Source organism: Actibacterium sp. MT2.3-13A, from assembly GCF_018139985.1.
Lineage (GTDB): Bacteria > Pseudomonadota > Alphaproteobacteria > Rhodobacterales > Rhodobacteraceae > JAGSOU01.
Genome location: NZ_JAGSOU010000020.1, coordinates 1 through 48,920, shown reverse-complemented (window position 1 = coordinate 48,920; position 48,920 = coordinate 1). Strand labels below are relative to the sequence as shown.

Below are 48,920 nucleotides of genomic sequence, written 5' to 3'. Positions count from 1 at the left end.
GCCCGGCCGAGGCGCAAGCGTTCGGCGGCGGGCAGGGCCTGCGCCTCGCCGCCCAGCCCCCGCCGCAGCAGCGCGGCGGGCAGCACCGCGCGCTGCCGCGCCGCGCTGCGGCCCAGCCGCGGCTGCAGGTCGTCGAACAGCGCCGGCAGGTCGCCCTCGTAATAGGCGAAGTCGAGATAGGCATCGTCCTCGGGCGCGTAGCCCGTCTCCAGCACCAGCCGGGCCGGGTCCTGCAGGAAGGCGGGCCAGGCGCCGGCGACCGAGGCGACGAAGGCCCGCTGTGCCGCGCTCAGCGGCACCGGCTGCTCGGCCCCGGCGGCCTTGCGGTTGGCCTCCTCCAGCAGGGCGCCCAGCATTTCCTCCAGCGCCGCGGGCGCGCTGGCAGGATCGCTCAGCGGCGGCGGCAGCATCGGCCTCAGCGCCTCCCAGCCGCCGAGATTCTCGACGCTCAGCGCCGCGGCGGAGAGGAAAGCCACCGGCACCGGGTCGTCGCCGCCGCGCCCCTCGACCCAGAGATAGCTGAAATCGGCGGTCAGATCGACGGCGGCCAGCTGCGCCGCCTCGCCGTAGACATGCAGGCCGGCCTCGGCGCTGCTGATCTCGTAATTGATGTCGATGGTCAGCCGCGGCAGCTCGATCCGGTCGAGGCGCGCGGCCTGCAGGAGGGGGCGCATGTCCGGCGGCAGGCAGGCGCCGGGCGCGCTGCCCCCCGAGAGTTGCAGCCGCACCCGCATCCGGTCGGGATCGTCGAGCCCGCCTGATCGGATCGACAGCCGGTCGGCCGCGATCCGGCAGTCCCCCGCCGCGTCCCATTCGGGCAGGGGCCATAACTCGATCTCGGTGAGCGCGACATAGCCCGTCGCCGGGTTGACCGAGATATCGCCATAGCGCAGGTCGAGCTGCGTGCGCAGCCCCATGATGCCGGCCTGCAGCAGGTGCTCGACCACGCGCTCGGGGCGCAGGAGGTCGAGATAGGTGGGCCAGTCCTGGGCGCGGGCGCCGGCCGGTGACAGGCACAGCGCCGCGCTCAGCGCGAGGCCGGAACCGTGCAATAGGCGGGGCATGGGAAATCTCCTTTCGGGAAATGACGCGAAACGCATTCCCCGATCAGACCCCCAACCCCGCCTCGGATCAAGACGCGTTGAGCGCCGCGACCCCCGGCAGCACCTTGCCCTCCATCCATTCCAGGAAGGCGCCCCCGGCGGTGGAGATGTAGCTGAAGCTCTCCGCCGCGCCCGAACCGTTCAGCGCGGCGACCGTGTCACCGCCGCCCGCCACCGTCACCAGCTTGCCCTCGCGGGTCAGTTCGGCGGCCTGAGCGGCGGCGGCATTGGTGGCGGCGTCGAAGGGCGCGATCTCGAAGGCGCCGAGCGGGCCGTTCCAGATCAGCGTGCGGCATCTGGAAAAGACCTCCTCGATCCGCGCCACGGTCTCGGGCCCGGCATCAAGGATCATCGCGTCCGCCGGGCAGGCGTCGGCGGCGACGACCTGATGTTCGGCATGGGCCTCGAAGGCGCGCGCCACCACCACGTCGGAGGGCAGCAGGATGGCGCAGCCGGTCTTTTCGGCCTTTTCCATGATCTCGCGGGCGGTGTCGGCCATGTCATGCTCGGCCAGCGACTTGCCCACGTCGATGCCCTGCGCGGCGAGGAAGGTGTTGGCCATGCCGCCGCCGATCACCAGGTGATCGACCTTCTCCACCAGGTTGCCCAGCAGGTCGAGCTTGGTCGAGACCTTGGCGCCGCCCACGACGGCGACCACCGGGCGCGCGGGATTGCCCAGCGCCGCCTCCAGCGCCTCCAGCTCGGCCTGCATCAGCCGCCCGGCGGCGGCGGGCAGCAACCTGGCGAGGCCCTCGGTCGAGGCATGGGCGCGGTGCGCGGCCGAAAACGCGTCATTGACATAGACATCGCCCAGCGCCGCCAGCGCGGCGGTCATCATCGGATCGTTCGTCTCCTCGCCCGGATGGAAGCGGGTGTTCTCCAGCAGCAGCACATCGCCCTCGCTGAGTGCGGCCACCGCCTGTTTGGCGGGCAGGCCGATGCAGTCCTCGGCGAAGAGCACGCCGCGGCCGAGCGCGGCCTCCAGCGCGGGGATCACCACCTTGAGGCTCATCTCCGGCACGACCTTGCCCTTGGGCCGGTCGAAATGCGCCAGCAGCACCGGCTTGCCGCCCTTGGTCAGGATGTCGTTCACCGTGGGCACGATGCGCTCGATGCGGGTGGCGTCGGTCACCCGGCCGTCTTCAACCGGCACGTTGATGTCCACGCGGACCAGCACGACCTTTCCGGCCAGTTCCATGTCGTCGAGGGTTTTCCAGGCCATGCGCTCAGTCCCTTATGCCAATCGTGTCGCCACCTATTCACCCAATCGTGCCGCGTGCGTCAACCGCCGCGGCGCCAATGTGGCTTTTCTTCGCCCGCGTCCCGCTCTAGGGTCCGGCAAAACCGAAAAGGAGAACGGCATGGCCGAGATCAAGGACCCCGAAAACACCATCATCATGGAACTGAAGGACGGCCGCGTGGTGATCGAGCTGCTGCCCGACATCGCGCCCAAGCACTGCGAGCGGATGAAGGAACTGGCCCGCGCCGGCGCCTATGACAACGTGGTCTTCCACCGCGTGATCGACGGCTTCATGGCGCAGAGCGGCGACGTCAAGCACGGCAATGCCGAAAAGGATTTCGACCTGCGCCGCGCCGGCACCGGCGGCTCGGACCTGCCCGACCTGCCGGCCGAGTTCTCCGGCATCCCGCATGACCGCGGCACGCTGGGCGCGGCGCGCTCGCAGAACCCGAACTCGGCCAATTCGCAGTTCTTCATCAACTTCTCCGACAACCATTTCCTGAACCGGCAATACACGGTCTACGGCCGGGTGATCGAGGGCATGGAATTCGTCGACAACATCACCCGCGGCGAGCCGCCCGCGTCGCCGGACCGCATGATCAGCGTCAAGGTGGCCGCCGATGCGTAAGCTCGCCCTGATCCTGACGCTGGCCGCGGGTCCCGCCGCCGCCTCCGGCATCGAGATCCAGGTCGAGGGCGCGGCCAACGGCACCATCGCCATCGACCTCTACGAGGACATCGCGCCCAAACATGCCGAGCGGATCACCGCGCTCGCCGCCCAGGGCGCCTATGACGGGGTGGTCTTCCACCGCGTGATCGACGGCTTCATGGCCCAGACCGGGGACGTGGAATTCGGCAAGCTGGGCATGGACATGCGCATGGCGGGCCGCGGCGGCTCGGACCTGCCCGACCTGTCGGCCGAGTTCTCGGACCGGCCCTTCGAGCGCGGCGTGGTGGGCATGGCGCGGTCGCAGGACCCGAACTCGGCCAACAGCCAGTTCTTCATCATGTTCGCGCCGGGCCGGTTCCTCGATGGCCAGTACACGGTCGTGGGCGAGGTCACGGCGGGCATGGAAGTGGTCGATGCCATCAAGCGCGGCGAGGGCCGCAACGGCGAGGTCCTCGGCCAGCCCGATGTCATGGTGAAGGTCACGCCGGTCGACTGACCGGCCGGCAATCATGGTGAGCGGCCTGTCGGCCGCACGCCCTTTCGCGCTGCGCGCGGCGGGGGTTCGCGGCGCCGGACGCGCCGTCCCTGGCCGCCTGCTTCGGGCTGCGGCCGGGCCGCCTCCGGCGGGAGTATTTGGGCCAAGAAGAAAAAGGGGCTTCCCCCTTTCTTCTGGCCCCAAATATCCCCGCCGGAGGCAAGAAAGTCTTAATCCGCCAGCACCACCAGCGCGTGACGCTTCTTGCCCGCGCTGAGCTTTGTTGGCCCGGCCTCAAGGACGTCTCTACAGACGAACGGCACGGACGCATCTACAACTTCATCATTAACGAGTGCGGCTTTTTCGGAAATCAGACGCTTTGCGTCTTTGCCGGAGTTGGCAAGTTTGGCCTCGACGAAGAGCGTGGCTGCGGCGCAGTACATCTTGCCGGATGACGCGCCCAAGAGATCGCCTGCGAGCCAGTTCAGGTCTTTGGAACTGAGCTTGAATGTGGGCAGGTCCTCGCCCATGCCGCCCCTCTCGAACACTTCGCGCGCGGTGGCCTCGGCCGCCTCGGCCGCTTCGCGCCCGTGGCAGAGCGCGGTGACCTCGTTGGCGAGGACGATCTTGGCCTCGTTGATCCCGGCCCCTTTCAGCGCGCCGAGGCGCTCGCATTCCTCGAGAGGCAGCTCGGTGTAGAGCTTGAGGAAGCGGCCCACATCGGCGTCGGTGGTGTTGCGCCAGAACTGCCAGAACTCATAGGGGCTCAGCATGTCCTCGTTCAGCCAGACCGCGCCGTTCTGCGATTTGCCCATCTTCTTGCCGTCCGAGGTGGTCAGCAACGGCGAGGTCAGGCCGTAGACCTCGTGATCGAGCACCCGGCGCGTCAGGTCTATACCGTTGACGATGTTGCCCCACTGGTCCGAGCCGCCCATCTGCAGCCGGCAGCCGTAGCGGCGGTTGAGTTCGAGGAAGTCATAGGCCTGCAGGATCATGTAGTTGAATTCGAGGAAGGAGAGCGACTGCTCCCGGTCCAGCCGCGATTTCACGGACTCGAACGACAGCATCCGGTTGACCGAGAAATGCCGCCCGATATCGCGCAGGAACTCCAGGTAGTTCAGATTGTCCAGCCATTCGGCGTTGTTCAGCATCAGCGCGTCCGAGGGACCCTCGCCAAAGCCGACATATTTGTCGAAGACCTGCCGGATGCCGCTGATATTGGCCTCGATCTGCTCGGGCGTCAGCAGCGGGCGCTCGTCGGCGCGGAACGAGGGGTCGCCCACCTTGGTGGTGCCCCCGCCCATCAGCACGAGCGGTTTGTGCCCGCATTTCTGCAGCCAGCGCAGCATCATGATCTGGATCAGGCTGCCCACATGCAGCGATTTCGCCGTGGCGTCGAAGCCGATATAGGCCGGCACCACGCCTGCGATCAGGGCCTCGTCCAGCCCCTGATAATCGGTGCAGTCGGCCAGGAAGCCGCGCTCGATCATCACGCGCATGAAGTCTGATTTCGGGTGATAGGTCATCGGTTCTCTTGTCCATCGGGTTGGTTTCGGTCACTTCTATACCGATGGGGGCTGACGAGGGGAAGGCCATGTTGAAAACTGGCTCGGTGCGCGCGCTGGGGGCGATGTCGGGCACGTCGCTCGACGGGGTGGACGCTGCGGTGCTGGAGACCGACGGCGCGGCGATCCTCGCCTTCGGCGAGAGCGCCTATCGTCCCTACAGCGCCGCGGAGCGCAAGGTGATCGCCGCCGCGCTCGGCGCCTGGCCCGGAGAGCCCGGGGCCGAGGAGGCGGCGGAGCTGGTGGAAACCGCTCATGCCGCGCTGCTGTCGGGCTTCGATGAGGTCGATCTCGTGGGCTTTCACGGCCAGACGCTGGCCCATGATCCGCGCGGGCGCGGCACGCATCAGGCCGGCGACGGGCGCGTTCTGGCCGAGGTGCTGGGCCGCCCCGTGGTCTGGGATTTCCGAAGCGCGGACGTGCAACTGGGCGGCGAGGGCGCGCCGCTCGCGCCCTTCTTCCACTTCGCCTGCGCGAAATGGATCGGGGCGGAGGCGCCGGTCGCCTTCCTGAACCTCGGCGGCGTGGGCAATCTGACCTGGGCCGATCCGTCGAGGCCCGCGCCCGAGGCCGGGGGCGCGCTGCTGGCCTTCGACACCGGCCCCGCGAACGCGCCGCTGAACGACCTGATGCAGGCGCGCCTCGGCCGCGACTGCGACCGCGACGGGGAACTGGCCGCGCAGGGCACGCCCGACGAGACCGTGATCGAGGCGGTGCTGGCGCATCCCTATTTCCTGCGCATGCCCCCGAAATCGCTCGATCGCGACGCCTTCGGCGACCTGGCCCGCCGGGTGGCACATCTGGGCGACGCCGATGCCGCCGCCACGCTCACCGCGCTGCCCGCCGCCTGCGTCGCGCGCGGGCTGGAGCATTGCCCAGAGCCGCCCGCGCGCCTGCTCGTCACCGGCGGCGGGCGCAGGAACCCGCTGATGATGGAAATGCTGGCCGAGCGCTGCGGCCTGCCGGCGGTCCCGGTCGAGGACGTCGGCCTCGACGGCGACATGCTGGAGGCGCAGGCCTTTGCCTATCTCGCGGTGCGCGTGGCGCGCGGCCTGCCCACCTCCTGCCCCTCGACCACCGGCGTGGCCGCGGCGGTGGGCGGCGGGCAGATCAGCCGGCCACGGGCGGGCTGACCGCCATCTTCTTCTTGGCGAAAATACTCAGATCCGACCCCGCCGCGCCCCGTGACCGCCCGGGCGGGCGCGCCCCTCAGCGGGCGGGGAACAGCTGCGCCGACAGGTCCCTGAAATCCCTGGCGATCACGTTCCACGCATCCTCCGGCACCAGGTCGCTGTGCTGGCCGGGGCCGTATTCGGTGGGTCGGGGGACGAAGGCGGTTTTCAGTCCCGCCGCCCGCGCCGCGGCCAGATCGCCGTTATGGGCGGCCACCATCATCACCTGATCGGGCGTCAGCTGCAGCGCCCCGCAGGCGCCGTGATAGACCACGGGCTTCGGCTTGTAGTCCCGCGCGATTTCGGCCCCCAGGACACAGTCCCAGGGCAACCGCGCATGGCGCGACAGCCGCGTCATCAGCGCGATGGAGCCGTTGGAGCAGGGCGCGATGATCGCATGCGCCTTCAGCGCCCTCAGCCCCGGCACCACGTCGGGCCAGGGGTCCAGCCTCTCCCAGGCGCGGTTCAGTCGCTCGGGGTCGGGGCAGGTCACGCCGAAATCGGCGCAGACCCTGTGAAGGTTCTCCAGATGCAGATCGTCGAGCGCGACGTAGCCGCGGTTGCCCGACCGGATACGTTCCATCGCCGGCTGGTATTCGGCGCGCCAGGCATCGGCGAAGGCCAGCGCGTCGACCTGCGGCAATTCCCGCGTCACCTCGCGCGCGATGGAACTGCGCCAGTCCACGCAGGTGCCGAAGACGTCGAAGATGAGGGCCTGGATCATTGGCTTGTTCGTCTAGTTGATACCATCTGAGATGCATTGAAATCACATTTCTCGGACGAATACACTGATGACATGACGGATGCCGAGGGAGAACATCTCAGACGATGGGCGACGCTGATGAACCGGCGGGGCCACGCGAGTGCCTATGCGCGCGAAACAGAGGACGAGAAGAAAATTGTCGAACTGGACGTCGCGGTCACTTGGGTAGAGGCCGTGAGGCAAAGCCACGGGCTGGTGTTTTCCGGGCCGGCAATCAACCCAGAGGAACCTCCGGACATCTGGGCAGATCATGATGGCCAACGCGTGGGTATAGAACTGGCAGAGCTGGTAAATTCTTCAATTCTGAGGAAAACCAAACACGCTAACGCTGGAAAGGAATTGGGCGACAGGTTCGTGACTTCGTGCCGGGGGCGGTGGTTTTATGAAGCGCAGTGGGATGAAACGCGCTTTGGCAAGGCCCTTAACCAGCTTATCGAAAAGAAGGCAAGAAACTACGAAGGAAAAGGAATAACGGTCGACTTCCTCGTCGTTTATACCGCTGAGAACTGGCTGCTAAAAGAAGATGTGGCGCGCTGGCTGCAGGGCGTGCCGGTAAAGGAGAGTGAAGCGATCGGTGCCGTTTTCTTTATGATGGATTATCATCCGGGCGAAGAACCCGGATACCCGGTTTTCAGGGTGTATTAGGGTATCGGCTTGCGCCGATACCCTCCCAGCAAGTCAATTGTCCTATTTCAAAATCGACCGTCCCGCGTATTCGGCGGTCTCGCCCAGCATCTCCTCGATGCGGATCAGCTGGTTGTATTTCGCCAGCCGGTCCGAGCGCGACAGCGAGCCGGTCTTGATCTGGCCGCAGTTGGTGGCCACGGCGAGGTCGGCGATGGTGGCGTCCTCGGTCTCGCCCGAGCGGTGGCTCATGACGTTGGTGTAGCGGGCGCGGTGGGCCATATCCACGGCCTGCAGCGTCTCGGTCAGCGAGCCGATCTGGTTCACCTTCACCAGCATGGAGTTCGCCACGCCCTGGCGGATGCCCTCGGCCAGCCGCGCGGGGTTGGTCACGAACAGGTCGTCGCCCACCAGCTGCACCTTGTCGCCCAGCGCCTCGGTCAGGGCCTTCCAGCCCGCCCAGTCGTCCTCGGCCATGCCGTCCTCGATCGAGATGATCGGGTAGCGCGCGCAGAGGTCGGCCAGGTAGGCCACGTTCTCGTCCGAGCTCAGGACCTTGCCCTCGCCCTTCATGTCGTATTTGCCGTCTCGGAAATATTCGGTCGAGGCGCAGTCGAGCGCGAGGAAGATGTCCTCGGCCGGCTTGTAGCCCGCCTTCTCGATCGAGCGCAGGATGAAATCCAGCGCCTCGGTGGTCGAGCTCAGCGCCGGGGCAAAGCCGCCCTCGTCGCCGATCCCGGTGTTGTGGCCGGCCGCCGAGAGCTCCTTCTTCAGGGTGTGGAACACCTCGGAGCCCATGCGCACCGCGTCGCGGATATTGCCGGCGGAGACCGGCATGATCATGAATTCCTGGATGTCGATCGGGTTGTCGGCATGTTCGCCGCCGTTGATGATGTTCATCATCGGCACCGGCAGCACGCGCGCCGAGGTGCCGCCGACATAGCGGTAGAGCGGCTGCATGGTGTAATCGGCCGCCGCCTTGGCGCAGGCAAGGCTCACGCCGAGAATGGCGTTGGCGCCGAGGCGCCCCTTGTTGGCGGTGCCGTCGAGCTCGATCATCGCGGCGTCGATCGCCATCTGCTCGGTCACGTCCATGCCGGCCAGCTCTTCGGCGATCTCGCCGTTGACGGCGGCCACGGCCTCCAGAACGCCCTTGCCGAGATAGCGCGACTTGTCGCCGTCGCGCTTCTCGACCGCCTCATGCGCGCCGGTCGAGGCGCCCGAGGGCACGGCGGCGCGGCCCATGGTGCCGTCCTCCAGGATCACGTCGACCTCGACCGTCGGGTTGCCCCGGCTGTCCAGGATTTCGCGGCCGATGATGTCGATAATGGTGCTCATTGCACGCTCCCTCGCGGTCAGATGCCAGTTGTCGCGGCCTTCATAACAAGCTGGGCGCGCGCTTCAATGTCCATGTCGGCCTTGTTGGCGCAAACAGGAGCTCAGGCCGCGGCGCGGGCGCGGCGGCGGCGCAGCTGCGCCTCGCGCGCGAAGGTGTAGAGCCCCGATCCGATGATCAGCGCGGCGCCGGCCAGCGTCCAGGCGTCGGGGTGCTCGCCGAAGACCAGCGTGCCGATGATCAGCGCGAACACCAGCCGGGCGTAGCGGAACGGCGTGACGACCGACACCTCGCCCATCCGCATCGCCGCGACGATCGCGTAATAGGAGGTCACCCCGAATCCCAGCGCGCCCGCCAGCCGCAGCGCGGTCGGGCCGGGAATGGGCTGCAGCGTCTCGGGGCTGACCGCCAGCAGCACCGCGCCCAGCGGCACCAGCGTGGCGAAGCCATAGGTCGAGAGCTGCATGGTGGTGACGTTGCGCGGCGTGGCGCGGGTGGCCAGGTCGCGCAGCGCGAGGCCGACCACCGCCTGCACCGCAAACAGCGAGGCGGGCTCGAACCCCGAGAGGCCGGGACGGATCACCATCAGCACCCCGAAAAAGCCGATACCGATCGCGCTCCAGCGGCGCCAGCCGACCTGTTCGCCCAGGAACAGCGCCGCGCCCAGCGTCACCGCCAGCGGCGTCGCTTGCAGGATCGCCGAGGCGCTGGACAGCGGCGTCATCGCGATGGCCAGCACGAAACCCATCGTGCCGATCACCTCGCCGGCGTTGCGCAGCAGCACGGGGCGGGTGAACAGGTCGCGCGAGATCAGCCGGGCGCCCTGGCGCAGCGCCAGCGCCGCGAAGATCACCGCGCCCCCCGTGCCCAGCACCAGCAGGATCTGGCCGATGGGCAGGGTGGCGCTGACATGCTTAATGAACATGTCCTCCAGCGCGAACCCGGCCATCGCGGCCACCATCAGCAGAATGGCTCTCAGGTTATCCATTGTCTTGCTCCGCCCGGGACGCGCCGCTGCGGCGGCCGCGGGTTATCAGGTAGATGCCACTGGCGACGATCAGCGCCGCGCCCAGCAGCATGGGGCCATCCGGCGACTCGCCGAACAGTCCTGCCGCAAGCGCCAGGGCAAACACAAGCCGGCTGTAGCGGAACGGCGCCACCAGCGAGACCTCCCCCAGCCGCATCGCCGCGGTCAGCGCGTAATAGGCGCCGCAGCCGGTCACCACCGCGGCCCCCAGCAGCCCGGCCTGCGCCGCGCCGGGCCATTGGCGGGGCGCGTCGAACAGGCTCATCCCCAGTCCGGTGGGGATCAGCACGGCAAAGCCGAGGACGGCGAGTTGCAGGTTGGACAGCGCCGGGGGCGCGGCGCGCGTGGCCAGGTCGCGCCCGGCGAAGCCGACCATGCCGATCACCGCGAACAGCGCCGTGGCGGAGAAGCCTTCCAGCCCAGGGCGCAGCACGATCAGCACCCCGGCGAAGCCCACCGCCATCGCGCTCCAGCGCCGCCAGCCCACGGTTTCGCCCATGAACAGCACCGCCCCCAGCGTCACCACCAGCGGCGTCGCCTGCAGGATGACCGAGGCGCTGGACAGGCTGGCCTGGGTGATGGCCAGGAAATAGCCCACCCGGCCGGTGACCTCGAACAGCGCGCGCAGCCCCATCAGGCGGGTCAGCATATCCGGGCTCAGCACCGGCTGGCGGGCCGCCGCGGTCAGCGCCGCGAAAATCGCGGTGCCGCCCACCCCGAACACGGCGACCACCAGCCCGAGGCCCAGCCCCCCGGCGGCGCGCTTGATCAGCGCGTCTTCCAGCGCGAAGCCGGCCATCGCGAGGATCATCAGCCCGATGCCGCGCAAGTTGTCCATGAAATCCGCAATCCGTGAGACGCCGGTCCGGCCCGGCCCGGCCAGCTAAGGCCGAAGCGCGCCGGGCGCAAGGGGAACGCCCCGCGACGGCGCGCATTTTTCGGGAGGCGCGCGGCGGCACGATCGGGGATCGGCCGGGTGCCGCGGCTCAGCGCTTGCGGATCGGCACGCCGTAGAGCTCCAGCTTGTGGCCCTTCAGCCGGTAGCCCAGGCGTTCCGCGATCTTCTCCTGCAGCGCCTCGATCTCGGGGTCGCAGAACTCGATCACCTCGCCGCTGTTCATGTCGATCAGGTGGTCGTGGTGCTCGCGCTCGGCATCCTCGTAGCGGGCGCGCCCGTCGCCGAATTCGACCTTCTCCAGGATCCCGGCCTCCTCGAACAGCTTGACCGTGCGGTAGACCGTGGCGATGGAGATCCGCGGGTCCACCGCGGTGGCGCGGGCGTAGAGCTCCTCCACGTCGGGGTGGTCGTCGGCGCCTTCCAGCACCTGCGCGATCACGCGGCGCTGTTCGGTCATGCGCAGGCCCTTGGCCTCGCAGCGGGAGGTGATCGTGTCGCGCATGGGCGTCCCTTTCGTCGTTCCGGGGATGCGGTTCTAGGTCATGGCGGGCGCCGGGGAAAGCCTGCTTTCGCCTTACATCAGCTCGGGCGTGCGGCCCAGCCTCCGCGCCAGCGGCGCGATGGTCAGCCCCTGCACGATGATCGAGAACACCACCACCAGGTAAGTTGCGGTCAGGATAAGCGGTTTCCACGCGCCGTCCGGCAAGCTGAGCGCCAGCGCGACCGAGATCCCGCCCTTCAGCCCGCCCCAGGTCATGATCGGGATCACGTCGCGCCCGAAGGCGCGGAAGGGGCGGAGCATCAGCACCGGCACCGCCACCGCCAGCAGCCGCGCCACCAGCGCCAGCGGAATGGCGAAGGCCGCCGCCGCCAGGTAGGAGGCGTCGAAGGCCACCGCGAAGACCTCGATCCCGATCAGCAGGAACAGCACCGCGTTCAGGATCTCGTCCACCATCTTCCAGAAGGCATCGACATAGTCGCGGGTCTGCTGGCTCATCCCGTATTTCATGCCGACATGGCCGATCATCAGCCCGGCCACCACCGCCATGATCGGGGCCGAGACGTGCCAGGCGATGGCCAGTTCGTAGCCGCCGAAGGCCAGCGCCAGCGTGATCAGCACCTCCAGCGTGTAATCGTCGATCCGCTTCATCACCTGGAAGGTGGCCCAGCCCAGCGCCGCGCCCAGCGCCGCGCCGCCGAAGGCCTCCTGCACGAAAAGAAAGAGCGCGGCCAGCGCCGCGTTGCCCTCATCGGCCCCATGCGCCCCGCCGCCGGTGAAGGCCAGCCCGACCAGCACCAGGAAGACCACATAGGCCACGCCGTCGTTGAACAGGCTCTCGCCCGCGATCTTGGTCTCGAGCGAGCGGCGCAGGTTGGCCTCGCGCAGCACGCCCAGCACCGCCACCGGGTCGGTCGGCGAGACGATCGCGCCGAACACCAGCGCCACCAGCAGCGGCATGCCCGTCATCCAGTAAAAGCCGACCCCGACCACCGCCACCGACAGGCCGACGCCCAGCGTCGCCATCAACAGCACGACCCAGGCTTGCGCGCGCAGCTCCTCCATCTTCACATGCAGGGCGCCGGCGAACAGCAGCAGCCCCAGCATCCCCTCCAGCAGCGCGTCGGAGAAGTCGATCTCCAGCACCATCGCGCGCAGGGTCTCGGCCAGCGCGATGCCCGGGATCAGCGCATCGAGCGCCAGCGCGGCGAAGGACGCCGCCAGGGCCACGATCAGGATGCCGATCGCCTGCGGCAGGCGCAGGAGGAAATAATTGATGCAGCCGAAGACGGCCGCCAGAACGATCAGGAGCGAGGCGATTTGCAGAACGGTCACGGGCGCGGCCTCCGAAATGCGTTTGCCCCCGGTTTAGCACGGGGCTAGAGGGCTGACGAGGCAGCAAAAGACCAGGAGGGCGCATGCCGCGCAAGGATCACATGGATGCGGCCGGTGCGCTGGCGCTGGTGGGCTTCTCGGCGCTGATGGGGATCAACCAGGTCGTCGTGAAGCTGGTGAACGAGGGGTTGCAGCCGGTGTTCTTCGCCGGGCTGCGGTCGGGCCTTGCGGTGCTGTGCATCGCCGGCTGGATGCTGCTGCGCGGCCTCCCGCTGCGCCCTGCGCGCGGCACGGTGGGGGCGGGGCTGCTGATCGGCGCGGTCTTCTCGGCCGAATTCCTGCTGCTGTTCCTCGCGCTGGACCTGACCACGGTGTCCCGCACCGCCGTCATATTCTATTCCATGCCGGTCTGGCTGGCGGTGGCGGCGCATTTCCTGCTGCCGGGCGAGAAGATCACCGCGCGCAAGGCCGGCGGTCTGGCGCTGGCCATGGCCGGCGTGGCCTGGGCGATCCTGGCGCGCGGGGCCGGCAATGGCGAGGCGAGTCTGGCGGGCGACCTCTGCGCGCTGGCGGCGGCAATGTTCTGGGCGGGGATCGCGCTCTGCGCGCGCGGCACGGCGCTGAGGGCCGAGCGGCCGGAGATGCAGCTGATGTGGCAGGTGGGGGTTTCGGCCCCCGTGCTGCTGATCGCGGCGCCCTTCTTCGGGCCGCTGATCCGCGATCTGCAGCCCATCCACCTGTGGGGGCTGGGGTTCCAGGCGGTGGTGGTGGTCAGCTTCGGCTTCATCGCCTGGCTGTGGCTGCTCGGCGTCTATCCCGCCGCCAGCGTGGCGAGCTTCAGTTTTCTCGGGCCGGTCTTCGGTGTTGGCTTCGGCTGGCTCCTGCTGGGCGAGGGCATCGGCCCCGCGCTCTGGGGGGCGCTGGCGCTGGTGGCGCTGGGGCTGGTGCTGATCAACCGGCCCGCGCGCTCCTAGGTTCCGCAGAAGGTGGCGGTGACCCGCTCCTCCGGCGTCGGCGGGGTCCGGTAGGGCGCGTTTTCCGAGCTCTCCTCGAAGGGATGCGCGAGGACCTTCGCAAGCTGCTCAAACGGCGCGAAATCGCCCCGCAATCCGGCCCGGATGACCTCTTCCACGCGGTGATTGCGCGGGATGACCACGGGGTTCGCCGCGCGCATCCGGGCCCCGGCGCCCTCGGGTTCGCGCGCCAGGCGCGCCTTCCAGTCCACCGCCCACGCATCGTAGGCATCGGGCTGCGGGAACTGGTCGCGCGCGGTGCCGTCCGCCAGCGCGCGGAAGGTGTTGGTGAAATCCGCCCCCGTCGCCGCCATGCGGTCGAGCAGGGTGTGGATCAACTGCGCGTCGCCCGCCTCGGCATTCGCCAGCCCGATCTTGGGGCCGAACACGGCCAGCCATTCGGCGGTGAAGCGCGTGGGGAAATCGTGCAGCACGGCGGTCGCGCGGTCGATCGCCTCCTGCGTCGCGCCGCCCATCAGCGGCAGCAGGCTCGACGCCAGTTGCGCCAGGTTCCACAGCGCGATATCGGCCTGCCTGTCGAAGGCGTAGCGGCCGTATTGGTCGATGGAGCTGAACACCGTCTGCGGGTGGTAGCGGTCCATGAAGGCGCAGGGGCCGTAGTCGATGGTCTCGCCCGAGACCGCCATGTTGTCGGTGTTCATCACCCCGTGGATGAAGCCGACGCCCATCCACTGCGCCACCAGGCGCGCCTGTTTCGCCACCACGGCCTCCAAGAGGCCCAGCGGGCCGTCGGCGTCCGGGTAGTGGCGGGCGATCACATAGTCGCTGAGCGCTTTCAGCGCCTCGGCGTCATTGCGGGCGGCGAAATACTGGAAGGTGCCGACGCGGATATGGCTCGCGGCCACGCGGGTCAGCACCGCGCCGGGAAAGGCACCCTCGCGCCGGACGGCCTCGCCCGTCTTGACGGCGGCCAGCGCCCGCGTGGTGGGGATGCCCAGCGCATGCATGGCCTCGGAGACCAGATATTCGCGCAGCACCGGCCCCAGCCAGGCCCGCCCGTCGCCCATGCGCGAATAGGGCGTGGGGCCCGAGCCCTTGAGCTGGATGTCGCGGCGCCGGCCGTTCCGGTCTACCACCTCGCCCAGCAGGATCGCGCGCCCGTCGCCCAACTGCGGCGAGAAGCCCCCGAACTGATGCCCGGCATAGACCTGCGCGAGGGGCGTCGCGCCTTCGGGCACCAGGTTGCCGGCCAGCATCTGCACGCCCTCGGCACTGCCGAGCGTCTCGGGGTCCAGGCCCAGTTCCAGGGCCAGCGCCTCGTTCAGCTTCACCAGCGCGGGCGCGGCCACGGGGGTGGGCGCCATCGCGGTGTAAAAGCGCGCGGGCAGGGTGGCGTAGCTGTTCTCAAGTTTCAGGTGCAGGGTCATGGGGTGAATATAGGTCCGCAGGAGGGACGCGCCAGCGTCAGAAGATCTGGGTCATCAGGACATAGCGCTCATGCAGCCGGAACCCGGCCCGCTGGTAAAGCCGCTGGGTGGCGGCGTCGTCGCGGTCCACCTCCAGGTGCAGCCCGACGATGCCCGCCGATCTGAGCATGTCGCGCAGCCCGGTCAGCGCCTCCAGCGCGAGGCCGCGGCCGCGCACGCCGGGCCGGACGTAGAGCTCGTCCACGAAGGCGTCCATGCCGCCATATTCCACCGACCAGCCGAAGGTCAGCACGACATAACCGATCGGCGCGCGGATGGGGCCCACCAGGTAGATCGCCCCAAAGGGCGACCCCTCCAGCAGCGGCCCCAGCGCGCGGCGGCGGTGATCGTCGTCGGCGGCGATCCCCATCTCGGCGTGAAAGGCCGCGGCCAGCGGCAGCAGCCTGTCGATGTTCTCGGGGCGGGCCAGGTGCAGGGCGGTCATAGCCGGGCCAGCCTTTCGGTCAGCAGGTCGAAGAACCCCTCGGCGTCGATCTCGCGCATGAAGGTGGCGTTGGGCGCGCGGCCCGAGACGCGCCACCAGTCGGCCACGGTCATGCCGGTGGTCAAACGGCCTTGCGTTTCGATCTCCACGTTGATGTGGCGGCCGCGGAACAGGTCCGGGCGCAACAGGTAGGCGGTGACGCAGGGGTCGTGCAGCGGCGCCCCCTCGGCGCCGTATTTCTCGCGGTCGAAACGTTCGAAGAAATCGGTCATCGCGGCGACCGCCGGGCCGACAGTGCCGGGGAGGGCGCGGAACGCCTCGTTGCGTTCCCGCGTGACCAGCGCCCGGTGCGTGACGTCGAGCGGCATCACCGTCAGAGGCGCGCCGGAAGCGAACACGATTTCAGCGGCTTCCGGGTCGACGTAAATGTTGAACTCGGCCGCGGGGGTGATGTTGCCCACCTCGAAATAGGCGCCGCCCATCAGCACGATCTCGGCCACCCGGCCAACGATATCGGGGGCGCGGGCGAAGGCGGTGGCGATATTGGTCAGCGGCCCCAGCGGGCACAGCGTCACGCTTTCCGAGGGCTCGCCGCGCAGCGTGTCGATGATGAAATCGACGGCATGGGCCTGCTGCAGCGGCATCACCGGGTCGGGCAGCGCCGGGCCATTCAGCCCCGAGGCGCCGTGCACATGCTCGGCCGTGACCAGCCGGCGTTTCAGCGGGCGGTCGCATCCGGCGTGAACCTTTACATCAGCTTTGCCCGCCAACTCGCAGACAATTCTGGCATTCTTCTGGGTCAGGGGTAGGGGGACATTGCCCGCGACGGCGGTGATGCCCAGCACCTCCAGCTCCTCGGGGCTGGCCAGCGCCAGCAGGATGGCGACGGCGTCGTCCTGTCCGGGGTCGGTGTCGATGATGATCTTGCGGGGGGGCATGGCGTCTCCTGTCGCGGCGGAGACTGGCAAGGGCGCACCGGGATGTCCAGTGCGCCCTTGGGGCTGGCGGTCCGATCGGCGGTCAGCCGTCGAAATTGACCTCTTCGACCAGCCGCAGCGCGGTGGCGCGCAGCGCGGCCAGGTCCATCAGGTTGACGTCGTCGGGGGTGAAGCTGCCCCAGCCCGAGACCAGCTCAGACGGCTGGGTGCCCGGCGCCACGGGGTATTCGTAGTTCACCTCGGCATAGATCTCCTGCGCCTCCGGCGAGGCGAGGAACTCCATCAGCTTGACGGCGGCGTCGCGGTTCGGCGCGGCGGCGGTCAGCGACACGCCCGAGACGTTGACATGGGTGCCGCCGCCCTCGAACACGGGGAACAGCACGTTGACCGAATTGGCCCATTCGGTCTGTTCGGCATCGGCCAGCATCTCGCCCATGTAATAGGTGTTGCCGAGGCTGATGTCGCATTCGCCGGCCCAGATCGCCTTGACCTGCGCGCGGTCATTGCCCTGCGGCTTGCGCGCGAGGTTGGCCTTGACGCCCTCCAGCCAGGTCTTGGTGGCCTCTTCGCCGTGATGGTGCAGCATCGCGGCGACCAGCGCCAGCGTGTAGGAATGCGTGCCCGAGCGGGTGCAGATGCGGCCCTGCCATTTCGGATCGGCGAGATCCTCATAGGTGGTCACCTCGGCCGGATCCACGCGCTCCTTGCTGGCATAGACGATCCGCGCCCGGGTGGTCAGGGCGAACCACTGGTTGCCGGGATCGCGGAAATTGGCGGGGATCTGCGCCTCCAGCACGGCGCTCTGCACCGGCTGGGTGACGCCGGCCTCCACCGCCTCGGCGAGGCGCGAGATGTCGGTGGTCAGGATGATGTCGGCGGGCGAACGGTCGCCCTCGGCCAGCAGGCGCTCCACCATGCCCTTGCTGAGGAAGGCCACGTTGGTGGCGATGCCCGTCTGCTCGGTGAAGGCATCGAGAAGGGGCTGGATCAGCTCGGGCTGGCGGTAGGAATAGATATTCACCTCATCGGCCTGGACGGCGGGCGCCGCGATGCCGAGCGCGGCTGCGGCCGTGAGGGGAAGTCGAAGAAACCGGGTCATGTCAGCTCCTGTTGTTTGCGTGACACGGGTTAAATCCGACGATTTTGGTCAGGTCAATACCTGAATTTTTTAGTCGGCCTTTTCGCGCACCTTCGCCAGGTTCCACAGCGCGTCCATCTCATCGAGGTCGGATTCCTCCGGCCGCTTTCCGCGCTTTGCCAGTTCTTCCTCTATCACATTGAAACGGCGTGTGAATTTCGTGTTGGCGGCGCGCAGGGCCTCCTCGGGGTCGATCTTCAGATGGCGCGCGAGATTGGCGATCACGAACAGCAGGTCGCCGAATTCCTCGGTCACCTCTTCGTGAGAAAGCTCCGCGCGCGCCTCTTCCAGCTCGCGCGCCTCCTCGACGATCTTCTCCACCACCTCGTGAGTCGTGGGCCAGTCGAACCCCACCCGCGCCGCGCGCTTCTGAAGTTTCACCGCGCGGGTCAGCGCCGGCAGGCCGATGGCCACGTCGTCCAGAACCCCATGCGCGGCCTTGTCCGCGCGCTCGGCGGCCTTGATCCGCTCCCAGTCGGCGGTCTGCTGCTCGGCCGACTTGTCGCGGCTCTCGTCGCCGAAGACATGCGGATGGCGCGCCACCATCTTGTCGGACACCGCCCGGGCCACGCTGTCGAAATCGAACAGCCCCGCTTCCGCGCCCATCTGCGCGTGATAGACCACCTGCAAGAGCAGATCGCCCAGCTCGCCCTCCAGCTCTTCCCAGGCGCCGCGCGCGATGGCGTCGGCGACCTCATAGGCCTCCTCGATCGTGTAGGGCGCGATGGTGGCGAAATCCTGTTCGATGTCCCAGGGGCAACCGGTTTCGGGATCGCGCAGCCGGCGCATGATCTCCAGCAGGCGGGGCAGGCCGCCCGCGGGGTCGTGGATCAGATCCTCGCTCACAGGTCCAGCTCCACCCAGACCGGCACATGGTCGGAGGGCTTTTCGTGGCCGCGCAGCTCGCGCTCGATGCGGCAGTCGATCAGCAGGTCCGCCGCCTGCGGGGTCAGTAGGAAATGGTCGATGCGGATGCCGTCATCCCTGGTCCAGGCGCCGGCCTGGTAGTCCCAGAACGAATAATGGCCGGGGCCGCGGGTGCGCGCGCGAAACGCCTCGGTGAAGCCGAGGTTGAGGATCCGGCGGAAGGCGGCGCGGGACGCGGGCAGCGCCAGCGCGTCGTCCTTCCACGTCTCGGGCCGGGCGGCGTCCTCGTCCTGCGGGATGATGTTGTAGTCGCCCGCCATCAGCGCCGGCTCCTCGGCGGCGAGCAATTCGCGCGCCCGCGCCTCCAGCCGCGCCATCCAGGCCAGCTTGTAGTCGTATTTCGGTCCTGGCGCGGGGTTGCCGTTGGGCAGGTAGAGCCCGCAGATCCGCAGCGCCTGCTTGCCCACCACGGTGGCCTCGATCCAGCGGGCCTGCTCGTCCTCGTCGTCGCCGGGCAGGCCGCGGGTGACATCCTCGAGCGGCAGCTTGGACAGGATCGCCACGCCGTTGAAGCTTTTCTGGCCGTGGGTCTCGAGATTGTATCCGCGCTCCTCGAACGGCTCGCGCGGGAAGGCCTCGTCGACCGACTTGATCTCCTGCAACAGCGCCACGTCGGGCTGCGCCTCGTCCAGCCAGTCGAGCAGCGCGGGCAGCCGCGCCTTGATGCCATTGATGTTGAAAGTGGCGATTTTCATGTGCCTGCCCTTGTTTCTTCTGGCCCCAAATATCCCCGCCGGAGGCGAGAAAGTCCATGTGGCGCCGGAAAGATTCTATGCCTCCGGCGGGGATATTTTCAGCCAGAAGAAGCGGCTATCGCGGTGCCCGCCGCATGGCCCGAGGACCAGGCCCACTGGAAGTTGTAGCCGCCCAGCCAGCCGGTCACGTCCACCACCTCGCCGATGAAATAGAGGCCGGGTTGTGTCCGGCTTTCCATCGTGCGGGCGTTCAGCCCGCCGGTGTCCACGCCGCCCAGCGTGACCTCGGCGGTGCGGTAGCCCTCGCTGCCGGCGGGGGTGAGCCGCCAGCCGTGCAGGGCGTCGGACAGCGCGCGCAGGCGGCTGTCGGAATGATCGGCGAGGTTGCCGGCGAGGCCCAGACGTTCGGCGGTGTAGGCGGCGAGGCGGCCCGGCAACAGCTCGCCGAGCGCGGTGACGATGGATTTGCGCCCCGCCTCGGCGCGGCGGGCGCGCAGCGCCCGATAGGCGTCGCGGTCCGGCAGCAGGTCGATCGCGATCGCATCGCCCTCGCGCCAGTAGCTGGAGATCTGCAGGATCGCGGGGCCCGAGAGGCCGCGGTGGGTGAAGAGCAGCGCCTCGTCGAAACTGGTGCCCTTGCAGCTGACGCGGGCGGGCAGGGCGACGCCGGCCAGCCCCTTCAGCCCCTCCAGCGTGTCGCCGGTAAAGGTCAGCGGCACCAGTCCCGGGCGGGTCTCGGTCACCTCCATGCCGAACTGGCGCGCCACCTGGTAGCCGAATCCGGTGGCGCCCATTTTCGGGATCGACTTGCCGCCGGTGGAGATCACCAGGTTTTCGCAGGTTACCGGCGCGCCCTGGTCGAGCGTCAGGTGGAAGCGCCCGTCGCGGTGAGCGATGCCGGTGACGGCGGTCTGCAGGCGCAGCTCAGCCTGCGCCGCCTCGGCCAGCAGCATGGCCACGATCTGTTTCGCCGAGCCGTCGCAGAACAGCTGGCCCAGCGTCTTTTCGTGCCAGGCGATGCCGTGGCGATTCACCAGGTCGATGAAATCCCGCTGGGTGTAGCGCGCCAGGGCCGATTTGGCGAAATGCGGGTTGCCGGACAGGAAATTGCCGGGCCCGGCGTGCAGGTTGGTGAAGTTGCACCGCCCGCCGCCAGAGATGCGGATCTTCTCGCCCGGGGCGCGGGCATGGTCGATGACCAGCGTGCCGGGCCCTGCATGGGCCGCGCACATCAGGCCGGCGGCGCCGGCGCCGAGGATGACGGTTCTGTAGTCGGACATGGGCGGGATCCGTTGTTTTGCCCCTGCTTAGGCGTCGCGCGCGCGATTGGCCAGAGGCGCCGATGCCTTGATCTGGATCATGGCCGGCGCGAGGCAAGCGGCCCACGCTTTGCCTTGCGTGAAACGCGAAAACGGGAGGAGCCCACATGAAGACCTCATGGATCAGCGCCGCCGCGGCGGCAGCCATCGCAATCCCCTGCGCCGCTCAGGCCCAGGACATGGAGATCGGCCAGAGCGAATACATGAACAGTTGCGCGCAATGCCACGGCGCCTCCGGCAAGGGCGATGGCTATCTCGCGGGGTTTCTCAACGCCCCGATCCCGGATCTGACCGCCCTTCAGGCCAACAACGGCGGGGTGTTCCCGGTGGCGGCGGTCTACGGGATCATCGACGGCAGCGCCGCGTCGGGGGCGCATGGCTCCACCGACATGCCGGCCTGGGGCGACCGTTATTCGATCGAGGGCAACGCGGCGCTGGGCACCGAGTTCTCGCGCGAGGACCGCGCGGCCTATGTGCGCGGACGCATCCTGACGCTGGTCGAGTATATCTCGACCATGCAGGTGCAGTGACCCGCCGCGGCGGGGCGGCCCGGCCGGGCGGTCCCGCCCATCGCGCCTAGATCGAGAAGCTGGTGCCGCAGCCGCAGGAGGAGGTGGCGTTCGGGTTGTCGATCACGAAGCGCGCCCCGATCAGCTCTTCGGTGAAGTCGATGGTGGCGTTGGCGAGAAAGGGCAGCGAGACGCTGTCCACCACCACCTTTTCGCCGTCGCCTTCGAGCACCAGGTCGCCCTCGGCGGGGTCGTCCAGCGAGATGTCGTACTGGAACCCCGAGCAGCCGCCGCCCTCGACCGCGACGCGCAGCGCCTTGCCCTGCGCCGCGGCGCCGATTTCGGCCAGCCGTTCGAAGGCGCGCGGGGTCACCTTGGGGGGCAGGGTCATGTCCATTTTCAGAATCCCGTGTCAAATCCGTGCCATCTGGCATATATGGTCGCGAAAAACGGGCGACAAGCCAAGGGGACGACATGTTGGCAATCTATGCCTGCCACCCGGAGGACAGCCGGGGGCGGCTTTATCCCGAGAGCGTGAGCACCTTTCGCTCGTGTTTTCAGCGCGACCGCGACCGGATCATCCATTCCTCGGCCTTCCGGCGGCTGAAGCACAAGACCCAGGTCTTCATCGAGCATGAGGGCGATTTCTTTCGCACCCGGCTGACCCATTCCATCGAGGTGGCGCAGGTGGCGCGCACGCTGTCGGGGGCGCTGGGCCTGAACGCCGAGCTGACCGAGGCGGTGGCGCTGGCCCATGACCTGGGCCACACCCCCTTCGGCCATACAGGCGAGGACGCGATGGCGCGGCTGATGGCGCCCTATGGCGGCTTCGACCATAACGCGCAGGCGATCCGCATCGTCACCCGGCTGGAGCGCCATTATGCCGAGTTCGACGGGCTGAACCTGACCTGGGAAACGCTGGAGGGCATCGCCAAGCACAACGGCCCGGTGACCGGCGAGCTGCCCTATGCGCTGGCCGAATACAACGCCGTGCACGACCTGGAACTGCACACGCACGCCAGCGCCGAGGCGCAGGTGGCCGCGCTGGCCGACGACATCGCCTACAACCACCACGACATCCACGACGGGCTGCGCGCGCAGCTGTTCGACCAGGAGGAGGTGGCCGAGCTGCCGATCCTGCGCGACTGCTATGCCGAGGTGGACCGGAAATATCCCACCACGGACCGCTACCGCCGCCGGCACGAGGCGTTGCGCCGCTTCTTCGGCGTCATGGTCGAGGACGTGATCGCCGAGACCCGCCGCCGGCTGGCGGAATACGATCCGCAAAGCGCCGCCGCGGTGCGCACCGCCGGCGTGCCGATGGTGCGCTTCACCGAGGGCGTGTGGAACGACCTCAAGGTGCTGCGCAAGTTCATGTTCACCCGGATGTATCGCGCCCCCTCGGTGGTGGCGGTACGCAAGGAGGTGACCAAGGTCGTCGATGACCTCTTTCCCCTCTACATGGCCCATCCCGAGCTGCTGCCGCCGCGCTGGCAGCTGGATGTGCGGGCCGCGGGGGGGGACGAGACGGCGCTGGCGCGCGTCATCTGCGATTACGTCTCGGGCATGACCGACCGTTATGCGATCGAGATCCACAAGGAGCTGCTGGGCGGCACGGACTGAGGGAGGCGCCGATGAGCATGGTCGCGGAGGGGGCGCTGGCGCCGGTGATGGCCTTCGCGCTGGTGGGCGCGCTGGGCGTGGGGGCGCAGTGGCTGGCCTGGCGGCTGCGGATGCCCGCGATCGTGCTGATGCTGGGCGCGGGGCTGATCGTGGGGCCGGTGCTGGGCCTGTTCGACCCCGCGCGCGACCTGGGGCCGCTGATGGGGCCGATGATTTCGGTCGCGGTGGCGATCATCCTGTTCGAGGGCGGGCTGACGCTGAACCTGCACAGCTTGCGCGACGCGGCGGTGGGGGTGCGGCGGCTGGTGGTGATCGGCGCGCCGCTGGGCTGGCTGCTGTCTTCGCTGGCGCTGCATTATGTGGCGGGGCTGGGCTGGGCGGCGGCGGCGGTGTTCGGCGGCATCCTGATCGTGACCGGGCCGACGGTGATCGCGCCGCTCCTGCGCCAGGCGCGGCTGGCCCGCCGCCCGTCGCAGCTGCTGCAATGGGAGGCGATCGTCAACGATCCGATCGGGGCGCTGGCCGCGGTGCTGGCGTTCGAGCTGGTTCTGGTGCTGGATGAGGCTGAAAGCCTGACCCACGCGATCCGCGACATGGGGGTCGGGGTGGCGGTGGCGACCGCGCTGGGGCTGCTGACAGGCTGGGGCCTATCGTCCGCTTTCCGCCGCGCCTGGGTGCCGGAATTCATGAAGGTTCCGGTGCTCTTCGCCGTTCTTCTCGGCACCTTCGCGCTGTCCGACGCGGTGCTGCATGAAAGCGGCCTTCTGGCGGTCACGGCGATGGGGCTTTTCATCGCCAATGCCGACCTGCCCAGCTACGCCGAGTTGCGCCGGTTCAAGGAGCACGCCACGATCCTGCTGGTCTCGGGCGTATTCATCCTGCTGGCCGCGGGGCTGGAATTCGATGCGGTGGCGCGGCTGGACTGGCGCGCGGCGGGTCTGGTTGCGGTGGTGATCGGGCTCGTGCGGCCGGTGACGGTCCTGGCCTCGCTGGCCTTCACCCGCGTGCCGATGCGCGAGCGGCTGCTGGTCGCGTTCACCGGCCCGCGCGGCGTGGTGCTGGTGGCGGTGGCAGGGCTGTTCGGCGAGCGGCTGACGGCGCTGGGCTTCGAGGATGGCGCGCGGATCGGGCCGCTGGCCTTCGTGCTGGTGGCGGCCTCGGTGGTGCTGCACGGCTTCACCCTGCGGCCGCTGGCGCGCGCGCTGGGGCTGGCGGGGGGCGAGGTGCCGGGGGTGCTTATCGTCGGCGGCTCGCGCTGGGCGACGGGCTTTGCCGAGGCGCTGAACAAGGCCGAGGTGCCGGTGCTGATCGTCGATCCCAACCGCGCCCGGCTGCGCGGCGCGCGCGAGGCGGGGCTGCCCACCTTCTTCGGCGACATCCTGTCGGAGGCCGCCGAGCACAGCCTGGAGATCGCCTGTTACGGCATCGTCGTGGCGGCGACCGACAACGACGCCTACAACACGCTGGTGGCCACCGACGTGGCCCCTGAATTCGGCCGCGACAACGTGTTCCAGATCAAGCGCGCCGGGCAGGAGAGCGTCCGCCATGCGCTGCCCGCCACGCTGGGCGGCAAGAAGCTGGGAGAGGGGCAGGGCTACTGGGAGCTCAACGCGCGGATGACCGAGGGCTGGGGCTTTCGCGTGACGCGGCTCAGCGACGAGTTTACGCTGGAAGACTGGCGCGGGGACAATCCGGAGGCGGTGGTCCTGGCGCGGCTCCTGCCCACGGGCGATCTGCGGCTGCTGAAGGCGGAAGAGGATTTCTCGGCCCCCGCCGGCACGCGGCTGATCGCCATGGTGCCGCCCGAGGCGGGGCAGGCCGGGGAGCGGGCACAGCAATAGGGGCGGGGCAGGCGCATTGACCTCGGCCCGCGCCGTGGTAAACCCGCGGCAAGCAACAGGACAGGACAGATGAACCTTTTCACCGATCTCCGCGCGCTCGTGATCGACAGTCTCAACCAGATGGTCTCCGAAGGTGCGCTGCCCGAGGGCCTCGATTTCGCGAACGTGGCGGTCGAGCCGCCCCGCGACCCGGCGCATGGCGACATGGCCACGAACGCCGCCATGGTGCTGGCCAAGCCCGCCGGGCTGAAGCCGCGCGACATCGCCGACAGGCTGGCCGCCAGGCTGGCCGCCGACCCGCGCGTCACCGTGGCCGAGGTGGCCGGCCCCGGCTTCCTCAACCTGCGCCTGGCGCCGGTGGTCTGGCAGGGGCTGGTCAAGGCCGTGCTGGACGGCGGCATCGAATACGGTCGCTCGCAGATGGGGCAGGGCCAACGGGTCAATGTCGAATACGTCTCGGCCAACCCGACCGGCCCGCTGCATGTGGGCCACACCCGCGGCGCGGTCTTCGGCGACGCGCTGGCGAGCCTGCTGGCCTATTCCGGCCATGAGGTGACGCGCGAATACTACATCAACGACGGCGGGGCGCAGGTCGATGTGCTGGCCCGCTCGGTCTACCTGCGCTACCTCGAGGCGCATGGCGAGGCGGTGGAGTTCCCGGAGGGCACCTATCCCGGCGAATACCTGGTCGAGGTCGGCCAGAAGCTGATGGAGGAGGCCGGCGACCGTTACGTCGATCAGCCCGAAGAGGTCTGGCTGGCCGCGGTGCGCGAATACGCCACCGAGGCGATGATGGAGCTGATCCGCGCCGACCTGAAGGCGCTGGGCGTCGAGATGGACGTGTTCTTCAGCGAGAAATCCCTCTACGGCACCGGCCGGATCGAGGGTGCGCTGCAGGAGTTGCAGCGCAAGGGCCTGATCTACGAGGGCGTGCTGGAGCCGCCGAAGGGCAAGACCCCCGAGGATTGGGAGCCGCGCGAGCAGACGCTGTTCCGCTCCACCGAGCATGGCGACGACGTGGACCGCCCGGTGAAGAAATCCGACGGGTCCTGGACCTATTTCGCCCCCGACATCGCCTATCACTACGACAAGATCGAGCGCGGCTTTCACCAGCTGATCGACGTGTTCGGCGCCGATCATGGCGGCTATGTCAAGCGGATGAAGGCGGCGGTCTCGGCGCTGTCCGACGGCAAGGTGCCGCTGGACATCAAGCTCACCCAGCTGGTGAAGCTCTACAAGAACGGCCAGCCCTTCAAGATGTCCAAGCGGGCGGGCAATTTCGTCACCCTGCGCGACGTGGTGGACCAGGTGGGCCCGGACGTGACCCGCTTCGTCATGCTGACGCGCAAGAACGACGCGCCGCTGGATTTCGACTTCGACAAGGTGCTGGAGCAGTCCAAGGACAACCCGGTCTTCTATGTGCAATACGCCCATGCGCGGGTGTGCTCGGTGCTGCGCAAGGCCGTAGAGGCGGGGATCGCGGTGGACGACGAGACCCTGGCCGGAGCCGACCTGACCAAGCTCGGCCACGAGGCCGAGCTGGCGGTCGCGAAGAAGCTGGCCGAATGGCCGCGGCTGGTCGAGATCGCCGCGCGCACGCATGAGCCGCACCGCGTGGCCTTCTACCTCTACGAGCTGGCCTCCGAACTGCACGCGCTGTGGAACCGCGGCAACGAGGATCCGTCGCTGCGCTTCCTGCAGGAGGGCGACGCCGCGACCTCTCAGGCGAAAATCGCCCTCGCGCGGGCCGTCGCCGTTGTTATTTCCGCGGGCCTTGCTATTCTGGGCGTGACCCCGGTCGAGGAAATGCGCTGAACGAAAAATGGCGCGCCGCCCGGGGCCGATGAGGCAGGCAAGACCAACCGGGCGGGCGCGAACATGCGCCGCCACCGGGCTATGATGAGGCAGGAATGGCGGAGATTGAATTCGGGGAATTCGAGGCAGAACCGCAGCCGCGCAGGGGCGGCTTTCAAAGCATCGTCAACTGGGCCGGCGCGCTGACCTCGGTCGCGCTGGTGCTGGGGCTGGCGTTCTGGGGCTACCGGCTGACCGTGCGCGACGTGACCGGCGTGCCGGTGGTGCGCGCGCTGGAGGGTCCGATGCGCGTCGCGCCCGAGGATCCCGGCGGGGAAGCCGCCGCGCATCAGGGGCTGGCCGTGAACGCCGTTGCCGCCGCCGGCGAGGCCGAGCCGCCGGCCGAGCGTCTGGTTCTTGCCCCGCGCCCCGTCGCCCTGACCGCCGAGGACACGCCGGCCGCCAGCACGCCCCGGCTTGCCCCGGCCGCGCCGGCCGCCGAAGCGGCGCCCAAGTCCGCCGCCGAAGACGACGCCCCCCTCGTCTCGCCCGACCCGATCCAGGCCGCGCTGGCCATCGCCGTGGCCGAGAGCGGCGCCGCCGGGACCGCCGCCGCGGCCGGGCCGGAAACCGTGCCCGCCTCGCTCCCCGGCATCGCCCGCTCGCCGCGTCCCGCCAGGCGTCCCGAGGCCGCGCTGGCCACCCGCGCCGCGCAGCCCCCCGCCACCATCACCCCCGCCGATATCGAGATCGCCGCCGCCGACGTGTCCCCCGGCACCAACCTCGTGCAGCTCGGCGCCTACGACAGCGCCGATGTCGCCCGCGCCGAATGGCAGCGCCTGAGCGGCCGTTTCGACGCTCTGATGGCGGGCAAGCAGCGGCTGGTGCAATCCGCCAAATCCGGCGGCCGCACCTTCTACCGTCTGCGCGCGGTGGGCTTTGCCGACATTTCCGACGCGCGCCGTTTCTGCGCCGCGCTGACCGCCGAAAAGGCCGGCTGCATCCCGGTGGTGGCGCGGTGAGGGCAGGGGCCTTTCTGCTGGGCTGCTCCGGCCCCTGGCTGACCCCTGACGAGGCCGCCTTTTTCGCCGAGGCGCAGCCGCTGGGCTTCATCCTCTTCGCCCGCAATATCGAGGGCCCCGATCAGCTGCGCCGCCTGACCGGCGACCTGCGCGCGGCGGTGGGCCGCGACGCCCCCATCCTGATCGACCAGGAAGGCGGCCGCGTGCAGCGCCTGACGCCCCCGCACTGGCGGCGCTACCTGCCGCCGCTCGACCAGGTGCGGGCCGCCGGGCCGGACAAGGCCGCCCGCTCCATGTGGCTGCGCGCCCGCCTGATCGCCGAGGAACTGCGGGCGGTGGGCCTCGACGTCAACTGCACCCCCTGCGCCGACATCGCCCGGCCGGAAACCCATCCTTTCCTGCTGAACCGCTGCTACGGTTTCGACGCCGAGACCGTCGCGCAGATCGCCCGCGCGGTGGCCGATGGTTCGGCCGAGGGCGGCGTCCAGTCGGTGCTGAAACACATCCCCGGCCACGGCAGGGCGCAGGTGGACAGCCATCTCGACCTGCCCCGTGTCAGCGCCCCGCGCGCGGCGCTGGCCGAGGATTTCGCCCCCTTCCGCGCGCTCAACGACCTGCCCTTCGCGATGACCGCGCATATCGTCTACGACGCCATCGACCCCGACCTTCCGGCGACCCTGTCGCCGGCGATGATCGCGCTGATCCGCGACGAGATCGGCTTCGACGGCGTGCTGATGACCGACGACATCTCGATGCAGGCGCTGTCGGGTGGCATTGCCGAGATCTGCTCCGCGTCGCTCGCCGCGGGCTGCGACACGGTCCTGCACTGCAACGGCGACCTGTCCGAGATGCAGCAGGTCGCCGCCGCCTGCGGCCCGCTGTCCGACGCCGCCCGGGCCCGCGCCGAGGCCGCGCTGGCGCAGCGCCGCGCGCCCGTGCCGGTTGACATCGCGGCGCTGGAGGCCGAGCTTGAAGCCCTCGTGAAGGGGGCCGTGGCGCATGTCTGAACAGCCTGACCTGCCCGGCGTCGAGGCGCGGCTGGCCGCCGAGGCGCTGATCGTCGATGTCGACGGGTTCGAGGGCCCGCTCGACCTGCTGCTGATGCTGTCGCGGACGCAGAAGGTGGACCTGCGCCGGATCTCGGTGCTGCAACTGGCCCAGCAATATCTCGCCTTCGTCGAAAAGGCCAAGGAGCTGCGGCTGGAGCTGGCCGCCGACTACCTGGTCATGGCGGCCTGGCTCGCCTTCCTCAAATCGCGGCTGCTGCTGCCCCCCGACCCGACCGAGCAGGGCCCCTCGGGCGAGGAGCTGGCGGCCCATCTCGCCTTCCAGCTGGAGCGCCTGCAGGCGATGCGCGACGCCGCCGCGCAGCTCATGGCGCGCGATCAGCGGGGGCGCGATTTCTTCGCCCGCGGCCTGCCCGAGGATGTCATGCGCGTCCGTCACGTCCGCTACACCGCCACGCTGCTGGACCTGATGCAGGCCTATGCCCGGATCCGCACCCGCGACGACTTCCGCCCCTATGTGATGGACCGCGACGCGGTCTACACGATGGAGGAGGCGCTGGAGAGGATGCGCGGGCTGGTGGGCTATGCCGGCGACTGGACGGATCTCGCCAGCTACCTGCCCGAGGGGTGGCAGGTGGACCCGGTGCGCCGCCGCTCCGCCACCGCCGCCCATTTTGCCGCCACCCTGGAACTGGCCAAGCGCGGCGCCATCGAACTCAGACAGGGCGACACCTTCGCCCCGATCCAGATCCGCAGGAAAGAGACGTGACAGACGCCCCGCAGGAACAGAGCCTGTTCGAAGCCCCGCCCATGGCGGCGCAGGAACGCATGGTCGAGGCCATCCTCTTCGCCTCGGCCGAGCCCGTCACCGTGGCCGATCTGAACGCCCGCATGCCGCATGGCTGCGACGCCGCCGAGGCGCTGACCCACCTGCGCAAACGCTACGAGGGGCGCGGCGTGCGCGTGGTGCGCGTGGGCGAGGCCTGGGCGATCCGCACCGCGCCCGATCTCGGCTTCCTGATGCAGAAGGAAACGGTCGAGACCCGCAAGCTCAGCCGCGCCGCGATCGAGACGCTGGCGATCATCGCCTATCACCAGCCCGTCACCCGCGCCGAGATCGAGGAGATCCGCGGCGTCTCGGTCAGCCGCGGGACGGTGGACCAGTTGCTGGAGATGGAATGGATCCGCTTCGGCCGCCGCCGGATGACGCCGGGCCGGCCCGTCACCTTCGTGGTCACGCAGGATTTCCTCGACCATTTCGGGCTGGAAAGCGCCCGCGACCTGCCGGGGCTGAAGGAACTGCGCGCCGCGGGCCTGCTGGACAGCCGACCCATGCCCGGCCGCGAGGACCGCGACGAAGAGCGCGACGACAGCGAAGACCAGGGCGATATGTTTGAGCAGGAACCCTGAAGGAGGGCCCGCCGATGAATATCAACGGACTGATCGACATGGTGATCAAGCAGGTCGTCAACCGCCTCCTGCGCGCCGGTGTGGACAAGGGCATCGACATGGCCGCCCGCCGCGGCCCGGCCAAGCGCCCGGCCGAGATGGACGAACAGGAGCTTGCCCAGCACCGCGCCGCCCGGCAGACCGCGCGCCGCGCCAAGCAGGCCCTGCGCGCCGGCCGCAGGATCGGCCGCTTCTAGGCGCGGCCCGCCCCTTCTTCTTGGCGCAAAAACTCCCGCCGGAGGCCTCTGCCCGCAGGGCAGACCGCATCGCGCCGGTTGCGCCGCTCACCGCGCGCGGAAATGCTTGCTCAGCTTCAGGCCCTGGCCCTGATAGTTCGACGCGATGCCCTCGCCGTAGAGTTGCGCGGGCCGCTCTGCCATCCGCTCATAGACCAGCCGCCCCACGATCTGGCCGTGCTCCAGCACGAAGGGCGCCTCGTGGCAGCGCACCTCAAGCACGCCGCGCGCGCCTTCGCCGCCCGCCGCGGCATGGCCGAAGCCGGGGTCGAAGAAGCCCGCGTAATGCACGCGAAACTCGCCCACCATGGCCAGGTAGGGGGCCATCTCGGCGGCGTAGTCGGGCGGGATATGCACCGCCTCGCGGCTGACCAGGATGTAGAATGCGCCGGGGTCGAGGATGATCTGCCCGTTGCGGGTGCGGATCTCCTCCCAGAATTCGGCGGGGTCGTATTCCCCGATCCGGTCGAGGTCGATCACCCCGGTATGCGGCTTTGCGCGGTAGCCCACCAGGTCGCCCTCCGCCGGCTTCAGATCGACCGAGAATCCCAGCCCCTGGGAAATCACCGCCTCGCCCGAGACCAGCCCGGTCGCGGCGTGCAGCGCGGTCAGCTCGGCATCGCTCAGCACTGCCTGGCCGCGGCGGAACCGGATCTGGTTCAGCCGCATCCCGGGCCGCACCAGCACCGAGAAGGAGCGCGGGCAGATCTCCGCATAGAGCGGGCCGGTGTAGCCCGCGGGGATGCGATCGAATTCCTCGCCGCCATCGGTGATGGCGCGGGTCAGCAGGTCGAGCCGCCCGGTGGAGCTCTTGGCGTTGGCCACCGCCTGGATGCCCTCGGGCAGGGCGAGCCGCTCCATCAGCGGCACGACATAGACGCAGCCCTTTTCCAGCACCGCGCCGCCCTCCAGGTCGATGCGGTGCATCTCGAATTCTTCCAGCCGCTCGGCGACGCTGCGGCCCGCACCGGCCAGGAACGAGGCGCGCACGCGGTAGGCCACATTGCCCAGCCGCAGGTCGAGCGAGGCCGGCTGGATCTGTTCGGGCGTGATCGCGGGCGCGCCGCTGAGCGCGCCACTGCCGATCAGGGCCGAGATGGATTGAGAGGGCAGAACGCCGGTGCCTGTCATGTGATCCCCCCTGAAAAACAGAACCGCCCGCGGCCCGGATGGGCGCGGGCGGTTGTGATGTTGGTCGGGCTAGCAGGACTCGAACCTGCGACCTTCCGTCCCCCAGACGGACGCGCTACCAGGCTGCGCCATAGCCCGACGTGGAGCGTCTTGTAGCATGTTTGCCGGCGGGGGCAAGACGGAAATCCGCCTTTCTCGAGAGGTTTATTCACCTTTGCCAAACCGGTCCCGCAGATCGCTCAGCCGGGCCAGCGCGGCGGTCAGCGCGGCGGGATGGCGGGTGGCCAGGTGGCGCGCCCGCGCGGGGTCGCGCAGCCGGGCGCGCAGGCCCGGCTCGGCGGGAAGAGAATCATCCGCCGGGTCGGCGGCGGGCAGGTCCGCACCCAGCGGGGCAGGGCGCCGCGCGCCCGGCTCATGCGCGGCGGGGCGGGCCGCGGCCGCCTCCGGTTCCGATTCCGCCGCCTCGGGCACGCCCTCCGCGAAGAGGTCGAGCTGCGGCACCAGCGGGCTCAGCGGCACCACGTTCGAGGGGCGCACGCCCGAAGCGGCCTGCGACGCGGGCGCTTGCGGCGTGGGGCCGGGCGCCTCGGCCTGGGGGGCGGGGGCTGCGGCGGGGGATTCGCGCTCGGGCCCGGCGGGGGGCGCGCTGTCCGGCGCAGACGGGGGCGCGATCGCGGCCTCGGCTTCGGCCTGCCCGGCGCCGTCGAGCGGCTGCGACAGGGCGGCCACATGCTTGACGCCCTGTTCGCGCAGGATCTTCTGCACGCCGCGGATGGTCATCCCCTCTTCGTGCAGCAGCTTCTTGATGCCGCCCAGCAGCAGCATGTCGGAGGGGCGGTAATAGCGGCGCCCGCCGGCGCGCTTCACCGGCTTGACCTGGGTAAAGCGGCTTTCCCAGAACCGCAGCACATGGGCCGGGGTCTCCAGCCACTCGGACACCTCGCTGATGGTGCGGAAGGCGTCGGGCGATTTTCCCATCGCCGGGCTCAGCCCTTGTTGCCGGCGGCCACCCGGTCTTTCATCAGGTGCGAGGGGCGGAAGGACAGCACCCGCCGGGGATGGATCGGGACCTCTTCGCCGGTCTTCGGGTTGCGGCCCACGCGCGCGGCCTTCTCGCGCACGCTGAAGGTGCCGAAGGACGAGATCTTGACCGTTTCGCCGGCGACCAGCGCGTCGGACATATGCGCCAGGACGCTTTCCACCAGGGCGGCGGAGTCGTTGCGCGACAGCCCGACCTCGCGGAAAACCGCCTCGCTCAGGTCCATCCTTGTGAGAGTTTTGCCACTCATGTCCCGTCCCCTGTCCCTAGCTTTGACCGGCAGCTTAGGGAGAAAAGAATTTCCGAGTCAATATCAAGGGCTTGATGGGCCCGTTTCGGCGGGTTCTTACCAGCGCAGAACCACCGCGCCCCAGGCCAGTCCGCCGCCGATCGCCTCGGTCACGATCAGGTCGCCCGGCTTGATCTTGCCTTGCGCCTTGCCGACCGACAGCGCCAGCGGGATCGAGGCGGCGGAGGTGTTGCCGTGGTCCTGGACGGTGACGATGACGTGATCCATCGGCACCTGCATGCGCTGCGCGGTGGCCTTGATGATCCTCAGGTTGGCCTGGTGCGGCACGATCCAGTCGACATCGGCGCCGCTCAGCCCCACCTTGTCCAGCGCGGCATGCGCGGTGGCGGCGAGTTTCTCGACCGCGTGGCGGAACACTTCCTTGCCCAGCATGCGGACGAAGCCGCTGTGGCCCTTGGACACGCCGCCATCGACATAGAGGATATCGCCGAAGCGCCCGTCGGAATGCAGGTCGGTGGCCAGGATGCCGCGGTCCGCGGCGGTGCCCGTCCCCTCGGCCCCCTCCAGCACCAGCGCGCCGGCGCCGTCGCCGAACAGCACGCAGGTCGAGCGGTCCTCCCAGTCGAGGATCCGCGAGAAGGTTTCGGCGCCGATCACCAGCACCCGGTTCGCCTGTCCCGACAGGATCATCGCGTTGGCGGTGCTCATGGCGTAGATGAAGCCCGCGCAGACCGCCTGCACGTCGAAGGCGAAGCCGCGGGTCATGCCCAGCGCCTTCTGCACCATGGTCGCGGCGGAGGGGAAGGTCAGGTCGGGGGTCGAGGTGGCCAGGATGATGGCGTCGAGATCGCCAGCCTCCATCCCCGCATCCTCAAGCGCGGCGCGCGCGGCGGCGACCGCCAGATCCGAGGTGTGCTCCCCCTCGGCGGCAAAATGGCGCCGCTCGATGCCCGAGCGGGTGCGGATCCATTCATCCGTGGTATCGATCTTGCCTTCGAATTCGGTGTTGGGAACCACGCGTTCCGGAAGGTAATGCCCGACACCTCTGACCACGGCGCGTTTTGTCATTGTTTTCAACCGTTGCTCGCCTTGTTTTGCGGCGCATTCTGGCCCGGGGTGGTGGCGGATGCAACCCGCGCCGCGAGCCGTTCGGAAAAGCCGCTCTGGGCCAGCTGGAACGCCAGCTTGACCGCCGCCGAGACGCCGGTGGCATCGGCGGAGCCATGCGATTTGACCACCGTGCCGTTGAGGCCGAGGAACACCCCGCCGTTGACCCGGCGCGGGTCGATCCGCTTTTTCAGGCGCTGCATCGAGGTGTAGGCCAGCAGGGCCGCGATGCGCGACAGCGGCGAGAACTTGAACGCCGCCTTCAGCAATTCGCTGATCAGGTTGGCGGTGCCCTCGGCGGTCTTCAGCGCGACGTTGCCGGTGAAGCCGTCGGTCACGATGACGTCGACCTTGGCCGAGGGGATGTCGCCGCCCTCGACGAAGCCCACGAAATCGAAATCATTGGCGGGGGCAGCGGCGGCGATCAGGTCATGGGCGGCCTTCAGCTCGGCGCGGCCCTTGTGCTCCTCGGTGCCGACGTTCAGCAGGCCCACGCGCGGATGCGGCATGCGCATGCCGTTGCGGGCGTAGGAGGCGCCCATCAGCGCGTATTGCAGCAGGTCGTGCTCGTCCGCGCGGATATCAGCGCCGACGTCCAGCATCACGTTGAATCCCTTGGGATTGCGCGAGGGCCACAGGCAGGCGATGGCGGGGCGGTTGACGCCAGGCAGCTTGCGCAGGCGCACCATGCTCAGCGCCATCAGCGCGCCGGTATTGCCGCAGGAGACGCAGACCGTGGCCTCGCCGTTGCGGACGCTTTCGATCGCGGACCACATCGAGCTGCCCTTGCCGTGACGCATCACATGGCTGGGCTTCTCGTCCATCGTCACCACGTCTTCGGCGTGACGGATCTCGCAGCGGCCGGCCAGCACGCGACGGCGCGCGACCAGCCGCTCCAGCGTGGCCCGAGGGCCGTGCAGGATGAAGCGGATGTCGGGATTCTTCGCCGCCGAACGCGCGATACCGGCGACCACGGCCGCCGGTCCACGATCTCCGCCCATGGCGTCGATCGAAATCACGGTGCTCGGGGCTTTGCTGACACTGGGAGTTTGATCTGTGTTCATGATCCGACGCCAGCCAAGCCGTTTCGCTTATGCCGCGTCTTCGTCCAGATCGATCTCGTCGGCCTGGGCAATCACCTCACGGTCGGCATAGGTGCCGCAGGAGGGGCAGACGTGGTGGGGGCGCTTCAGCTCGCCGCAGGAGGGGCACTCGGCCGGGTTGCCGGCGACCAGCGCATCGTGCGAGCGACGGTTTCCGCGGCGCGACCGCGTGACTTTATTCTGAGGGACAGCCATGTCTCAACCTCGGTGTTTAGGGGCGCGCAGGGCCCGGTTGTTCTTGCGAATGAGCGGTGGAGGCGCCCGGTGGCGCGTGGTCCGGCCCAACATGTAAACGAGGCCGGGAACATACTCGGATTCGGCCCCGGCGCAAGTGTTTTCTGCCCGGCCCGTCAGTCCTTTTTCTGCTTCTTCAGAAGCTCGGCCAGCCCGGCCAGCGGTTTCGCTTCCTCGTCGGTCATCGGGCGCTGGCCGGGTTCGGTATAAGCCGCGGCGCCCAGCGCGGCGCCCTCGGCCCGCGGATAGAGCGGCAGCGCCAGCGCCAGCGCCTCGGCCATGACCTGTCCGAGGTCCAGCGTCTCGGGCAGCGGCTCCAGGGTCTCGTCCTCCGGCATCTCCACCTCGTCGCCCTCGGGGCCGGCGGGCAGGTCGGCGAGATAGCGCCGGGTGATCTCTTCGTCGATGCGGGTGGTGACGGGCTCCAGCGTGACCACGCAGGGCTGCACCACGGTGGCGCCCAGATGCGCCTCCAGCCGCCAGTCGCGCTTGCCCTCGGGCACCAGCTGCCCCTCGAAGCGCAGCTTGCGCAGGCCGATGAGGCCCAGTTCGTCGGCCAGCGCGGCGCGCGCCTCGGCGCCGGGGACCAGCGAAAACGGCAAGGCCCGCGCGTCGCGCAGCGTGGCAAGGCGGACCGGGGGCGGGGGGAAGGCGTCATCGGACATGGGCGGTTCCATTCTTGAACAGGGGGCGAACCTTCTGTAAGCGGATACGAGGCGGAAAGCGTCATGGCAAGAGGTGGGTATGCGCAAGCGCGGTGTAATCGCGAAACGGGTGGCGGCAGGCCTTCTGGCCGTGGCCATTGCCGGCTGCACGCCCATCTACCGCAATCACGGCTACGCGCCCAGCGACGCCGAGTTGCAGGAGATCGTCGTCGGCGTGGACACGCAGGCGACGGTGGGCGACGTGGTCGGCCCGCCCGCGGCCTCGGGCGTGATGCGCGACGAGGCGTGGTATTACGTCTCCAGCCGCTGGCGCACCCGCGGCGCGCTGGCCCCCGAGATCCTCGACCGCCAGTTGGTCGCCGTCTCCTTTGACAAGGACGGCGTGGTGCGCAACATCGAGCGTTTCACGCTGGAGGACGGCCGCGTCATCGCCCTGAACCGCCGGGTGACCGATGACAACATCAAGGGCATCACCTTCATCCGCCAGCTGCTGGGCAATATCGGCAATTTCACCGCCGATCAGTTCATCGACTGATCCTGATCCGCTGGCGCGAAGGCCAGCGCGACGCCGTTGACGCAGTAGCGCAGCCCGGTCGGCGCCGGGCCGTCGGGAAAGACATGGCCCAGATGCGCGTCGCAGCGGGCGCAATGCACCTCGGTGCGGCGCATGAACCAGCTGCGGTCCTCCTGCTCCGCCACCGCCCCCGGCGCGATGGGTTCATAGAAGCTGGGCCAGCCGGTGCCGCTGTCGAATTTCGCCCGCTGATCGAACAGGGCCGCGCCGCAGCAGACGCAGCGGAAGCGGCCCGGCCCCTTCGGGAAATCGTCATGGCTGAAGGCGCGCTCGGTGCCGTGCCTGCGGGTGACCTTGTAGGCCAGTTCCGAGAGCTGTTCGCGCCATTCCGCGTCGGTCTTCACGATCTTGTCGGTCATCGTTCCCCCCGGTCTGTCAAACCGCTGTCACATCTTGCGCGCTACATGCCCGCGCAACATATTTAGCCGGGACGCCGCGCGCGCCAAGTCAGATAAGGAGCCTCGTGCCATGCTGTCACTTCGCAAGGGGCGCTACGCCGCACGCATGGCCGGGGGCGCGGCCGATCTGCGCGCCGCGCAGGCGCTGCGCACGCTGTGCTTCCGCGGCGCCGACGCCCGGGCCCAGGACGCCGACGCCTTCGACGCCGAATGCCACCATGTGCTGGTCGAGGAGAGCCGCAGCGGCGCGCTGGTCTGCACCTTCCGCCTGATGCCGCTGGGCACCGGCGCCGAGATCGGGCGCAGCTACTCGGCGCAGTATTACGAGCTCTCGGCGCTGGAAAGCTTCGCCGGACCGATGGTCGAGATGGGCCGCTTCTGCATCCATCCCGACTGGAAGGATCCCGATATCCTGCGCGTGGCCTGGGGCGCGATGACCCGTTTCGTCGATGACGAGGGGGTGGAACTGCTGTTTGGCTGCTCCTCCTTCAAGGGCACCGAGGCGGAATCCTACATGGATGCCTTCGCCCTGCTGAAGGAGCGACACCTGGCGCCCAAGCGCTTCCTGCCGCGGGTCAAGGCGCCCAATGTCTTCCGCTTCGCGCAGAAGCTGCGCCGGCGCGAGCCCGATGCGAAACGCGCGCTGACGGGGATGCCGCCGCTGCTGCGCAGCTATCTGCTGATGGGGGGCTGGGTCAGCGATCACGCGGTGGTGGACCGCGACCTGAACACGCTGCATGTCTTCACCGGGCTGGAGATCGGCGCGATCCCGCCCGCCCGCAAGCGCCTGTTGCGCGCCACAGCGGGCTAGGCGAATTCCCGGCGAAGATTCGGTCGAAGCTTCGCCGGAAATATGCGCTCCGTCCCGCCGTGTGCCGGCCGCGGCTCAGTCGGCCTTGGTGACCTTGACCTTCCTGGTCGCCTCGACCGCCTCGGGCGGCTTGGGCAGGGTGACGGTCAGAACGCCGTCCTTGACCTTGGCCTCGACCGTGTCGGGGTCGATCTCGAAGGGCAGGGTCATCATCCGCCGGAACGCGCCGGAATAGCGCTCGACCCGGTGGAACTTGCGGCCATCCTTTTCGCCCTTCTCCTCCTCCTCGGACTTCTTCTCGCCCTTGATGGTGATCTGGTTGCCGGTCACGGCGATGTCGATGTCGTCCTCGGTGATGCCCGGCAGCTCGGCGGTGATGCAGACCTCCTTGTCGGTCTCGCTGACATTGCTGCGCACGGCGAAACCGCCCTTGCGTTCGAACAGGTCGTCGTCGAAATCGTCGAAGAGCGAGTCGATCTGCTCCCGCAGCGCGGAAAAGGGATGTTCCCCCTCCCTGGCGCCGAACCAGGTGGTGGGAAGCCAGTTGCGATATGCCATGTTGCGGTTCCTCCAGATTGGATCGGATAGCGACGACAGCTTGCGCCTGCGCGGCGGGGTGCGCTTTGACGCAGGTCAAGGCCCGGTCGTGCCGTGCAGGCTCCACGCGCCCCGTTGACGGCGCGCTCCGGGCAGGCTAGCCCGCCAGTCATGGCACAGGCACCTCTTCTCCAGCTTTCCGACATCGCGCTCAGCTTCGGCGGCGATCCGGTGTTTTCCGACCTCTCGCTGGTGATCCAGCCGGGCGACCGCGTGGCGCTCGTGGGCCGCAACGGCTCGGGCAAATCCACCCTGATGAAGGTGATGGCCGGGCTGATCGAGCCGGACCGCGGCGCCCGGGTGCTCTCGCCTGGCACCACCGTGGGCTACATGCACCAGCATCCCGACCTGAGCGGTTTCGAGACGCTGGGCGATTTCGCCGCCTGCGCCCTCGGCCCGGACGAGGCCTACCGGGTGGAGATGGTGGCCGAGGGGCTGAAATTCGACCCCGAAACGCCGGTCGCCACCGCCTCGGGCGGCGAGCGGCGGCGCGCGGCGCTGGCCAAGCTGCTGGCCGAGGCGCCCGAACTGATGCTGCTGGACGAGCCGACCAACCACCTCGACATCGAGGCCATCACCTGGCTGGAAAGCCAGCTCAAGGAGACCCGCGCGGCCTTCGTCCTGATCTCCCACGACCGCGCCTTCCTGCGCGCGCTGACGCGGGCCACGCTGTGGATCGACCGCGGCCAGGTGCGCCGCCAGGAAAAGGGCTTCGACGCCTTCGAGGCCTGGCGCGACAAGGTCTGGGAGGAGGAGGACAGCGCCCGCCACAAGCTCGACCGCAAGATCAAGGCCGAGGCGCGCTGGGCGGTCGAGGGGATCTCGGCCAGGCGCAAGCGCAACCAGGGCCGGGTGCGCGCCCTGCACGGCCTGCGCGAGCAGCGCGCGAACATGATCCGCCGCCAGGGCGCGGCCGACATGGCGCTGGAGTCGGGCGCCAAGTCCGGCAAGCGGGTGATCGAGGCGCGCGGCATCTCCAAGTCCTTCGGCGACCGGGTCATCCTGCGCCCCTTCGACCTGCGGGTGCTGCGCGGCGACCGGGTCGCCTTTGTCGGCCCCAACGGTGCGGGCAAGACCACGCTGCTGAAGATGCTGACCGGCGAGTTGGCGCCGGACAGCGGCGAGGTGATCCTCGGCACCAACCTGGAAATGGCTGTGTTCGACCAGAATCGCGCCGGGCTCGATCCCGACATGAGCCTCTGGGAAAGTCTGACCGGCGACGCGGAAATGCGCGTCTCGGGCCGGGCCGACCAGGTGATGGTGCGCGGGGCGCCGCGCCATGTGGTGGGCTACCTCAAGGATTTCCTGTTCGACGAGGCCCAGGCGCGGGCGCCCGTGCGCTCGCTCTCGGGGGGCGAAAAGGCGCGGCTGCTGCTGGCCAGGATCATGGCGCGCGAAAGCAACCTGCTGGTGCTGGACGAGCCCACCAACGATCTCGACGTCGAGACGCTGGACCTGCTGCAGGAACTGCTGGACGATTACGAGGGCACGGTGCTGCTGGTCAGCCACGACCGCGACTTCCTCGACCGCGTGGCCACCACCACCATCGCCATGGAGGGCGACGGTCGCGCCGCCGTCTATGCCGGTGGCTGGAGCGACTACCAGGCCCAACGGGCCGAGACCGCGCGGGCCGAGAAACCCGCCCGGCCCAAACCCGCCGCGAAACCCGCCGAGAAACCCGCGCCGAAACCGCAATCCGGCCTCTCCTTCACCGAGAAGCACCGGTTGGAGCAATTGCCCGGCGCGATCGAGCGGCTGGAGGCCGAGATCGCGAAGCTGGAGGAATTCCTCTCCGCCCCCGACCTCTTCACGAGGGAGCCGGCGAAGTTCCAGAAAGCCACCGAGGCGCTGGTCGAACGCCAGCAGGCGCTGACCGCCGCCGAGGAGGAATGGCTGGAACTGGAGGAGAAAGCCGGCGGATAGGCCGCGCCGCCGCCGACCGCCGCCGCGCGCGCCCTTCTTCTGGCTCCAAATATCCCCGCCGGAGGCATGAAAGTCCCGGCCCGCAGGGCCGGCACCCCCTCAACGCATCCTGAGCGCGCCGTCCAGCCGGATCACCTCGCCGTTGAGATAGCCGCAGCTCAGGATGAACTTCACCAGGTCCGCGTATTCCGAGGGCTCGCCCAGCCGCTTGGGGCAGGTCACGTCGGCGGCCAGCCCGTTCATGATCTCTTCGCCCAGCCCGATCAGCATCGGCGTGCGGAAGATGCCCGGCGCGATCGCCATCACCCGGATGCCGAGGCTTGCCAGATCGCGCGCCATGGGCAGGGTCATCCCCGCGATCCCGGCCTTGGAGGCGGCATAGGCGGCCTGGCCCTTCTGCCCGTCGAAGGCGGCGACCGAGGCGGTGTTCACGATCACCCCGCGCTCGCCGCCCGCATCGGGGGCGTTCTTCGCCATCTCGGCCGCGGCGAGGCGGGCGATGTTGAAGCTGCCCACGAGGTTGATGTCGATGGTGCGGCGGAAATTGCCCAGGTCATGCGGCCCCTCGCGGCCCACGGTCTTTTCGCCGGTGGCGATGCCGGCGCAGTTGATGCAGGCGGTGATCCCGCCCATTCCGGTCGCCGCCGCGGCGACGGCCGCCGCGGCCGAGGCCTCGTCGGTCACGTCCACGCGCTGGAAGCCTGCGCCGATCTCTTCGGCCACCGCCGCGCCGCGCGTCGCGTCGCGGTCGAGGATGGTGACGGCGGCGCCCGCCGCGCGCAGCGCGCGCGCCGTGGCCTCGCCCAGACCCGAGGCGGCCCCGGTGACGATGGCCTTGGTTTCGCTGATCTGCATGCGGTCCTCCCGTTAATTGAACACCCGTTCACTATTGGCCGCCGGATCGGCAATGTCCAGCCGTCGCAGGGGTGGGGGCTTGTGAGACTGCGGGTGGAGGTCCATAATTAACGATGATGGAGCCATCGCGCGGAACCCATTTTTTCATGGAAAGGAGTTTGCGATGAAACATCTGAGACAGTCCGTTCTTGTCCCTCTGCTGGCCCTTGGGGCCGCAACCGCCGCCCAGGCGGGCGGCCCCGCGCCGGCCCCGGCCGAGCCGGTGGTCGTCGCGCCCGCGCCAGCACCCGTGCTGAGCACGGACTGGACCGGCTTCTACGCCGGCCTCCAGCTCGGCTTTGGCCAGCTCGACGCCTCGGGCGCGGCCACGGGCGACGGCGACGGGGTGCTGGGCGGCGTGCATGCCGGCTACAACTGGGATTTCGGCAGCTATGTGGTCGGGGCCGAGCTGAGCTATGACGCCAGCGACATCAAGCTCAGCGGCGGCGCGCCCAAGGTGGACAACCTGGCGCGGATCAAGCTGCGCGCGGGGGCGGACATGGGCCAGAGCCTCGTCTATGGCGCGGTCGGCGCGGCCTGGATGGACCTTTCGACCCCCGGCGCCGGCAGCTCGGACGACAACGGCTGGTTCCTGGGCGCCGGGATGGAGCACGCGTTGCGCGAGAATGTCACGCTGGGCGGCGAGATCCTCTACCACCAGTTCGACAATTTCAGCAAAACCGGCGTGGATTACGAGGTGCTGACGATCCAGGCCCGGGTATCGTTCCGGTTCTGAGACCCGAGCCGGCGGTGTCGGCCGGCCCGCGCGGCGTCCCCCGGGGCGTCGCCGCGCGGATTGCACCGCCCCGCAGGCGGCGGGCGCAGGTCCGCCTCCGGCGGGAGTATTTGCGCCAAGAAGAAGCGGGCGCCGCCGGGAAACCCTTGGCAGCCGCGCGGCGAGCTGCTAAGCGGGCGGCATGACCAACCGCACCATCATTATCCGCTGCATTACCCGCTGACATCGTCAGGCGGGCCGGTCATCTGTTTCCAATCTCTTGGTAAGTTGCTAAAGCCCGCCGCGGGACACGCGCGCGAAGGATTTTGCCATGACCGAGATCAGGCTGCACAACACCAGGACCCGCCGGAAAGAGGTCTTCACCCCGATCGACCGCGAGAATGTGCGGATGTATGTCTGCGGCCCAACGGTCTATGACCGGGCTCACCTGGGCAACGCGCGCCCCGTCGTGGTGTTCGATGTGCTCTTCCGGCTCTTGCGCAAGGTCTACGGGGCCGGTCACGTCACCTATGTGCGCAACTTCACCGACGTGGATGACAAGATCAACAACCGCGCGAAAGAGACCGGCCGCGCCATCGGCGAGATCACCGAGGAGACCATCGGGTGGTTCCTCGACGACATGCACGCGCTGGGGGCACTCGACCCCGACGAGATGCCGCGCGCGACCGGCTACATCCCGCAGATGATCGCGATGATCGAGGAGCTGATCGCCAAGGGCCATGCCTATGCCGCCGACGGCCATGTGCTGTTCGACGTCAAGAGCTACCCGGCCTATGGCAAGCTCTCGGGCCGCTCGCTGGAGGACATGATCGCCGGCGCCCGGGTCGAGGTGGCGCCCTACAAGCGCGACCCGATGGATTTCGTGCTGTGGAAGCCATCGACCCCCGATCTGCCGGGCTGGGACAGCCCCTGGGGGCGCGGGCGGCCGGGCTGGCATATCGAATGCTCGGCCATGAGCTACGCGCTGCTGGGGGCGTCCTTTGACATCCACGGCGGCGGCAACGACCTGATGTTCCCGCATCACGAGAACGAGGTGGCGCAGAGCTGCTGCGCCCATCCCGAGGGGAGCTTCGCGCGCTACTGGCTGCATAACGAGATGCTGCAGGTCGAGGGCAAGAAGATGTCCAAGAGCCTTGGCAATTTCTTCACCGTGCACGAACTGCTGGAGCAGGGCATCCCGGGCGAGGTGATCCGGTTCGTGTTCCTGTCCACCCATTACCGCAAGCCGATGGACTGGACGGCAGAGAAGGCGGAGCAAGCCAAGGCGACGCTGAAGCAGTGGCGGTCAATCACGAATTCCGCGAACGCTGGCGGAAGCGTTCACGAGAAATTGGAAACAATTCTTGCAGATGACCTGAACACACCGGGCGCAATCGCTGAACTCAGAAAAATAGCGAAAGGTATTCTTTCGCGTCAGAGAGATGAAGTTTCTCAAGACGAAATTGATGATTTCGCGGCATCGGCCCAACTTCTTGGTCTTCTCGAAGACAATGCAACAATGGGGGCATGGGTGTTTGACGGTCGCGTCGAAGAACTCGCCGCCAAGTCGGTTCTGGATCCCATTGCCGAACATCTCGTCGCCTTACGTCAGGCGGCGATGCAGACCAAGGATTTCTCCGACGTCGATGCGCTCAAGTCCGCGCTGCTGGAGGCCGGCGTCGAGGTGCGGATGAGCAAGGCCGGGGTCGAGCTGTCGCCGAAGCCCGGCTTTGACGCCGCCAAGCTGGAGGGGCTGCTGTGAACTGGGCATTTATCGGAACAGAGGGCCGCGCCCGGCCCGAGGGGGGGGCGCAATCGCGCCCGGCCCTGGGGGGCGGGTCGGGCGGTCTCCAACTCAGCGGGGATGTGCGCCGATGACCAGAGAACGCCTTTACCTCTACGACACCACGCTGCGCGACGGGCAGCAGACGCAGGGGGTGCAGTTCTCCACCCCCGAGAAACAGCAGATCGCCAAGACGCTGGACGCGCTGGGTGTCGATTACATCGAGGGCGGCTGGCCCGGCGCCAACCCCACCGACAGCGCCTTTTTCGAAAGCGCGCCGCGGACGCGCGCCACCTTCACCGCCTTCGGCATGACCAAGCGCGCCGGCCGCTCGGCCGCGAATGACGATGTTCTGGCGGCGGTGCTGAACGCGGGCACGCCAGCGGTGTGCCTGGTGGGAAAGACCCATGATTTCCACGTCACCACCGCCCTCGGCATCACGCTGGAGGAGAACCTGGAGAACATCGGCGCCTCGGTCGCGCATCTGGTGGCGCAGGGGCGCGAGGCGCTGTTCGACGCCGAGCATTTCTTCGACGGCTACAAGGCCGATCCGGGATATGCGCTGGACTGCCTGCGCGCGGCGCATGAGGCCGGCGCGCGCTGGGTGGTGCTGTGCGACACCAACGGCGGCACGCTGCCCGGCGAGATCGGCGAGATCACCGCGGCCGTGATCGCGGCGGGCATCCCGGGCGCGCGTATCGGCATCCACACCCATAACGACACCGGCAACGCGGTGGCGGGGACGCTGGCGGCGATCGACGCCGGAGCGCGGCAGGTGCAGGGCACGCTGAACGGCCTCGGCGAACGCTGCGGCAACGCCAACCTCACCACGCTGATCCCGACGCTGGCGCTGAAGGAGCCCTATGCCAGCCGGTTCGAGACCGGCGTCACGGCAGAGGCCCTGGCGGGGCTCACCCGCGCCTCGCGGCAGCTCGACGACATCCTCAACCGGGTGCCGCTGAAAAGCGCGCCCTATGTCGGGGCCTCGGCCTTCGCGCACAAGGCGGGGCTGCACGCCAGCGCGATCCTCAAGGACCCCTCGACCTACGAGCATATCCCGCCCGAGACCGTGGGCAACGCGCGCATCATCCCGATGTCCAACCAGGCCGGGCAGTCGAACCTGCGCCGCCGCCTGGCCGAGGCGGGGCTGTCGGTGGACAACGGCGACCCGGCGCTGGCGCAGATCCTCGACGAGATCAAGACGCGCGAGGCCGAGGGCTATTCCTACGACACCGCGCAGGCGAGTTTCGAGATCCTGGCGCGGCGCGCGCTGGGGCAGCTGCCGGAATTCTTCGAGGTGAAGCGCTATCGCGTGACGGTCGAGCGGCGCAAGAACAAGTATGACCGGATGGTCAGCCTGTCGGAGGCCGTGGTGGTGGTGAAGGTCGGCGGCGAGAAGAAGCTGAGCGTGTCCGAAAGCTTGGACGAGGCCGGGCAGGACCGCGGCCCGGTGAACGCGCTGGCCAAGGCGCTGGCCAAGGATCTGGGCCCCTATCAGGAAATCATCGACGACATGCGGCTGGTGGATTTCAAGGTCCGCATCACCGATGGCGGCACCGAGGCCGTGACCCGCGTCATCATCGACAGCGCCGACGGGCAGGGGCGGCGCTGGTCCACGGTGGGCGTTTCGCCCAACATCGTCGACGCCTCCTTCGAGGCGCTTCTGGACGCGATCACCTGGAAGCTGATCCGCGACGGGGCGCGGCCGTGATGAGGCGGACGGGGGCGGCATGAGCATCCAGGCCTGCGCGGAACTGGTGCAGCGGGGCGACCCCGACCGCTTTCTCGCCACCATGGCGGCGCCGGTGGCGGCGCGGGCGCGGCTGTTCCCGCTCTATGCCTTCAACCTCGAGGTCGCGCGCGCCCCCTGGGCGAGCGCCGAGCCGATGATCGCAGAGATGCGCCTGCAATGGTGGCGCGACGCGCTGGCGGAGATCGGGCAGGGCGGCCCGGCGCGCCGGCACGAGGTGGTCACGCCACTGGCGGATCTTCTGGACGCGCAGGACGCGGCGCGGCTGGACGCGCTGGTCGAGGCGCGGCGCTGGGACATCTACCGCGATCCTTTCGCCGACTTCGCCGCCTTCGAGGCGCATATCGACGCCACCGCCGGCCACCTGATGTGGACGGCGGCGAGGCTTCTGGGGGCCGATTCGGGCGAGGGCGTGTTGCGCGATTTCGCCCATGCGGCGGGCGTGGCTAATTGGTTGCAGGCGATCCCGGAGCTTGAGGCGCGGGGCCGGGTGCCGCTGGTCGATGGCCGGGCGGAGGCGGTGGCGGAGCTGGCCCGCGCGGCGCTGGGCCGGCTCGGCCGCGCGCGGGGCCGGCGTGCCGAACTGCCGCGCACGGCGGCGCCCGCGCTGCTGGCGGGCTGGCAGGCCGAGGGGGTGCTGCGCCGCGCCGCGGCCGACCCGGCGCGGGTCGCGGAGGGACGGCTGGCGCCCTCGGAATTCCGCCGCCGCGGCGGGCTGTTGTGGAAGGGTTTCACCGGCCGCTGGTGACGGATTTTCCAGGAAAATTCCGGGCTATGCTGTGCCGGTCGCGGCCCGTGCGCGCGAGGGGCGCGAGGGGCGCGCTCAGCTGTCCTGCGGGCGCAGCCACAGCCACAGCAGCGCGCCGCCGGCCAGCGCCAGGAAGGGCACCATCGCCATGTTGACCGCGGTCCAGCCCTCCTGCACCGTTCCGCCCGAGCAGTTCATCAACCCGCCCGAGGCGAGCGAGGCCATGGTCACGCCGCCGAACACCATCAGGTCGTTCATGCCCTGCACGCGGCCGCGCTCCTCCGGGGCGTGGGTCGAGGCCAGCATCGAGGTTGCTCCGATGAAGCCGAAATTCCAGCCCACGCCCAGCAATGCGAGGGCGATGAAGAAATGCTCCAGATCGACGCCCATCAGCGCCACGCTGCCGGCGCCGGCGAGCACCACGAGCCCCGTGGCCATGATCCGCTCGACCCCGAAGCGGGCGATCAGGTGGCCGGTGAAGAAGCTCGGGATATACATCGCCAGCACATGCGCGGTGACCACGTTGGCGGCGTCGCCGGTCTCGAAGCCGCAGCCGACCACGGCCAGCGGCGTCGAGGTCATCACCAGATTCATCAGCGCGTAGGAGACCAGCGCGCAGATGATCGCCACCGCGACGCGCGGCTCGCGCAGCAGTTCCAGCCGCGACCGGCCGCGGGGCGCGTCGGCCGCCGGTTTCGGCGGCTTGGGGATGTCGAGCGCGAAAAACAGCAGCGCCCCCACCAGGTTGACGCCGATCACCGTCAGGTAGGTGCCGAGAAAGGGCACCACCATCGCCTGGCTGGTTGCCTTGACCAGCTGCGGCCCGATCACCGCCGAGGCCAGCCCACCCGCCATGACATAGGAGATTGCCTTGGGGCGGAACTCGTCCGAGGCGGTGTCGGCGGCGGCGAAGCGGTAGAAGCCCTGCGCCGACATGTAGAAGCCGGTGAAGAACGAGCCGAGCAGGAAGATCGGGAAGGAGTTCTGCATCAGCCCGAAGGCGCCGATCGCCGCCCCCGTGGCCCCGCCCGCGGTGCCGACGAAGAAACCGGCGCGCCGGCCGTAGCGCTGCATGATGGCCGACAGCGGCGTCGCCGCCACCATCGAGCCCAGCACGATCAGCGAGATCGGTAGCGTCGCGAAACAGGCGTTCGCCGCCAGCGATTGGCCCGCCAGCCCGCCAATGGTGAAGATCATCGGCATCTGCGCGCCGAGAAACGCCTGCGCCATCACGAGGATGGTCACGTTGCGCCTGGCGCGGGCGTCGCTGTCGGGGGTGATCACGGTATCGGTCATGGAATTGCCATTAGCGCCCCGCCCGCGCGGGGGGAAGAGCGAAAAACGTCACCCCTGCGGCGCGCCCGCCCGGCGCCGTGCCGGACGGCGCCGTGGCACATGGACTTTCATGCCTTCGGCGGGGATATTTGCGGCCTTATGTATCAAACGCACCAAGTCGCTCGGGTGGGGGGGCTGAGCGGTGATTAGGACTCCACAATATCACGGTGTTGAGTCAATGTCGCGGCATGTGGTTTTGGCGAAAACTAAATCAAGTCCTTTCTGGCTTGGAATGGCGCGTTTCTCTTGGGGTGCTATTTTGGGGCTGGCTGGCACCTGCCGGGAGTTTTGCACTACCTGCGTGGGCAGCGGAGGCAACAGGCATGTTTGCTGACTATGCACCGTTGTCGTGGGTTGTCTCCGGATTTGCTGGTTTGCTCGCTTATGTCATCGCTGTGGCAATATACGGCTACGGATCATCAAAGGTGGTTAGGGCTAAATATGACAGTAAGTTCATGCTGGAAACAGGCGGCGTTGACCCAATGTCGCGCGTCTTTGAAGACAAGAGAATTTTCCTGAATGACTTTATATTGCCATCAAGCCCATTTGTGGACGGAAAGACCTTTGTAGATTGCGATATTGTTGGGCCTGCAAACATTTTTTTGCAGGTAGATAACGCCATAAACAACATCAAACCAGGCATCATTGTAGATGCTGTGGTGTTGGATGGGGAAACGCCATTCAACAATGGCTTCATATTCAGAAACTGCACATTCCGGGGTTGCAGATTTCACCGGGTCACATTGTTTTTCGCACCAGATGAAGCTTTGGCAAACTCACATTTAAAATGGCTTAACTGGATCACTGAAATGCCGCGACAAGAGGCGCTGCCAGGGACTGTAGCGGCTAGTCAAATCGAAGACCAGTCGCGCCAATCGCATCAAGGCAATGAAGAAAAAACGCAGCGCTAAATTTCCCGCGCGACAGCTTGTTGCGAATGTTTGCCTCTTTGTCTCCAATTAAATCTGCCAACTGAGCGTAAGTCACACCTTTGCGCTTCAGCTCTGCCTTGAGAAGGTTTGCGGCCTTGGCTTCCCACTCTGTTTGCTCTGCCATGTATCACCTATAGGATAAAAGTACTAAAAATGATACATATGCCCTTGTAAGGGATACGTCAACGTACCATATATGATGCATAGGCATCGGATATAGTACAATGGCACAACACTTCCTTCTCTCCGCAGCGTCCCGCACCCTCAGCCTTCGCAAGATCTACAAGGCTGGCGAAGGTGCGGCCTATGAAGCCTTCTGCAAAATGCGCTGGCCTGAAACGGATGGTGAAGCGGTTTGCCCGCGTTGCGGCTGCTGCGAAACCTACAACATCGCCACGCGCCGCAAGTTCAAGTGCAAGGGCTGCTATCACCAGTTCTCGGTCACGTCTGGCACCATCTTTGCCAGCCGGAAGATGGACTTTGTAGACCTGCTGACCTGCTACGGGATTTTTCCTCCACCATCGATTAGAGTCCGGCCCAACTTGAGGACGGACAATGAAGCGAACGAGATTTACGGACGAGCAGATCATCGGCATCCTGACGGAGCACGAGGCGGGCGCGAAGTGTGCAAACCTGTGCCGCAAGCACGGCATGTCGGAAGGCACCTTCCATAACTGGAAAGCCAAGTTCGGCGGCATGACGGTGTCGGAGGCCAAGCGGCTGAAGGCGCTCGAGGATGAGAACGCGAAGCTGAAGAATCTGCTGGCCGAGCAAATGCTCGATCTTGCCGCGATGAAGGAACTGGTTTCAAAAAAGTGGTGACGCCTGCCGTGAAGCGCGA

51 protein-coding genes, 1 tRNA gene and 2 pseudogenes are annotated in these 48,920 nt (G+C 68.4%); 24 read left to right on the top strand and 30 right to left on the bottom strand.

The window, feature by feature from the left end; all coding sequences use genetic code 11:
- Both KCI33_RS15315 and KCI33_RS15310 read right to left on the bottom strand, forming a co-directional pair.
- Positions 1 to 1,064: hypothetical protein (locus KCI33_RS15315; RefSeq protein ID WP_212525678.1), on the bottom strand; the 1,064-nt coding region annotated here is incomplete at its 3' end.
- A gap of 67 nt (positions 1,065 to 1,131) precedes the next feature.
- Positions 1,132 to 2,325, bottom strand: coding sequence for a phosphoglycerate kinase (locus KCI33_RS15310; RefSeq protein WP_212525677.1), 1,194 nt, complete (start codon positions 2,323 to 2,325; stop codon positions 1,132 to 1,134).
- Between the two features lie 139 nt (positions 2,326 to 2,464).
- Between KCI33_RS15310 and KCI33_RS15305 the strand changes: the two genes are divergently transcribed.
- Positions 2,465 to 2,971 (top strand): peptidylprolyl isomerase, encoded by a 507-nt coding sequence (locus KCI33_RS15305; protein ID WP_212525676.1) that lies wholly within the window; start codon positions 2,465 to 2,467, stop codon positions 2,969 to 2,971.
- Positions 2,964 to 3,509, top strand: a complete 546-nt coding sequence (locus tag KCI33_RS15300; RefSeq protein ID WP_212525675.1) for a peptidylprolyl isomerase — start codon at positions 2,964 to 2,966, stop codon at positions 3,507 to 3,509. Before KCI33_RS15305 ends, KCI33_RS15300 begins: the two co-directional genes overlap by 8 nt.
- A 209-nt stretch (positions 3,510 to 3,718) precedes the next feature.
- Here KCI33_RS15300 and tyrS read toward each other — a convergent pair whose 3' ends face one another.
- Positions 3,719 to 5,014: a tyrosine--tRNA ligase gene (gene tyrS / locus KCI33_RS15295; protein ID WP_212525674.1), complete on the bottom strand. Its 1,296-nt coding sequence runs from the start codon at positions 5,012 to 5,014 to the stop codon at positions 3,719 to 3,721.
- Positions 5,015 to 5,082: 68 nt separating this feature from the next.
- Between tyrS and KCI33_RS15290 the strand changes: the two genes are divergently transcribed.
- Positions 5,083 to 6,186 carry an anhydro-N-acetylmuramic acid kinase gene (locus KCI33_RS15290; protein ID WP_212525673.1) on the top strand — a complete coding sequence of 368 codons (1,104 nt, stop codon included), beginning with the start codon at positions 5,083 to 5,085 and terminating at the stop codon, positions 6,184 to 6,186.
- A gap of 76 nt (positions 6,187 to 6,262) precedes the next feature.
- Here KCI33_RS15290 and KCI33_RS15285 read toward each other — a convergent pair whose 3' ends face one another.
- Positions 6,263 to 6,949, bottom strand: coding sequence for a haloacid dehalogenase type II (locus tag KCI33_RS15285; protein ID WP_212525672.1), 687 nt, complete (start codon positions 6,947 to 6,949; stop codon positions 6,263 to 6,265).
- 36 nt (positions 6,950 to 6,985) lie between these two features.
- On the opposite strand from KCI33_RS15285, the gene KCI33_RS15280 reads away from it, so the two are divergent.
- Positions 6,986 to 7,633: a hypothetical protein gene (locus KCI33_RS15280; protein WP_212525671.1), complete on the top strand. Its 648-nt coding sequence runs from the start codon at positions 6,986 to 6,988 to the stop codon at positions 7,631 to 7,633.
- A gap of 42 nt (positions 7,634 to 7,675) precedes the next feature.
- Here KCI33_RS15280 and eno read toward each other — a convergent pair whose 3' ends face one another.
- From eno to KCI33_RS15255, 5 genes are all read right to left on the bottom strand, one after another.
- Positions 7,676 to 8,950: a phosphopyruvate hydratase gene (eno, locus tag KCI33_RS15275; RefSeq protein WP_212525670.1), complete on the bottom strand. Its 1,275-nt coding sequence runs from the start codon at positions 8,948 to 8,950 to the stop codon at positions 7,676 to 7,678.
- A gap of 101 nt (positions 8,951 to 9,051) precedes the next feature.
- Positions 9,052 to 9,936, bottom strand: coding sequence for a DMT family transporter (locus tag KCI33_RS15270; RefSeq protein WP_212525669.1), 885 nt, complete (start codon positions 9,934 to 9,936; stop codon positions 9,052 to 9,054).
- Entirely contained in the window at positions 9,929 to 10,813 is an 885-nt protein-coding gene (locus KCI33_RS15265; RefSeq protein ID WP_212525668.1) for a DMT family transporter, read from the bottom strand. Before KCI33_RS15265 ends, KCI33_RS15270 begins: the two co-directional genes overlap by 8 nt.
- Positions 10,814 to 10,961: 148 nt before the next feature.
- Positions 10,962 to 11,375 (bottom strand): Fur family transcriptional regulator, encoded by a 414-nt coding sequence (locus KCI33_RS15260; RefSeq protein WP_212525667.1) that lies wholly within the window; start codon positions 11,373 to 11,375, stop codon positions 10,962 to 10,964.
- Positions 11,376 to 11,447: 72 nt separating this feature from the next.
- Positions 11,448 to 12,707, bottom strand: coding sequence for a sodium:proton antiporter (locus tag KCI33_RS15255; RefSeq protein ID WP_212525666.1), 1,260 nt, complete (start codon positions 12,705 to 12,707; stop codon positions 11,448 to 11,450).
- A gap of 83 nt (positions 12,708 to 12,790) precedes the next feature.
- Between KCI33_RS15255 and KCI33_RS15250 the strand changes: the two genes are divergently transcribed.
- Positions 12,791 to 13,681: a DMT family transporter gene (locus KCI33_RS15250; protein ID WP_212525665.1), complete on the top strand. Its 891-nt coding sequence runs from the start codon at positions 12,791 to 12,793 to the stop codon at positions 13,679 to 13,681.
- Here the strand turns inward: KCI33_RS15250 and KCI33_RS15245 are convergent.
- The 7 genes from KCI33_RS15245 to KCI33_RS15215 form a co-directional block, all read right to left on the bottom strand.
- Positions 13,678 to 15,108, bottom strand: coding sequence for a protein adenylyltransferase SelO (locus KCI33_RS15245; protein ID WP_212525664.1), 1,431 nt, complete (start codon positions 15,106 to 15,108; stop codon positions 13,678 to 13,680). The genes KCI33_RS15250 and KCI33_RS15245 overlap by 4 nt on opposite strands.
- Positions 15,109 to 15,145: 37 nt before the next feature.
- Positions 15,146 to 15,592, bottom strand: a complete 447-nt coding sequence (locus tag KCI33_RS15240; protein WP_212525663.1) for a GNAT family N-acetyltransferase — start codon at positions 15,590 to 15,592, stop codon at positions 15,146 to 15,148.
- Positions 15,589 to 16,530, bottom strand: a complete 942-nt coding sequence (locus KCI33_RS15235) for a nucleoside hydrolase (RefSeq protein ID WP_212525662.1) — start codon at positions 16,528 to 16,530, stop codon at positions 15,589 to 15,591. The genes KCI33_RS15240 and KCI33_RS15235 overlap by 4 nt, the downstream gene beginning before the upstream one ends.
- A gap of 82 nt (positions 16,531 to 16,612) precedes the next feature.
- The gene (locus KCI33_RS15230) at positions 16,613 to 17,629 is read right to left on the bottom strand and encodes a Fe(3+) ABC transporter substrate-binding protein (RefSeq protein WP_212525661.1); all 1,017 of its coding nucleotides are present in this window, start codon (positions 17,627 to 17,629) and stop codon (positions 16,613 to 16,615) included.
- A 69-nt stretch (positions 17,630 to 17,698) separates the two neighbouring features.
- Positions 17,699 to 18,514: a nucleoside triphosphate pyrophosphohydrolase gene (gene mazG / locus KCI33_RS15225; protein WP_212525660.1), complete on the bottom strand. Its 816-nt coding sequence runs from the start codon at positions 18,512 to 18,514 to the stop codon at positions 17,699 to 17,701.
- A complete protein-coding gene (gene xth / locus KCI33_RS15220; RefSeq protein ID WP_212525659.1) occupies positions 18,511 to 19,290 on the bottom strand; it encodes an exodeoxyribonuclease III in 780 nt (259 codons plus the stop codon). Before xth ends, mazG begins: the two co-directional genes overlap by 4 nt.
- Positions 19,291 to 19,388: 98 nt before the next feature.
- Positions 19,389 to 20,570 (bottom strand): NAD(P)/FAD-dependent oxidoreductase, encoded by a 1,182-nt coding sequence (locus tag KCI33_RS15215; RefSeq protein WP_212525658.1) that lies wholly within the window; start codon positions 20,568 to 20,570, stop codon positions 19,389 to 19,391.
- A gap of 146 nt (positions 20,571 to 20,716) precedes the next feature.
- On the opposite strand from KCI33_RS15215, the gene KCI33_RS15210 reads away from it, so the two are divergent.
- Positions 20,717 to 21,139: a c-type cytochrome gene (locus KCI33_RS15210; RefSeq protein ID WP_212525657.1), complete on the top strand. Its 423-nt coding sequence runs from the start codon at positions 20,717 to 20,719 to the stop codon at positions 21,137 to 21,139.
- A gap of 46 nt (positions 21,140 to 21,185) precedes the next feature.
- On the opposite strand, the gene KCI33_RS15205 is transcribed toward KCI33_RS15210, so the two are convergent.
- Positions 21,186 to 21,509 (bottom strand): iron-sulfur cluster assembly accessory protein, encoded by a 324-nt coding sequence (locus tag KCI33_RS15205; protein ID WP_212525656.1) that lies wholly within the window; start codon positions 21,507 to 21,509, stop codon positions 21,186 to 21,188.
- Positions 21,510 to 21,550: 41 nt separating this feature from the next.
- Here KCI33_RS15205 and KCI33_RS15200 point away from each other — a divergent pair, with 41 nt between their 5' ends.
- The 8 genes from KCI33_RS15200 to KCI33_RS15165 all read left to right on the top strand — a co-directional run bounded on the left by KCI33_RS15200 (position 21,551) and on the right by KCI33_RS15165 (position 30,051).
- Positions 21,551 to 22,741, top strand: a complete 1,191-nt coding sequence (locus KCI33_RS15200) for a deoxyguanosinetriphosphate triphosphohydrolase (protein WP_349252216.1) — start codon at positions 21,551 to 21,553, stop codon at positions 22,739 to 22,741.
- Positions 22,742 to 22,752: 11 nt separating this feature from the next.
- Entirely contained in the window at positions 22,753 to 24,582 is a 1,830-nt protein-coding gene (locus tag KCI33_RS15195) for a sodium:proton antiporter (protein WP_212525654.1), read from the top strand.
- A gap of 69 nt (positions 24,583 to 24,651) precedes the next feature.
- Positions 24,652 to 26,397, top strand: coding sequence for an arginine--tRNA ligase (gene argS, locus KCI33_RS15190; RefSeq protein ID WP_212525653.1), 1,746 nt, complete (start codon positions 24,652 to 24,654; stop codon positions 26,395 to 26,397).
- Positions 26,398 to 26,492: 95 nt separating this feature from the next.
- Entirely contained in the window at positions 26,493 to 27,398 is a 906-nt protein-coding gene (locus KCI33_RS15185; RefSeq protein ID WP_212525652.1) for an SPOR domain-containing protein, read from the top strand.
- Positions 27,395 to 28,405 (top strand): glycoside hydrolase family 3 protein, encoded by a 1,011-nt coding sequence (locus KCI33_RS15180; protein ID WP_212525651.1) that lies wholly within the window; start codon positions 27,395 to 27,397, stop codon positions 28,403 to 28,405. The genes KCI33_RS15185 and KCI33_RS15180 overlap by 4 nt, the downstream gene beginning before the upstream one ends.
- The gene (locus KCI33_RS15175) at positions 28,398 to 29,174 is read left to right on the top strand and encodes a ScpA family protein (protein WP_212525650.1); all 777 of its coding nucleotides are present in this window, start codon (positions 28,398 to 28,400) and stop codon (positions 29,172 to 29,174) included. Before KCI33_RS15180 ends, KCI33_RS15175 begins: the two co-directional genes overlap by 8 nt.
- A gap of 41 nt (positions 29,175 to 29,215) precedes the next feature.
- Positions 29,216 to 29,815, top strand: a complete 600-nt coding sequence (scpB, locus tag KCI33_RS15170; protein WP_212525679.1) for an SMC-Scp complex subunit ScpB — start codon at positions 29,216 to 29,218, stop codon at positions 29,813 to 29,815.
- Between the two features lie 14 nt (positions 29,816 to 29,829).
- Positions 29,830 to 30,051 carry a hypothetical protein gene (locus KCI33_RS15165; protein WP_212525649.1) on the top strand — a complete coding sequence of 74 codons (222 nt, stop codon included), beginning with the start codon at positions 29,830 to 29,832 and terminating at the stop codon, positions 30,049 to 30,051.
- An 87-nt stretch (positions 30,052 to 30,138) separates the two neighbouring features.
- Here KCI33_RS15165 and KCI33_RS15160 read toward each other — a convergent pair whose 3' ends face one another.
- The 8 genes from KCI33_RS15160 to KCI33_RS15125 form a co-directional block, all read right to left on the bottom strand.
- Entirely contained in the window at positions 30,139 to 31,221 is a 1,083-nt protein-coding gene (locus KCI33_RS15160; protein ID WP_212525648.1) for a 2'-deoxycytidine 5'-triphosphate deaminase, read from the bottom strand.
- A gap of 61 nt (positions 31,222 to 31,282) precedes the next feature.
- Positions 31,283 to 31,359: transfer RNA gene (locus KCI33_RS15155), tRNA-Pro, on the bottom strand.
- A 66-nt stretch (positions 31,360 to 31,425) separates the two neighbouring features.
- Positions 31,426 to 32,199, bottom strand: coding sequence for a MerR family transcriptional regulator (locus tag KCI33_RS17960; RefSeq protein ID WP_249139092.1), 774 nt, complete (start codon positions 32,197 to 32,199; stop codon positions 31,426 to 31,428).
- A gap of 8 nt (positions 32,200 to 32,207) precedes the next feature.
- Positions 32,208 to 32,510 (bottom strand): integration host factor subunit alpha, encoded by a 303-nt coding sequence (gene ihfA, locus KCI33_RS15145; protein WP_212525647.1) that lies wholly within the window; start codon positions 32,508 to 32,510, stop codon positions 32,208 to 32,210.
- A gap of 96 nt (positions 32,511 to 32,606) precedes the next feature.
- Positions 32,607 to 33,578: a beta-ketoacyl-ACP synthase III gene (locus KCI33_RS15140; RefSeq protein ID WP_212525646.1), complete on the bottom strand. Its 972-nt coding sequence runs from the start codon at positions 33,576 to 33,578 to the stop codon at positions 32,607 to 32,609.
- A 5-nt stretch (positions 33,579 to 33,583) separates the two neighbouring features.
- Entirely contained in the window at positions 33,584 to 34,681 is a 1,098-nt protein-coding gene (plsX, locus tag KCI33_RS15135) for a phosphate acyltransferase PlsX (RefSeq protein WP_212525645.1), read from the bottom strand.
- Between the two features lie 27 nt (positions 34,682 to 34,708).
- On the bottom strand, positions 34,709 to 34,915 hold the full coding sequence (rpmF, locus tag KCI33_RS15130; protein ID WP_212525644.1) for a 50S ribosomal protein L32: 207 nt from the start codon (positions 34,913 to 34,915) through the stop codon (positions 34,709 to 34,711).
- Positions 34,916 to 35,070: 155 nt separating this feature from the next.
- Positions 35,071 to 35,619: a DUF177 domain-containing protein gene (locus tag KCI33_RS15125; RefSeq protein ID WP_212525643.1), complete on the bottom strand. Its 549-nt coding sequence runs from the start codon at positions 35,617 to 35,619 to the stop codon at positions 35,071 to 35,073.
- A gap of 79 nt (positions 35,620 to 35,698) precedes the next feature.
- Here KCI33_RS15125 and bamE point away from each other — a divergent pair, with 79 nt between their 5' ends.
- A complete protein-coding gene (gene bamE / locus KCI33_RS15120) occupies positions 35,699 to 36,154 on the top strand; it encodes an outer membrane protein assembly factor BamE (RefSeq protein ID WP_212525642.1) in 456 nt (151 codons plus the stop codon).
- On the opposite strand, the gene msrB is transcribed toward bamE, so the two are convergent.
- Positions 36,139 to 36,552 carry a peptide-methionine (R)-S-oxide reductase MsrB gene (msrB, locus tag KCI33_RS15115; protein ID WP_212525641.1) on the bottom strand — a complete coding sequence of 138 codons (414 nt, stop codon included), beginning with the start codon at positions 36,550 to 36,552 and terminating at the stop codon, positions 36,139 to 36,141. The genes bamE and msrB overlap by 16 nt on opposite strands.
- 109 nt (positions 36,553 to 36,661) lie before the next feature.
- Here msrB and KCI33_RS15110 point away from each other — a divergent pair, with 109 nt between their 5' ends.
- Positions 36,662 to 37,402: a GNAT family N-acetyltransferase gene (locus tag KCI33_RS15110; protein ID WP_212525640.1), complete on the top strand. Its 741-nt coding sequence runs from the start codon at positions 36,662 to 36,664 to the stop codon at positions 37,400 to 37,402.
- Between the two features lie 75 nt (positions 37,403 to 37,477).
- Here the strand turns inward: KCI33_RS15110 and KCI33_RS15105 are convergent, their stop codons facing one another.
- Entirely contained in the window at positions 37,478 to 37,960 is a 483-nt protein-coding gene (locus tag KCI33_RS15105; protein ID WP_212525639.1) for an Hsp20/alpha crystallin family protein, read from the bottom strand.
- A 150-nt stretch (positions 37,961 to 38,110) separates the two neighbouring features.
- Here KCI33_RS15105 and KCI33_RS15100 point away from each other — a divergent pair, with 150 nt between their 5' ends.
- Entirely contained in the window at positions 38,111 to 39,922 is a 1,812-nt protein-coding gene (locus tag KCI33_RS15100; protein ID WP_212525638.1) for an ATP-binding cassette domain-containing protein, read from the top strand.
- 99 nt (positions 39,923 to 40,021) lie between these two features.
- Here KCI33_RS15100 and KCI33_RS15095 read toward each other — a convergent pair whose 3' ends face one another.
- Complete coding sequence (locus tag KCI33_RS15095) at positions 40,022 to 40,777, bottom strand: SDR family NAD(P)-dependent oxidoreductase (RefSeq protein ID WP_212525637.1); 756 nt, start codon at positions 40,775 to 40,777, stop codon at positions 40,022 to 40,024.
- A gap of 163 nt (positions 40,778 to 40,940) precedes the next feature.
- On the opposite strand from KCI33_RS15095, the gene KCI33_RS15090 reads away from it, so the two are divergent.
- The 4 genes from KCI33_RS15090 (at position 40,941) to KCI33_RS15075 (ending at position 45,812) form a co-directional block, all read left to right on the top strand.
- A complete protein-coding gene (locus KCI33_RS15090) occupies positions 40,941 to 41,552 on the top strand; it encodes an outer membrane beta-barrel protein (RefSeq protein WP_212525636.1) in 612 nt (203 codons plus the stop codon).
- 310 nt (positions 41,553 to 41,862) lie between these two features.
- Positions 41,863 to 43,293, top strand: coding sequence for a cysteine--tRNA ligase (gene cysS / locus KCI33_RS15085; protein WP_212525635.1), 1,431 nt, complete (start codon positions 41,863 to 41,865; stop codon positions 43,291 to 43,293).
- Between the two features lie 112 nt (positions 43,294 to 43,405).
- Positions 43,406 to 45,025 carry a citramalate synthase gene (gene cimA / locus KCI33_RS15080; RefSeq protein WP_212525634.1) on the top strand — a complete coding sequence of 540 codons (1,620 nt, stop codon included), beginning with the start codon at positions 43,406 to 43,408 and terminating at the stop codon, positions 45,023 to 45,025.
- Positions 45,026 to 45,044: 19 nt separating this feature from the next.
- Positions 45,045 to 45,812 (top strand): squalene/phytoene synthase family protein, encoded by a 768-nt coding sequence (locus KCI33_RS15075; protein ID WP_212525633.1) that lies wholly within the window; start codon positions 45,045 to 45,047, stop codon positions 45,810 to 45,812.
- 75 nt (positions 45,813 to 45,887) lie between these two features.
- On the opposite strand, the gene KCI33_RS15070 is transcribed toward KCI33_RS15075, so the two are convergent.
- Positions 45,888 to 47,108 carry an MFS transporter gene (locus KCI33_RS15070; protein WP_212525632.1) on the bottom strand — a complete coding sequence of 407 codons (1,221 nt, stop codon included), beginning with the start codon at positions 47,106 to 47,108 and terminating at the stop codon, positions 45,888 to 45,890.
- A gap of 362 nt (positions 47,109 to 47,470) precedes the next feature.
- Between KCI33_RS15070 and KCI33_RS15065 the strand changes: the two genes are divergently transcribed.
- Entirely contained in the window at positions 47,471 to 48,058 is a 588-nt protein-coding gene (locus KCI33_RS15065; RefSeq protein WP_212525631.1) for a hypothetical protein, read from the top strand.
- On the opposite strand, the gene KCI33_RS17955 is transcribed toward KCI33_RS15065, so the two are convergent.
- Complete coding sequence (locus KCI33_RS17955; protein WP_249139091.1) at positions 47,994 to 48,203, bottom strand: DUF6471 domain-containing protein; 210 nt, start codon at positions 48,201 to 48,203, stop codon at positions 47,994 to 47,996. The genes KCI33_RS15065 and KCI33_RS17955 overlap by 65 nt on opposite strands.
- Before the next feature lie 100 nt (positions 48,204 to 48,303).
- Here KCI33_RS17955 and KCI33_RS15060 point away from each other — a divergent pair.
- Positions 48,304 to 48,573: pseudogene (locus tag KCI33_RS15060) on the top strand (transposase); the annotation flags it as partial.
- Between the two features lie 61 nt (positions 48,574 to 48,634).
- Positions 48,635 to 48,920, top strand: a pseudogene (locus KCI33_RS15055) (transposase); the annotation flags it as partial.

Bases quoted from the DNA above. Each gene is read 5' to 3' on its own strand.
- scpB (WP_212525679.1), top strand. From the start codon at position 29,216: ATGGCGGCGCAGGAACGCATGGTCGAGGCCATCCTCTTCGCCTCGGCC.
- KCI33_RS15070 (WP_212525632.1), bottom strand. From the start codon at position 47,108: ATGACCGATACCGTGATCACCCCCGACAGCGACGCCCGCGCCAGGCGC.
- KCI33_RS15140 (WP_212525646.1), bottom strand. From the start codon at position 33,578: ATGACAAAACGCGCCGTGGTCAGAGGTGTCGGGCATTACCTTCCGGAA.
- KCI33_RS15270 (WP_212525669.1), bottom strand. From the start codon at position 9,936: ATGGATAACCTGAGAGCCATTCTGCTGATGGTGGCCGCGATGGCCGGG.
- KCI33_RS15095 (WP_212525637.1), bottom strand. From the start codon at position 40,777: ATGCAGATCAGCGAAACCAAGGCCATCGTCACCGGGGCCGCCTCGGGT.
- KCI33_RS15210 (WP_212525657.1), top strand. From the start codon at position 20,717: ATGAAGACCTCATGGATCAGCGCCGCCGCGGCGGCAGCCATCGCAATC.
- bamE (WP_212525642.1), top strand. From the start codon at position 35,699: ATGCGCAAGCGCGGTGTAATCGCGAAACGGGTGGCGGCAGGCCTTCTG.
- KCI33_RS15240 (WP_212525663.1), bottom strand. From the start codon at position 15,592: ATGACCGCCCTGCACCTGGCCCGCCCCGAGAACATCGACAGGCTGCTG.
- KCI33_RS15215 (WP_212525658.1), bottom strand. From the start codon at position 20,570: ATGTCCGACTACAGAACCGTCATCCTCGGCGCCGGCGCCGCCGGCCTG.
- KCI33_RS15300 (WP_212525675.1), top strand. From the start codon at position 2,964: ATGCGTAAGCTCGCCCTGATCCTGACGCTGGCCGCGGGTCCCGCCGCC.
- KCI33_RS15195 (WP_212525654.1), top strand. From the start codon at position 22,753: ATGAGCATGGTCGCGGAGGGGGCGCTGGCGCCGGTGATGGCCTTCGCG.
- KCI33_RS15260 (WP_212525667.1), bottom strand. From the start codon at position 11,375: ATGCGCGACACGATCACCTCCCGCTGCGAGGCCAAGGGCCTGCGCATG.
- KCI33_RS15305 (WP_212525676.1), top strand. From the start codon at position 2,465: ATGGCCGAGATCAAGGACCCCGAAAACACCATCATCATGGAACTGAAG.
- KCI33_RS15100 (WP_212525638.1), top strand. From the start codon at position 38,111: ATGGCACAGGCACCTCTTCTCCAGCTTTCCGACATCGCGCTCAGCTTC.
- cimA (WP_212525634.1), top strand. From the start codon at position 43,406: ATGACCAGAGAACGCCTTTACCTCTACGACACCACGCTGCGCGACGGG.
- KCI33_RS15245 (WP_212525664.1), bottom strand. From the start codon at position 15,108: ATGACCCTGCACCTGAAACTTGAGAACAGCTACGCCACCCTGCCCGCG.
- KCI33_RS17955 (WP_249139091.1), bottom strand. From the start codon at position 48,203: ATGGCAGAGCAAACAGAGTGGGAAGCCAAGGCCGCAAACCTTCTCAAG.
- KCI33_RS15165 (WP_212525649.1), top strand. From the start codon at position 29,830: ATGAATATCAACGGACTGATCGACATGGTGATCAAGCAGGTCGTCAAC.
- KCI33_RS15235 (WP_212525662.1), bottom strand. From the start codon at position 16,530: ATGCCCCCCCGCAAGATCATCATCGACACCGACCCCGGACAGGACGAC.
- KCI33_RS15310 (WP_212525677.1), bottom strand. From the start codon at position 2,325: ATGGCCTGGAAAACCCTCGACGACATGGAACTGGCCGGAAAGGTCGTG.
- KCI33_RS15290 (WP_212525673.1), top strand. From the start codon at position 5,083: ATGTTGAAAACTGGCTCGGTGCGCGCGCTGGGGGCGATGTCGGGCACG.
- ihfA (WP_212525647.1), bottom strand. From the start codon at position 32,510: ATGAGTGGCAAAACTCTCACAAGGATGGACCTGAGCGAGGCGGTTTTC.
- tyrS (WP_212525674.1), bottom strand. From the start codon at position 5,014: ATGACCTATCACCCGAAATCAGACTTCATGCGCGTGATGATCGAGCGC.
- xth (WP_212525659.1), bottom strand. From the start codon at position 19,290: ATGAAAATCGCCACTTTCAACATCAATGGCATCAAGGCGCGGCTGCCC.
- KCI33_RS15125 (WP_212525643.1), bottom strand. From the start codon at position 35,619: ATGTCCGATGACGCCTTCCCCCCGCCCCCGGTCCGCCTTGCCACGCTG.
- msrB (WP_212525641.1), bottom strand. From the start codon at position 36,552: ATGACCGACAAGATCGTGAAGACCGACGCGGAATGGCGCGAACAGCTC.
- KCI33_RS15185 (WP_212525652.1), top strand. From the start codon at position 26,493: ATGGCGGAGATTGAATTCGGGGAATTCGAGGCAGAACCGCAGCCGCGC.
- KCI33_RS17960 (WP_249139092.1), bottom strand. From the start codon at position 32,199: ATGGGAAAATCGCCCGACGCCTTCCGCACCATCAGCGAGGTGTCCGAG.
- eno (WP_212525670.1), bottom strand. From the start codon at position 8,950: ATGAGCACCATTATCGACATCATCGGCCGCGAAATCCTGGACAGCCGG.
- rpmF (WP_212525644.1), bottom strand. From the start codon at position 34,915: ATGGCTGTCCCTCAGAATAAAGTCACGCGGTCGCGCCGCGGAAACCGT.
- KCI33_RS15065 (WP_212525631.1), top strand. From the start codon at position 47,471: ATGTTTGCTGACTATGCACCGTTGTCGTGGGTTGTCTCCGGATTTGCT.
- KCI33_RS15250 (WP_212525665.1), top strand. From the start codon at position 12,791: ATGCCGCGCAAGGATCACATGGATGCGGCCGGTGCGCTGGCGCTGGTG.
- KCI33_RS15230 (WP_212525661.1), bottom strand. From the start codon at position 17,629: ATGACCCGGTTTCTTCGACTTCCCCTCACGGCCGCAGCCGCGCTCGGC.
- KCI33_RS15285 (WP_212525672.1), bottom strand. From the start codon at position 6,949: ATGATCCAGGCCCTCATCTTCGACGTCTTCGGCACCTGCGTGGACTGG.
- KCI33_RS15075 (WP_212525633.1), top strand. From the start codon at position 45,045: ATGAGCATCCAGGCCTGCGCGGAACTGGTGCAGCGGGGCGACCCCGAC.
- KCI33_RS15160 (WP_212525648.1), bottom strand. From the start codon at position 31,221: ATGACAGGCACCGGCGTTCTGCCCTCTCAATCCATCTCGGCCCTGATC.
- KCI33_RS15175 (WP_212525650.1), top strand. From the start codon at position 28,398: ATGTCTGAACAGCCTGACCTGCCCGGCGTCGAGGCGCGGCTGGCCGCC.
- KCI33_RS15110 (WP_212525640.1), top strand. From the start codon at position 36,662: ATGCTGTCACTTCGCAAGGGGCGCTACGCCGCACGCATGGCCGGGGGC.
- cysS (WP_212525635.1), top strand. From the start codon at position 41,863: ATGACCGAGATCAGGCTGCACAACACCAGGACCCGCCGGAAAGAGGTC.
- argS (WP_212525653.1), top strand. From the start codon at position 24,652: ATGAACCTTTTCACCGATCTCCGCGCGCTCGTGATCGACAGTCTCAAC.
- KCI33_RS15090 (WP_212525636.1), top strand. From the start codon at position 40,941: ATGAAACATCTGAGACAGTCCGTTCTTGTCCCTCTGCTGGCCCTTGGG.
- KCI33_RS15105 (WP_212525639.1), bottom strand. From the start codon at position 37,960: ATGGCATATCGCAACTGGCTTCCCACCACCTGGTTCGGCGCCAGGGAG.
- KCI33_RS15205 (WP_212525656.1), bottom strand. From the start codon at position 21,509: ATGACCCTGCCCCCCAAGGTGACCCCGCGCGCCTTCGAACGGCTGGCC.
- KCI33_RS15265 (WP_212525668.1), bottom strand. From the start codon at position 10,813: ATGGACAACTTGCGCGGCATCGGGCTGATGATCCTCGCGATGGCCGGC.
- plsX (WP_212525645.1), bottom strand. From the start codon at position 34,681: ATGAACACAGATCAAACTCCCAGTGTCAGCAAAGCCCCGAGCACCGTG.